The sequence below is a fragment of the Mycetocola tolaasinivorans genome, from assembly GCF_003667565.1.
GTDB lineage: Bacteria > Actinomycetota > Actinomycetes > Actinomycetales > Microbacteriaceae > Mycetocola > Mycetocola tolaasinivorans.
Genome location: NZ_RCUX01000012.1, coordinates 57,672 through 113,977, shown reverse-complemented (window position 1 = coordinate 113,977; position 56,306 = coordinate 57,672). Strand labels below are relative to the sequence as shown.

General features: G+C 65.7%; 47 protein-coding genes, 2 tRNA genes and 1 riboswitch (1 of these 50 only partly in view). Of the genes, 16 read left to right on the top strand and 33 right to left on the bottom strand.

The genetic code is table 11. From position 1 onward, the window contains the following. Window positions 1-182: 182 nt before the first annotated feature. On the bottom strand, window positions 183-743 hold the full coding sequence (locus D9V32_RS14040; RefSeq protein ID WP_121649539.1) for a TetR/AcrR family transcriptional regulator: 561 nt from the start codon (window positions 741-743) through the stop codon (window positions 183-185). Between the two features lie 94 nt (window positions 744-837). On the opposite strand from D9V32_RS14040, the gene D9V32_RS14035 reads away from it, so the two are divergent. Continuing rightward, entirely contained in the window at window positions 838-1,674 is an 837-nt protein-coding gene (locus tag D9V32_RS14035; RefSeq protein ID WP_121649548.1) for an alpha/beta fold hydrolase, read from the top strand. A gap of 50 nt (window positions 1,675-1,724) precedes the next feature. On the opposite strand, the gene D9V32_RS14030 is transcribed toward D9V32_RS14035, so the two are convergent. The 3 genes from D9V32_RS14030 to dacB form a co-directional block, all read right to left on the bottom strand. Then, window positions 1,725-3,920, bottom strand: coding sequence for an MMPL family transporter (locus tag D9V32_RS14030; RefSeq protein WP_245982341.1), 2,196 nt, complete (start codon window positions 3,918-3,920; stop codon window positions 1,725-1,727). 239 nt (window positions 3,921-4,159) lie between these two features. Continuing rightward, the gene (locus tag D9V32_RS14025) at window positions 4,160-4,777 is read right to left on the bottom strand and encodes an isochorismatase family protein (RefSeq protein ID WP_121649538.1); all 618 of its coding nucleotides are present in this window, start codon (window positions 4,775-4,777) and stop codon (window positions 4,160-4,162) included. 106 nt (window positions 4,778-4,883) lie between these two features. Next, the gene (gene dacB, locus D9V32_RS14020) at window positions 4,884-6,332 is read right to left on the bottom strand and encodes a D-alanyl-D-alanine carboxypeptidase/D-alanyl-D-alanine endopeptidase (RefSeq protein ID WP_121649537.1); all 1,449 of its coding nucleotides are present in this window, start codon (window positions 6,330-6,332) and stop codon (window positions 4,884-4,886) included. A 109-nt stretch (window positions 6,333-6,441) separates the two neighbouring features. Between dacB and D9V32_RS14015 the strand changes: the two genes are divergently transcribed. After that, window positions 6,442-6,517 (top strand) — tRNA-Thr (locus D9V32_RS14015). A 114-nt stretch (window positions 6,518-6,631) separates the two neighbouring features. On the opposite strand, the gene D9V32_RS14010 is transcribed toward D9V32_RS14015, so the two are convergent. Continuing rightward, on the bottom strand, window positions 6,632-7,414 hold the full coding sequence (locus tag D9V32_RS14010; protein ID WP_183086332.1) for a restriction endonuclease: 783 nt from the start codon (window positions 7,412-7,414) through the stop codon (window positions 6,632-6,634). 401 nt (window positions 7,415-7,815) lie between these two features. Further along, a complete protein-coding gene (locus D9V32_RS14005; RefSeq protein WP_121649535.1) occupies window positions 7,816-8,433 on the bottom strand; it encodes an NAD(P)H-dependent oxidoreductase in 618 nt (205 codons plus the stop codon). A gap of 66 nt (window positions 8,434-8,499) precedes the next feature. On the opposite strand from D9V32_RS14005, the gene D9V32_RS14000 reads away from it, so the two are divergent. From D9V32_RS14000 to D9V32_RS13990, 3 genes are all read left to right on the top strand, one after another. Then, window positions 8,500-9,078: a TetR/AcrR family transcriptional regulator gene (locus tag D9V32_RS14000; protein ID WP_121649534.1), complete on the top strand. Its 579-nt coding sequence runs from the start codon at window positions 8,500-8,502 to the stop codon at window positions 9,076-9,078. A gap of 24 nt (window positions 9,079-9,102) precedes the next feature. After that, entirely contained in the window at window positions 9,103-10,185 is a 1,083-nt protein-coding gene (locus D9V32_RS13995; RefSeq protein ID WP_121649533.1) for a lipocalin-like domain-containing protein, read from the top strand. Window positions 10,186-10,273: 88 nt separating this feature from the next. Further along, window positions 10,274-11,482 (top strand): hypothetical protein, encoded by a 1,209-nt coding sequence (locus D9V32_RS13990; RefSeq protein WP_121649532.1) that lies wholly within the window; start codon window positions 10,274-10,276, stop codon window positions 11,480-11,482. 13 nt (window positions 11,483-11,495) lie between these two features. Here D9V32_RS13990 and D9V32_RS13985 read toward each other — a convergent pair whose 3' ends face one another. Both D9V32_RS13985 and D9V32_RS13980 read right to left on the bottom strand, forming a co-directional pair. Next, window positions 11,496-12,758, bottom strand: a complete 1,263-nt coding sequence (locus D9V32_RS13985; protein WP_121649531.1) for a low temperature requirement protein A — start codon at window positions 12,756-12,758, stop codon at window positions 11,496-11,498. Between the two features lie 40 nt (window positions 12,759-12,798). Next, window positions 12,799-13,263: a nuclear transport factor 2 family protein gene (locus tag D9V32_RS13980; RefSeq protein WP_121649530.1), complete on the bottom strand. Its 465-nt coding sequence runs from the start codon at window positions 13,261-13,263 to the stop codon at window positions 12,799-12,801. A gap of 122 nt (window positions 13,264-13,385) precedes the next feature. Between D9V32_RS13980 and D9V32_RS13975 the strand changes: the two genes are divergently transcribed. Next, window positions 13,386-13,931 carry a TetR/AcrR family transcriptional regulator gene (locus D9V32_RS13975; protein ID WP_220700716.1) on the top strand — a complete coding sequence of 182 codons (546 nt, stop codon included), beginning with the start codon at window positions 13,386-13,388 and terminating at the stop codon, window positions 13,929-13,931. Between the two features lie 62 nt (window positions 13,932-13,993). Here D9V32_RS13975 and D9V32_RS13970 read toward each other — a convergent pair whose 3' ends face one another. Continuing rightward, the gene (locus tag D9V32_RS13970; protein WP_183086331.1) at window positions 13,994-14,569 is read right to left on the bottom strand and encodes a hypothetical protein; all 576 of its coding nucleotides are present in this window, start codon (window positions 14,567-14,569) and stop codon (window positions 13,994-13,996) included. Window positions 14,570-14,853: 284 nt separating this feature from the next. Here D9V32_RS13970 and D9V32_RS13965 point away from each other — a divergent pair, with 284 nt between their 5' ends. The 4 genes from D9V32_RS13965 to D9V32_RS13950 all read left to right on the top strand — a co-directional run bounded on the left by D9V32_RS13965 (window position 14,854) and on the right by D9V32_RS13950 (window position 22,415). Continuing rightward, window positions 14,854-17,565: an immunoglobulin-like domain-containing protein gene (locus D9V32_RS13965; RefSeq protein WP_121649528.1), complete on the top strand. Its 2,712-nt coding sequence runs from the start codon at window positions 14,854-14,856 to the stop codon at window positions 17,563-17,565. Window positions 17,566-17,659: 94 nt separating this feature from the next. Then, window positions 17,660-18,454 (top strand): type 1 periplasmic-binding domain-containing protein, encoded by a 795-nt coding sequence (locus D9V32_RS13960; protein WP_121649527.1) that lies wholly within the window; start codon window positions 17,660-17,662, stop codon window positions 18,452-18,454. 146 nt (window positions 18,455-18,600) lie between these two features. Continuing rightward, window positions 18,601-21,336 (top strand): discoidin domain-containing protein, encoded by a 2,736-nt coding sequence (locus D9V32_RS13955; protein WP_183086330.1) that lies wholly within the window; start codon window positions 18,601-18,603, stop codon window positions 21,334-21,336. A 155-nt stretch (window positions 21,337-21,491) separates the two neighbouring features. After that, window positions 21,492-22,415, top strand: coding sequence for an ADP-dependent NAD(P)H-hydrate dehydratase (locus D9V32_RS13950; protein WP_121649525.1), 924 nt, complete (start codon window positions 21,492-21,494; stop codon window positions 22,413-22,415). A 12-nt stretch (window positions 22,416-22,427) separates the two neighbouring features. Here D9V32_RS13950 and D9V32_RS13945 read toward each other — a convergent pair whose 3' ends face one another. Then, window positions 22,428-22,919: an FBP domain-containing protein gene (locus D9V32_RS13945; RefSeq protein ID WP_121649524.1), complete on the bottom strand. Its 492-nt coding sequence runs from the start codon at window positions 22,917-22,919 to the stop codon at window positions 22,428-22,430. Between the two features lie 420 nt (window positions 22,920-23,339). Here D9V32_RS13945 and D9V32_RS13940 point away from each other — a divergent pair, with 420 nt between their 5' ends. Then, entirely contained in the window at window positions 23,340-24,407 is a 1,068-nt protein-coding gene (locus D9V32_RS13940) for a baeRF11 domain-containing protein (protein WP_220700715.1), read from the top strand. Between the two features lie 131 nt (window positions 24,408-24,538). On the opposite strand, the gene D9V32_RS13935 is transcribed toward D9V32_RS13940, so the two are convergent. From D9V32_RS13935 to D9V32_RS13895, 9 genes are all read right to left on the bottom strand, one after another. Continuing rightward, window positions 24,539-26,107, bottom strand: coding sequence for an alpha/beta hydrolase (locus D9V32_RS13935; protein ID WP_245982340.1), 1,569 nt, complete (start codon window positions 26,105-26,107; stop codon window positions 24,539-24,541). 47 nt (window positions 26,108-26,154) lie between these two features. Then, a complete protein-coding gene (locus tag D9V32_RS13930) occupies window positions 26,155-27,294 on the bottom strand; it encodes a DNA polymerase III subunit delta' (protein ID WP_121649522.1) in 1,140 nt (379 codons plus the stop codon). A gap of 176 nt (window positions 27,295-27,470) precedes the next feature. Next, entirely contained in the window at window positions 27,471-28,658 is a 1,188-nt protein-coding gene (locus D9V32_RS13925; RefSeq protein ID WP_147440495.1) for an Rv1352/Rv1906c domain-containing protein, read from the bottom strand. 176 nt (window positions 28,659-28,834) lie between these two features. Beyond that, a complete protein-coding gene (tmk, locus tag D9V32_RS13920; RefSeq protein ID WP_121649544.1) occupies window positions 28,835-29,470 on the bottom strand; it encodes a dTMP kinase in 636 nt (211 codons plus the stop codon). A 3-nt stretch (window positions 29,471-29,473) separates the two neighbouring features. Beyond that, on the bottom strand, window positions 29,474-32,362 hold the full coding sequence (gene topA, locus D9V32_RS13915; RefSeq protein WP_121649520.1) for a type I DNA topoisomerase: 2,889 nt from the start codon (window positions 32,360-32,362) through the stop codon (window positions 29,474-29,476). 247 nt (window positions 32,363-32,609) lie between these two features. Next, complete coding sequence (locus D9V32_RS16690) at window positions 32,610-33,197, bottom strand: Rv3654c family TadE-like protein (protein ID WP_121649519.1); 588 nt, start codon at window positions 33,195-33,197, stop codon at window positions 32,610-32,612. After that, window positions 33,194-33,598, bottom strand: a complete 405-nt coding sequence (locus D9V32_RS13905) for a TadE family type IV pilus minor pilin (RefSeq protein WP_147440494.1) — start codon at window positions 33,596-33,598, stop codon at window positions 33,194-33,196. Before D9V32_RS13905 ends, D9V32_RS16690 begins: the two co-directional genes overlap by 4 nt. Window positions 33,599-33,604: 6 nt before the next feature. Next, on the bottom strand, window positions 33,605-33,805 hold the full coding sequence (locus D9V32_RS13900) for a DUF4244 domain-containing protein (RefSeq protein ID WP_121649517.1): 201 nt from the start codon (window positions 33,803-33,805) through the stop codon (window positions 33,605-33,607). A gap of 263 nt (window positions 33,806-34,068) precedes the next feature. Then, the gene (locus D9V32_RS13895; protein ID WP_183086328.1) at window positions 34,069-35,205 is read right to left on the bottom strand and encodes a pectin acetylesterase-family hydrolase; all 1,137 of its coding nucleotides are present in this window, start codon (window positions 35,203-35,205) and stop codon (window positions 34,069-34,071) included. Window positions 35,206-35,525: 320 nt separating this feature from the next. On the opposite strand from D9V32_RS13895, the gene D9V32_RS13890 reads away from it, so the two are divergent. Together D9V32_RS13890 and guaB are read left to right on the top strand one after the other, a co-directional pair. Continuing rightward, the gene (locus D9V32_RS13890) at window positions 35,526-35,948 is read left to right on the top strand and encodes a MarR family winged helix-turn-helix transcriptional regulator (RefSeq protein WP_121649515.1); all 423 of its coding nucleotides are present in this window, start codon (window positions 35,526-35,528) and stop codon (window positions 35,946-35,948) included. A 60-nt stretch (window positions 35,949-36,008) separates the two neighbouring features. Further along, window positions 36,009-37,202: an IMP dehydrogenase gene (guaB, locus tag D9V32_RS13885; RefSeq protein ID WP_121649514.1), complete on the top strand. Its 1,194-nt coding sequence runs from the start codon at window positions 36,009-36,011 to the stop codon at window positions 37,200-37,202. Window positions 37,203-37,226: 24 nt separating this feature from the next. Here guaB and D9V32_RS13880 read toward each other — a convergent pair whose 3' ends face one another. Together D9V32_RS13880 and D9V32_RS13875 are read right to left on the bottom strand one after the other, a co-directional pair. Beyond that, a complete protein-coding gene (locus D9V32_RS13880) occupies window positions 37,227-38,381 on the bottom strand; it encodes a type II secretion system F family protein (RefSeq protein ID WP_121649513.1) in 1,155 nt (384 codons plus the stop codon). Continuing rightward, window positions 38,378-39,586, bottom strand: coding sequence for a TadA family conjugal transfer-associated ATPase (locus tag D9V32_RS13875; protein WP_245982339.1), 1,209 nt, complete (start codon window positions 39,584-39,586; stop codon window positions 38,378-38,380). Before D9V32_RS13875 ends, D9V32_RS13880 begins: the two co-directional genes overlap by 4 nt. Before the next feature lie 448 nt (window positions 39,587-40,034). Between D9V32_RS13875 and acs the strand changes: the two genes are divergently transcribed. Further along, complete coding sequence (gene acs / locus D9V32_RS13870; RefSeq protein ID WP_121649511.1) at window positions 40,035-42,008, top strand: acetate--CoA ligase; 1,974 nt, start codon at window positions 40,035-40,037, stop codon at window positions 42,006-42,008. Window positions 42,009-42,078: 70 nt separating this feature from the next. Here the strand turns inward: acs and D9V32_RS13865 are convergent, their stop codons facing one another. After that, window positions 42,079-42,549 carry a RidA family protein gene (locus tag D9V32_RS13865; protein WP_121649510.1) on the bottom strand — a complete coding sequence of 157 codons (471 nt, stop codon included), beginning with the start codon at window positions 42,547-42,549 and terminating at the stop codon, window positions 42,079-42,081. Then, the gene (sp36, locus tag D9V32_RS13860; RefSeq protein ID WP_121649509.1) at window positions 42,546-42,716 is read right to left on the bottom strand and encodes a Sp36 family protein; all 171 of its coding nucleotides are present in this window, start codon (window positions 42,714-42,716) and stop codon (window positions 42,546-42,548) included. The genes D9V32_RS13865 and sp36 overlap by 4 nt, the downstream gene beginning before the upstream one ends. 74 nt (window positions 42,717-42,790) lie before the next feature. Here sp36 and D9V32_RS13855 point away from each other — a divergent pair, with 74 nt between their 5' ends. Then, window positions 42,791-45,358, top strand: coding sequence for a transglycosylase domain-containing protein (locus D9V32_RS13855; protein ID WP_183086327.1), 2,568 nt, complete (start codon window positions 42,791-42,793; stop codon window positions 45,356-45,358). A 14-nt stretch (window positions 45,359-45,372) separates the two neighbouring features. After that, window positions 45,373-46,329, top strand: coding sequence for a metallophosphoesterase (locus D9V32_RS13850; RefSeq protein WP_121649507.1), 957 nt, complete (start codon window positions 45,373-45,375; stop codon window positions 46,327-46,329). Window positions 46,330-46,547: 218 nt separating this feature from the next. Here the strand turns inward: D9V32_RS13850 and D9V32_RS13845 are convergent. The 10 genes from D9V32_RS13845 to D9V32_RS13800 all read right to left on the bottom strand — a co-directional run. Beyond that, window positions 46,548-46,621, bottom strand: a tRNA-Pro gene (locus tag D9V32_RS13845). Window positions 46,622-46,761: 140 nt separating this feature from the next. Further along, window positions 46,762-48,345, bottom strand: coding sequence for a bifunctional hydroxymethylpyrimidine kinase/phosphomethylpyrimidine kinase (locus tag D9V32_RS13840; protein ID WP_245982338.1), 1,584 nt, complete (start codon window positions 48,343-48,345; stop codon window positions 46,762-46,764). Continuing rightward, window positions 48,342-49,025 carry a thiamine phosphate synthase gene (thiE, locus tag D9V32_RS13835; RefSeq protein WP_121649506.1) on the bottom strand — a complete coding sequence of 228 codons (684 nt, stop codon included), beginning with the start codon at window positions 49,023-49,025 and terminating at the stop codon, window positions 48,342-48,344. The genes D9V32_RS13840 and thiE overlap by 4 nt, the downstream gene beginning before the upstream one ends. After that, the gene (gene thiM, locus D9V32_RS13830) at window positions 49,022-49,831 is read right to left on the bottom strand and encodes a hydroxyethylthiazole kinase (protein ID WP_121649505.1); all 810 of its coding nucleotides are present in this window, start codon (window positions 49,829-49,831) and stop codon (window positions 49,022-49,024) included. Before thiM ends, thiE begins: the two co-directional genes overlap by 4 nt. Continuing rightward, window positions 49,823-49,916: riboswitch (TPP riboswitch) on the bottom strand. (Overlaps the previous gene by 9 nt.) Window positions 49,917-49,950: 34 nt before the next feature. Further along, on the bottom strand, window positions 49,951-50,562 hold the full coding sequence (locus tag D9V32_RS13825) for a thymidine kinase (protein WP_121649504.1): 612 nt from the start codon (window positions 50,560-50,562) through the stop codon (window positions 49,951-49,953). 66 nt (window positions 50,563-50,628) lie between these two features. Continuing rightward, entirely contained in the window at window positions 50,629-52,107 is a 1,479-nt protein-coding gene (locus D9V32_RS13820) for a malate:quinone oxidoreductase (RefSeq protein WP_121649503.1), read from the bottom strand. After that, a complete protein-coding gene (locus D9V32_RS13815) occupies window positions 52,104-53,315 on the bottom strand; it encodes a diguanylate cyclase domain-containing protein (RefSeq protein ID WP_183086326.1) in 1,212 nt (403 codons plus the stop codon). Before D9V32_RS13815 ends, D9V32_RS13820 begins: the two co-directional genes overlap by 4 nt. Next, window positions 53,305-55,068 (bottom strand): sensor histidine kinase, encoded by a 1,764-nt coding sequence (locus tag D9V32_RS13810; RefSeq protein WP_121649501.1) that lies wholly within the window; start codon window positions 55,066-55,068, stop codon window positions 53,305-53,307. The genes D9V32_RS13815 and D9V32_RS13810 overlap by 11 nt, the downstream gene beginning before the upstream one ends. A 61-nt stretch (window positions 55,069-55,129) precedes the next feature. Beyond that, entirely contained in the window at window positions 55,130-56,185 is a 1,056-nt protein-coding gene (locus tag D9V32_RS13805) for an aspartate-semialdehyde dehydrogenase (protein ID WP_121649500.1), read from the bottom strand. A 29-nt stretch (window positions 56,186-56,214) separates the two neighbouring features. Then, window positions 56,215-56,306, bottom strand: partial view of an aspartate kinase gene (locus tag D9V32_RS13800; RefSeq protein ID WP_121649499.1) — the 3' end only. 1,174 nt of this gene lie beyond the right edge of the window; 92 of the gene's 1,266 nt are visible here — the last part of the coding sequence; its start codon lies off the right edge, out of view; it ends in the stop codon at window positions 56,215-56,217.

Genomic DNA, 56,306 nt, shown 5'->3' with positions numbered 1-56,306 from the left:
AGCCAGGAACAAGTCCGGCGTGTTGAAAGTGTGGGGATGATCCCGCTTGAGGCCGGCCGCTCTAGCGAGCCGCACCTTTGGGGTGATGAGTATTACTTTACGCAGGTTCCACAGTTCGGGCAAATCGAGCCCGTTTAATGGCGTGTCGGCCAGCAAAACCCCGAAAACACGTGAACTGAAGCCTAGACACCAAGTGCGTGATCAATCAGCACCTCTGCTGCCGCGCGGGCCTGTCCGGCAGCCTCGGCGGTCTCGGCGATCGCGGCGGTGGTCTGCGCACCCTCCGCCAAGAGCGCGAGCTGCGCAGCGAGAAGCGGTGGCGCACCGAGCGCCGTCGTAATTTCGGCCAGACGTCGCTGGAAGGACTCCTTGTGCTCGCGCACGATCCTCCGCACCTCGGGATCTTCTCCCCCGAGCTCTCCAAACGCATTAATGAATCCGCATCCACGAAAATCGTGGTCGCAGAACCAGTCCGCGAGATAGTCGTAGACCGCGAGCAGGCGATCGCGCGGCGTATCCACTTCGGCCATCCGAGCCTCGACACTCTCGCTCCACTCGCGGTGCCGCTTCTCCAAAACCGCGCGGACGATCGCGTCCTTGGCGGGGAACTCCATATACAGCCGGCGCAACGAGACGCCTGCCGCATCGCGCAGCTCGGCCATGCCCACCGCCGTGAAGCCACGCTCATAGTAGAGGCGGTCGGCGGTGGCGACGATGCGATCGGCAATCTTTTCCGTGGTCATGCCATCAGTCTACTTGCAATGAGAACGATGATTCTCTACACTCGAGACCAGAAGCGAGAATGACCATTCTCACACTGTGGAAAAGGAGCACATCATGGCCCGCATTACCGTCGGCACCGAAAACAACATCGACATCGAGCTGCACTACGAGGATCGCGGCACCGGCACCCCGGTCGTACTGATCCACGGTTACCCGCTTTCCGGCACCTCCTGGGAAAAGCAGTCCGTCGCCCTGCTGAACGCCGGCTACCGCGTCATCACCTATGACCGCCGCGGCTTCGGCCGATCGAGCCAGCCGAGCGGCGGATACGACTACGACACCTTCGCCGCCGACCTCCACACGCTCATGGAATCCCTGGATCTGCACGACGCGGTACTGATCGGGTTTTCGATGGGTAGTGGTGAGGTTGCCCGCTACCTCTCCCGCTACGGCAGTGCCCGCGTCGCCCGGGCAGGGTTCTTCGGCTCGCTCGAACCCTTCCTCACCAAGACCGAGGACAACCCGGGCGGTGCCGTGCCCGCAAGCTTCTTCGATGAGGTGTCTGCGACCGTCCGTGCCGACCGCTTCGCCTACTTCACCGCGTTCTACAACGACTTCTACAACCTTGATGAAAACCTGGGGTCACGAATCAGCGAGGAGGCGGTTCGCGACAGCTGGAATGTCGCAGCCGGTGCCGGTTTCATCGCCGCTGCCGCCGCCCCACTGACCTGGGGAACTGACTTCCGAGCGGATCTGCCCGCAATCACCGTCCCGACCCTGATCCTGCACGGCAGCGCCGATCGTATCCTCCCCGTTGAGGCTACGGGCCGTGCATTTGCCGCGGCACTCCCCGAGGCGCAGTACGTCGAAATCGAGGGCGCTCCTCACGGTCTGCTCTGGACGCACGCCGAGCAGGTCAATGAGGCGATGCTCGGCTGGCTCAGCAACTAACCGCAAACACGATCGCGGCCCGGTTCGTTCGGTGAACCGGGCCGCTTTGTTTAATCCTGGCGGGCGCGCGGGCTGGGCTCACGCGAGAGTTTACTGGGCCACCAGATCGCCGGCCCGATGTCGTAGGCGAGGGCCGGCACCAGCAGCGAGCGGACGATCAGGGTATCCAGCAGCACACCGAACGCCACGATGAAGGCGATCTGAGCGAGGAACAGGATCGGGATCACGCCCAGGGCCGCAAACGTGGCCGCGAGGACGATGCCCGCCGAGGTAATAACCCCACCGGTGATCGAGAGTCCACGCAGAATGCCGGGCCTGGTGCCAAAGCGCTTCGATTCCTCCCGCACCCGCGTCATCAGGAAGATGTTGTAGTCGATTCCGAGCGCCACGAGGAACACAAACCCGTAGAGCGGAACCGCGGGTTCGGCACCGGGGAAGTTGAAGACGCCATCAAACACCCAGGCCGATACCCCGAGGGCCGTACCAAACGACAGCACCACGGTGGCGATCAGGATGATCGGGGCGAGGATCGAGCGCAGCAGGAGCATCAGGATGAGCAGGATCACAACGAGCACGATCGGGATGATCAGGTTGCGGTCGTGAGTGGCCGCATCGTTGGTGTCGATCGCCGTCGCGGTGGTACCGCCCACGCTGACCCGTTCGCTGCCGCCGCCCAGCTCGGTGCGGAGGTCCCGCACGAGTTTTTCGGCGGCATCCGAGTCTGGTTCGGCGTTGAGCGTGGCCTGCAACAGAATGTGTCCGACGGACACCGTGGGGCTCACGGTTTGGGGTGCGGCCGGGTTACCCGGCGCGGTAAAGACGGCCTCACCGTTCACCACGGTGGCCGCGGCCGAACCGCTCGGGGAGTCCTTTGCGAGAGCCTGAACCTGCTCGAGGCCATCGTTCTTGGTGAGCACCTCGATGACCTCGGCGGCACGGGAGGTGGGGGTGAGCACCTGGATCGGGCTGCCGGCACCACCCGGGAAGTGCTCGGCCAGAACCTTCTGGCCATCACGCGCGGGCGACTCATTCAGCACCAGGGCGCTCTGCGGAACACCGGTCGCGTTGAGCTGCGGAATTCCGATCCAGGCAGCGAGGAGCACCACGGTGCAGCCGATCCAGATCAGACGCGGACGCCGCGTGACCGCACGACCCACTCGGGGCCACCAGCCGCGGGCCCCCGGTCCGGCAAGCACGGGGTGCGCGCTTCCAAACCGGGTGTTGCGCGGCCAAAACGCGACGCGTCCGGCGACCAGCAGCAGCGCCGGGAGGAATGTGAGGGCAGAGAGCACGGAGAACAGGATGCCGATCGCGGCCACAGGTCCGAGCGCGCGGTTGCTGTTGAGGTCGCTGAGCAGCAGGCACAGAAGACCCGCAATCACCGTGCCGCCGGAGGCCAGAATCGGCTCAAAGCTTCCGCGTAGCGCGGTCATCGTGGCATCCCACCGCGACTCGTGGTCGCGCAGGGCCTCGCGATAGCGCGAAACGTAGAGCAGCGCGTAGTCGGTCGCGGCACCGATCACCAGGATGAACAGGATGCCCTGTACCTGACCGTTGAGCAGGACGATTCCCGCCTTCGCCAGCCACCACACGGTGAGCAGCGCGGTGCACAGCGCAAACATCGAGGCCGCGAGTACCAGCACCGGCAGCAGCGGCGAGCGGTACACGATCACAAGGATCACAAACACCGCGGCGAGCGCGACGAGCAGCAGCAGCCCGTCGATTCCCGCGAATGCGCCCACGAGATCGGTGGTGAAACCGGCGGGGCCGGTCACATAGGCGGACAATCCGGACGGGAGGTCCGCGGAGAGCGAGGTGCGCAGAGCCGAGACCGTGTCGCTGGCGTCCTCGCTGTCAATCGGCACAAAAACGGTGGCGGCTCGGCCATCCTCGCTGAAAATCGCCGGGGACGGTGCCTCGGAGATTCCCGGGGTCCCGGCGATGGCCGCCGCCCTCTCGGCGATAACCGCGCGGTCCGCCTCGGTGAGGGCGGAGTCCCGAGCAAAAACCAGGACCGCGGGAATGGCATCGGACTCGCTAAAGCCGGGAAGTGCGGCCGCCACCTTTGTGGCGTCGGCGCTGGCCGGGAGATAGCTGATCTGGTTGTTGGTGGAGACCTCTTTGACCTTGCCAAAGTAGGGGCCGCCAATGGCACCGCCCGCCACCCACAGAATGATCAGCACTGCGGGCAGCAGGATCCGCAGCCAGCGGGGAACTCGGGAGCCGAGCGAGGGCCTCGACGGGATCTCGGGCGGGGTCGGCGGAACGCTCGCCCGGGCCCCGGCGGAGGCGGCGCCCGCAGCGGATGCCGCCGCGAGATCGTCCGGAGAGATCACCGGGTGAGAGCCCGTGACCCGGGAGGCGGCCACACGGGTGGCCGCGATGAACTCCGGGGTAATGATTGGAATTGCGTGCGTCGGGGTGCGCTCGAGATCGCGATCGGGGTCGCGGTCGTCGATCGGGCGGTCCGATCCGTGACGGCCGTTCACACCACGTCCTCGGAGCGAGCGAGCTCGGCCCCACCGGCACGCAGCTCCTCGAGCGCGCGGGCACTGGCGTCGGCATCAACGCCGGCCACCAGGTCGGTCAGGACGCGGACATCAAACTCGGCGCTCAGCGCATCGATCGCGCTGGCGCGCACGCAGTGATCGGTGGCGATCCCCACCACGTCGACGGTGGTGATGCCCGCGGCGCGCAGCACCTCGGGGATACCGCGCGGGTCGGCGGGATCGGCGGAGTGGCGCGCACCCGCCGCACCCTCAAAGAGCGAATAGGCGGGGATGCCCCGCCCCTTGTACACGTGCACGGTGCCCGCGGGAAGACGCAGCTCGGGGTGGTAGTCCGCGCCATCGGTATCCGCGACGCAGTGCACCGGCCAGGTGCTCACAAAGTTGGGTTCCTCGGGCGGGGTGGCGAAGTGCCCGCCATTGCTGTTGGTGGCGTCATGCCAGTCTCGCGAGGCCACCACGAGGTCGTAGGCACCGGCGTGCTCATCAATGTGGGTACTGACGTTCCGCGCCAGCGCGGCACCCCCGGACACGGCGAGCGCGCCACCCTCCGTAAAGTCGTTCTGTACGTCGACAATGAGCAGCGCCCGAGACATGTGTTTCCCTTCAGCCAGGTGCCTACCACCCTAGTGTCCCGGGCGCGGGGCATCCAGTATTGCGGGAAAAGCATTTACACCGGCGAAACACTCGGTGTGCGGCGGCCTAGTGGTTGGAGAGCCCATTGCCGCAGCGATAAAACCCGGTGGCCACGGTATCGATACCCTGTCGAGCGGATTCGGAAACCCTGCCGGTGGCATAGATCACAAACGCGAGGGTGCCCCCGTCGGCCGCATCGATGAAGCCTCCGAGGGTGTAGGCGCGGGTGATCGATCCGGTCTTCCCGACGATGTGTCCGCGCGCGACCGCATTGGCACCGGTGAAGCGGTTGCTGTAGCCAAGCGTTCCGGTTTGTCCGGCAACCGCGAGACCGTCGCGGATGTAGCCGAGGTTCGCCTCCCGCGCCTCAACCTTGAGATAGAGGCTCGCGAGATACGCCGGCGGCACCGCGTTGTTGGGGCTCATACCCGAGGTATCGGCGATCGTGAGTGCCGAGGTGTCCAACCCGTAGGTTTTCAGCGCCTCGGGAATGGCCTGCGAGACCGCGGCCATGGTGTTTCCCGTGCCCATCTTGATCGCGACCTGTCGGCCAAGCATTTCCGCGAGCGTGTTATCCGAGGGCACCAGCATCAGCGGAATGAGGGTGGACAGCGGTGCCGACTGCACGCTCGCCAGCTCTGTTGCCCCGGTGGTCGCGGTGCCGACGGCCGCGGTTGCCCCCGGGAAGTAGCCGGCGAAGGCGGCACCGGCACGGCCGATCGGATCTTCCCCGCGGGGAGAAAGGAACGCCTTCGGGTCGGCCCGATCGGCGTCTACCTGCAGCGCGGTGATGTGCGAAAGCCAGCCGGCCTGACGCTCGGTCGCGGGCCAACTCTGATCCCAGGTGGGGCCGCCAAAATATGTGCTGTCGAGCAGAATGCGCCGCACCGGCTCGCTGATCCCCGCCGCCTTGCGCGCCGCGGTGACCTTTTTCGCGAGCTCGTCGAGGTGCGCGGCCCCCGTATACACCGGCTCGGTACCGCTGGGCAGCCGGCTGAGGGTGAGGTCTCCCCCGCCCACCAGCACGATGGTGCTGGCATCCGGTCCGGCGACAACGCGGGTGCTGGCCCGATAGTCGGGCCCCAGAACGTGCAGTGCGGCCGCGGCGGTGAGAATCTTCATGGAGCTCGCGGTTGCACGCGGGGTATCCGGGTCGCGCTCAAACAGGATCTCGCCGGTGGCGACGTTATAAACCTGCGCCTGGAACGTGCCGAGGCGAGGATCATGCGTGAGGGATTCCACCGAGCAGGTACGAGCCGCGGCCGGAATGGCCTGCTGCGGGACCGGCCGCACCGGGATCTCCGCCGAGGGCGACACGCTCGGCTCGGAGGATGCGGGCACCGCAGAGACGGCGGCCGGGGTGCGGGCCGCCGATCCGACCGCAAATCCCGCGGCGATCACCACGAGCGCCAGCGCGCCGCCCAGAATCCCGAGGGAACTCGGACGACGCCACCACGTCGTGCTCGGGGTGGTCGCGGCGGTCTGGTTCACCCGGTCGGGCTGCTGATCGTCCATAGTTGCGATCCTACCCGCGACAAAATAGCGACGCGGGCGGGGTTGCGTTTTTCGAATTACGCCCCGAGACGCTAAGCTCGTTTCCGGTACGGAGCTTTTGCCCCGTCCGGCCGCCTTAGCTCAGTCGGTAGAGCGTTTCACTCGTAATGAAAAGGTCGCGGGTTCGATTCCCGCAGGCGGCTCCACTCGGTGCCTGGTCAGATGCAAATTTGACCAGGCACTTTGCGTTTGGCACGGAATTACGCGCCGAGACTCATACACAGTCAGGGTTATCTGATTGGCCCGCTCAAATGAGGTAGTTATAGTCCAGCCTGGCGAATGGCTTGTCCGGCGACATTCACACCAGAAAGGGTTCCGTCCACAACGTCATAAACCAGCAATGCCAATCGCGCGCGCTCTGCAAATTCCAACGCACCCGCTGTATAAATCCCGGAGGTGAAGAACAGCGGTACACGACCATCCACGCTGGCAACACCCGCGAATTCGCGCACCTCCGCAACACTTACCGATCCGCTGTAGTTCTTGACCTGTGCAATGTACCGTTTCGACTCCACATCGATACCGCCATCTCCAACAAACTTGGTAACGACCGCGTCTGGTTCTCCGAGCCATTGCATCCAGTGTGCTACCCATACTTCCGCTCCGCGGTGCGAGACCCCATAAGGCTGAGCAGCTGGGGTTGGAATCGAAGGGTCAAAGGTTCGGCGCAGCTCAAGCTCAATTGCAAGGAGTTCTGCCTCGAGTGCAGATGCTTCTGCTCTTCGTGCGTCCGCCAGAAGTACTCGCTGATGAGCGGCCCGAGACTCAGCTACTTGCCTTTCAGATTCCTCGTCCATCCTGGCCACCCACGCGTCGCGTGCAGCAGACACTGCGATCTCAGTAAACACGGCAATCTGATTGTCTCTCTGATCTGAACGCGCCCACTTAAGCGCGATGAAATACCCTAACCAGATGAAGAAGACAACAGCATTTAGCAGAATTGACGCGCTGCCTACCCAGGCAAAGGGGCTCGGCGTCCGGTCATACTGAGTCGCCTGGTAAATGTGCATTCCAATTACCCCGGTCACAAACAGAAATCCCATTACGCAAGCAAGCGTCCAGACAATAAATCTCCGCTTCCGGACCTTGGCATTTGCGGTGATAGTTCCCGGGGTCAAGTTAACTGCTAGCTGGCGCGCTGCGCCCCGTTCGAAGCGAGCAAGTTCTAGGCCTCCATTGAACTCACTCAGCGCCATTGTTAGCGCGAAATCGACACCGGCTTGCGCTAGTCTGCGGTGGGCTCTCTCCGTGGCCGCAGCCTCCGGAGCGCGTCGTTTTCGAATGGGTATAGTTGCCGTCAGGCCAGTCATACTAGCGGCCAGCAAATTCTCGCGGTCATTGCGTGAGGCCACTCATCTCCGCATCAGCTGCGCCTCACCAGGCACTTTGCGTTTGGCGCGGGCTGCACGTGTGACGTAGCGGTGACTCGGCGCACCGCAACAACTCACAGCGCCGCAAAACGCTCCTCGATGCCCTGCAGGATCCGCTCGCGCTGCTCAAGGGTTTTTCCCGCGGGGTTTGTGTGATTCAGCCAGCGCAGGTTCTTCACACCGATCTTGCGGAACGTTCCCCGGAAGAGAATCTTCGTGATGGGGTTTCCAAAGAGCCAGCGGTAAATGAAGTCCGGGGTGGTCATCACGGTGATCAGGGTGACGCCCCTGAGATTTTTCAACCCGTTGATAAAGGGTCGCCCGGGCTTCGACTCGGAATACACGATGCCCTTCGTCATGACCCGGTCGAGGAAGCCCTTGGTGCTCGCGGGCATCGACTCCCACCAGATCGGGAAGACGAAGACCGCATGGTCTGCGGCACGAAGCCGTGCCTGGTAGTCCGCGACCCGCTCATCGATCACCGAGGACTGCCGCCAAGCGGCCAGGTCGGATTCGTGCATCACCGGATCGAAACCGTCTGCGTGCAGATCGATGAGATCGACCTCGTGTCCCGCCTTTTCCAGGCCACGGCGTGCCGCGGCGGAGAGGGCTGCGGAAAAGCTGCGCCGATGCGGCGTGTTTTCGGATGCGCCCGCGCCGTACGGGTGGTCAAAAATCATTAAAACCTTCATGTTGGGTCCTTTCGTTTGAACCATTCGAATGTTACAGTACTTTTGTACCGATAGTTAGGATGCAGTGTGAACGAGAAAAAAGATGGCCGCCTGGAACGGGGCAAGGCTCGCCGCGAGCTACTCCTGGACGCCGCGGTTACCGTCATCGCGAACAGCGGCGCTGGCCTCCTCACCCACCGCGCCGTCGCCGCGCAGGCCGAGGTATCCCTCGCATCGGTGACCTATCACTTCCCCGGCATCGCGGAACTGCGCCAAGCGGCCTTCGACCACGCGGGATCTCGCATCGGACTCGCATTCCGCGCCCTGATCGAGGCCAATCTCGAGACCCCCAGCAGCCTCCCCGAGCTAGCCGGTAACTACGCGTTGACTCTCGTAGGGGAATCTCGGCAGGACACCGTCGCCGTCTTTGCGATGATCCTCGCCTCCAGCCACGATGAGTCCCTCCGACCCGTGATCCGCGAACTCGACGGCCACCTCGCAGACCTCCTCCAGACCTACGTCGGCGATCACTCGACCGCGCTCATACTGAGCTCCAGCATCCAGGGGCTCATCCTCACCCATCTCGCGACCGGGACCGGCTCGGACGAACTTCGTGCGGCAGTAACCACGCTCGTCCGACGCTTCGCGTCGCAACCCGAATACTAGGGATTCTCTCGGAAAGGGAACATCATGACCCACCACACACCGCTCGCCATAACAGCCGGAACCCCCGCCGACTACGAACGACTCGGGCTCTCACCGGAACACATCGCCGAGTGGGAGGACGGTGCACGTACCGACAACCGCCGGGGAACCTACGAGTGGTGGTATTTTGACGCGCACCTCGACGACGGGGCAAAACTCGTTGTTGTTTTCATGAATAAGGACCTCAGCTCGCCCCAGCACCCGCTCGACCCGATCATCCGGGTGAACCTTGATCTTGCGGACGGTCGCAGCTTCACAAAGATTGTCCATTTTGCCCCGGAGGAGTGGTCGGCATCCACCGATGGTGCCGACGTGTGCATCGGCAAAAACAGATTCACCGGCGATCTGCACACCTACCGCATTACCGCCGCGGTCGAGGACATCGCGGTGGACATCACGCTTACCGGCACCGTTCCGTCCTGGCGTCCGGAAACCGGATACATGCTTTTTGGTGAGGATCGCGACCGCGAGTTCTCCTGGCTGCCCTCGGTTCCGCAGGGCACGGTTGAGGTGACCTACACGGTCGAGGACGAATCCCACACGACAACGGGCGTGGGCTACCACGACCACAACTGGGGCAATGCCAGCCTGCTCGACATCGTTCACGACTGGTATTGGGCACGCGGCGAAGCGGGGCCGTACACCGTGATCGCTTCGTATATCACCGCACACCGGCGTTACGGATACGAGGCAATCCCCATCTTCATGCTCGCGAAGGATGGAAAGATCATCGCCGATGACTCACATCACGTCACCTTTGAAACCGAGGGCGTGTACACCGATGAACACACGAAGAAGCCCGTCGCGGCTGTCACACGCTACACCTACGTAAACGACGACGACCGCTATGTCGTTACGTTCACCCGAGAGCGAGACCTCACCCGTGACCGCATGATTGAAGGGGTCACCGGGTTCAAACGACTTGCGGCACGAGCCGTTCGCTTCGACGGCGCGTATCTGCGCTTCACCGGCTCCTGCGGCGTGCAGCATTTCCGGGACGGCGTCCTGGTCGAAGAACACACGCGCCCCGCAATCTGGGAGCTGATGTACTTCGGTCACGCGCGCTAACGCTGCACCTATTTTGGGAATCCGTCACTCGGTATCATCGGTCGGAGCTCTCGTCCGACCATGATGGGTGAAAGCGAAAGGATTCTTCATGCCCACGTTTATCGCCCGCCATAAGGTCGCCGCCATCGTTACCGCCTCCGCTATCGTCCTGGCCGGAGTCGGCATCGGGGTGTTCCTCTCCGTCGACAACCACAATCGTGGGCAATACGAAGCGGCGGTGGCGGAGTTTGAATCGGCCAACGCGCTCATCCTGAAAAAGACCTCCGCACTCACCGATTCGGAAAGCCGCGCGCTCGCAGTACGGGGCGGTTCGAGCGCAGCTCGACTCGCATCCCAGCGGGTACTCGAGGCCGGCGACGGCACCTTCTTCGCCGAGGACGCCCGGCAGAAGCTCGTCGAGGCCCAGGAGGCGTTCGACAGCGCGGTCGAGCGGGCCGGCGAACCGAGCGCTGATGTGTCCACCGACGCGATTACGGCACCGACATCGACGACCGAGGAGGCTGGTGCGGCGCTCGTAACGGTGAACGCTCGGATCAAGAAGATCGACAACACGATCGCGGCGAACGAGGCGATCAACGACGCACACGTGGAGGCGAGAAGCGCGCTCACCACGGCGACCAGAGCCGTCGTGATCACCGCTCGGGAGCGTGGCGACGCGATCCTTTCCGACACCACCGCCGCATCGGACACCGCCCGGGCTACGCTCTCCGACGCCATTTCAACGGCAGAGAGCGCCGAGGGTGAGTTCGGAGAGGTGGCCGAACGCTACGTGGCCGCCGCACGCGACGCCATCGCGCAACATGGGGCGGCACTCGGCGTGGCCGGAGGTCAGGCCTCACTCGGCGGCGGCGCGAGCACACCCGCTGCGGGTGGCGGATCTGCACCGGCCGGCGCGGGATCTAAGCCGAGCAGTGTCGACACCAGACCGGCTGCCGGCGGCGGTTCGGGCAGCGGCAGCCCGGGTGGCGGAAGCGCCGGAAAGGGAAACACCGGCGGCACCGGAAACACCGGAGGCAGCGTGGCGCCTCCCGCCACCGACGGAAACACCGGAGGCGGCGCGGCCGTTCCTCCGCCCGCCGCCAAACCGAGCGCCAGCCAGATCGCGTCGAAGCTGGCCGGCGATTTCGGGGCGAGGGTTGGTGCGGGCGGCAGCTGCCTCGCGATCAACTCCGGAACGGTCTCGGAGAACTCCACCTTCGGCCCCAACCGCACACCCACCGCGCCAAACTACCTCGCGGTCACCGTGAGCGGTGGCGGCGGCAGCTACTCCGTTCAGTGGTACATCTGCCAGGGGTAGCCGCCCGCGCCGGTTACCCGATGGCGCGATCCAGGGTGTTGGCCAGGCGCTCACGCCCGCCGATCTCGTAGCCGAGGATCACGACCACGGGGGCCAGCAGCACCAGCATCAGGCTCCAGCCGATCGACACCCCGATCGCCGCCGAGTACACCGCGAGCGCCAGCATCACGCAGGAGCCGAGCAGCAGCCAGACATAGAACGGGTCGAGCTCGCGGATCAGATAGCTGTGCAGCAGGAAGTCGCCCACCAGGAAGATCGCGACCGGAATGGCGGTGGCGAGGAGCGCACCGACCGGGCCGATCGCCGCCTCCCCCTCGACCACGTAGGCGGCGACGTGCAGGCCCGCGCCCACCGCCGCGATCGAGGCAAAGACCGCGATGTGTCCATATCCCCAGAGCAGTCCGCGAGCGCGATGATGGTGCAGCACCTCCCCCGAGGGCGAGACGAAGTACGTCCACCACAGCGCAAACGTGAGCCCGGTACCCGCAACGGCGAGCAGTACGGCCTCAAGACTCCAGCCCTGGGTTTCCAACACCGCCGAGACCGAGGCGATCGTCCCGATCAGCCCCTCCCCCAGCGCGATAATCGTCAGCAGTCCGTACCGCTCGGCAATGTGGTGTGCGTGCCACGGTGTGTTCCAGCCGCGCAGCTGAAGGATGAGCGGGCCACCAAACTCCAGCGCAAACAGCAGGGTCGACACGATCGCGATTGTCAGCACGGTGGGGTCCGCGAAGATCAGGGCAACCCACCCGATCTGCGCCCCGGCGATCAACGCAGCATTCGCCAGGCTTGCCCGGCGATAGCGCGGGTCCTGTGCGGCGGCACGCAGCCACTGCACGACCATCGCGACGCGCATGATGACGTAACCCGCCACCATCACTCCGTTATCCAGGCCGTGCCCCACATCGATCGAGTGGAACATCGCCGGGAGTCCGAGGGCGAGCACGAGAACGCCCACCATCTGCACCATGGTGGTGATTCGGAACACCCAGTCATCGGTGTCAAACGCCGAGGCGAACCAGGTGAAGTTGATCCAGGCGAGAACGATCGCGCAGATCGCATAGGAAAATCCGCCAACGGCGGCCACGGTGTGGCCCTCGGCGAGAAGGTGCGCGAGGAGGTTTCCCGCCTGACCGAATGCCACCACGAAGGTGAGGTCAAACAGGAGCTCAAGCGGGGTGGCGACGCGGCCGCGCTGAGCGGGATCACGCCCGAGCATGCGACGCAGGCCAAAACCCGCACGTCCGTTTTGTTCGCTCGTCACCGCGTCGCTCATGTGCTCCCCCTCGCGCCCTATCCGTTCGAACCGTCGGAGACTAGGCCGCCGACGGACGCGTCTCGGTCCAGTCAACAACGAGATTACGCTCGGCGAAGTACCAGGCGCCATCCTTTTTTGCGAAGGTGTCGAGGTAGCGCAGCGAGGCAACCATGAGGGTACGCACGCCGTCCTCGACATACAGGTGGTGGGCGAGGGTGTAGCTCTCACCGGTCGCGGTGTCGCCGTTCAGGACCACGGTGCTCTGACCGTTGAAGTGGGTGGTGGCGTCGTAGCGGTTGAGGTCGGCGAAGACCGGAGTCAGTGCTTCGCGGCCATCGAGGGCATAGCTTGCCTCGGTGCCCGGGCCACCCATGAAGACGACAAAGCGACTGTCCTCGGTAAAGAGGGCCTTCTGACCCTCGGCGTCGCGACGGTCGGCGGCGGTGGCATAGGCGTCAAACAGCTCGCGGATCGCAAGGCGGTCGGCGGCTTCGGCGGGGCTGATTTCAGTGTGAATCGACACGGTTTTCTCCTGGTGATATTGATGCCCACTTGATAGAGTGGGGAACTGTCCACTTACACTCACAGAATAAGTGGATAGTTCCCCACTTAGCAAGCCTGGAGCACATAATTTCCGAGAAAACCGTGAAACTTCGAGCCGACGCACAGCAAAACCGCGACGCAATCCTCGACGCCGCAACGCTCGCGCTGGCCGAATCCGGGCAGATCTCGATGAACGCGATCGCCCAGCGCGCGGGCGTGGGCAACGCCACCCTGCACCGAAACTTCCCCACCCGCGAGGCACTGATCCTCGCGGTATATCAGCACGAGGTGGACGGCGTCGCCGCGAGCGCGGACGAACTCCTCGCCGCCCGCCCCGCCGACGCCGCACTGCGCGCCTGGATCGACCGCCTCGCGCGCTACGCGATGACCAAGCGCGGGCTCGCCGACGCGCTGCAGGCCGCCGCCTACTCAAACGACGCCCACTTCGCCGAGGTGTACAACCAGATTGCCGGAGCCCTCACCCGCCTCATCGCGGCCGCGGTCGATCAGGGCACCGTGCGCGCGGAAACCGACCCGCACGATGTACTGCTTGCCCTGGCAGGGCTCTGGCAGATGAACCCCGAGGACGACTGGGAAAACCAGGCCCGCCGCCTCGGCGAGATCGTGTTGCGCGGGCTGCGGGGTTAACGCAGAGATCTCCCCCTCCGGGAATCGTCGTAACGATTCACCGAAGGGGGAGACCCGGTCGGTTAGTTGGCGTGATACAGGCAGGTAATCGGCTTGTAGCCGGTGGTGTGCTGGCTGGCCACCACCTCGCCGTTGATGGTGATTTCACACGAGAGCGCGCCTCGAGAGCCATCCACGTTCTTCGCGAAGAGCACGACCTTGTGATAGCCGGCGGCATCCGCCGCACTCAGGCTCGACTCGGCGCTCCAGGGCAGGGCGCGCTTCGTGGTGTTGCCCTCAGATTCTGAGGCGCTTCGCACCACCACGTTCCGAATCAGGGCGGTTCCGGCATCACCGGTCACCCGGAATTGGATCCGTTTTTTCCCGGATTCGGCGGCGGGTGCGGCCGAATCCGCCGCTCGAGCGGCATCGGATTCAGCTTCCGGGTGAACGTCGGCAGCCTCAGACGGGGTCGGCGTGGGGGTGGTCACCTCCGCGGAGGAAGACGCCGAGTGTGTGGGCGGTGCCGATGTTCCCCCGGCGGCGTCCGGCCGCGGTCCGGTCGCGCAACCCGCGAGGAGGAGGACCCCCGATGCGGCGAGCGCGAGGCTCGCTCGAATCGAAGGCCGATGAGCAACGAAAACAGTCCGTGTACGCATACCCCCATCCTCGCCCGGCCCGCAATGAAATGCCTCGAGATGTCTGCAAATGCCCGTTCTTACGGCGGATCGAGCCGATCGCCCTCCGCCAGGGTGAACTTCGAGCAAACTCCAGGCATCCCCATGGTTCCGGTGTTTACGTACCCTAATTGGGGGCAAACTCACAGTTTTTTGCCAGCCAGGTCACCCTCCGTTCATTCCCATTCAACTCCCGATAGTTAGCCTCCACGAGGTGCCGGGGACCCCACCCCGCGCGTACATCCCCCACCTCTGGAGACACACGAATGGACACCCCCACACACGCGAACCCAACCGGTTCACGTGGACGCGGACGACGAGGCCTCGCCGCCCTCGGCGCATTCTCGCTGCTGGCCGGACTCGTCACCGTCGGAGCCAGCGCGGCATCCGCGGCCGCCGATGCCCCACTGATGACCAGCGCCACGACCTGGCGCTACTCTGACAACAACACCGACCCGGCCGAGGGAAGCGCTGATCGCCTGCTCTGGACCCGCGCCGACTTCAACGACACCGCCTGGAAGTCCGCCGCCGGCAGCTTCGGAGCGAAGAACGGCAAGGCCACCGGCATCGGGCCGTACACCGCAAACACCCTGCTGAACCAGTACATCGACGGTGTTGCGGCACCGGATGTGAAGACCTACCACTTCCGCTCAAGCTTCGAGCTGAGCACGGCGCAGATCGCCGAGACCGCGCAGCTCACCGGAAACGTCATCTTCGACGACGCCGTGCAGATCTTTGTCAACGGCACCAAGGTGGCCGGCCTCGCCGAGCTCTCGGATGAAAAGATCGAGGACACACCCGTCACCGAGCGCAACCTGATGTACGCGGGTACCAACGCCAACGACCCGATCACACGCGGATTCACCGTGCCCTCCACCGCACTTCGTGCCGGCGAGAACACCATCGCGGTCGCACTGTATCAGGATCGCGCATCGAGCTCGGACATCTACTTCGACCTCACCTCGCTGACCACCGCCGGGCCCGACGCCTCCCCGTCGCCCAGCACCTCGCCGACCAGCACCGCGGCACCGACCAGCACCGCCGCCCCGACCGAGACCCCCGCGCCGGCAAAGCTCAGCGACATCGTCCTGACCGTCGGATCCGACGAGTCCGGCCGAAACCTGGCCTGGTACTCGGATGTGGACACCACCCAGATCGCCCAGGTCGCCACCCGTGCCGCCCAGACCGGCGATGCGTTCCCCGTCGCGGCGGCCACCACCGTGAGTGCCTCCGGAGCCAAGACCACGAGCGGTGAATTCAACCGCTTCGCGAACATCACCGGCCTGACCGAGAACACCGACTACGTCTACCGTGTGGGCAGCGATGCGAGCGGATGGTCCAAGACCTACACGTTCCGCACCCAGTCGTTCTCCGGAGACTACAACTTCCTCTTCTTCGGCGACCCGCAGATCGGTGCCTCCGGCAACACCAAGCGTGACGAGGCCGGCTGGGTAGACACCATCAACGTCGCCCAGGCCGCACACCCCAACGCCGAACTGCTGTTCTCCGCCGGAGACCAGGTCGAAGCCGCCGCCAACGAGGCGCAGTACGAGTCCTTCCTCGCCCCCGAGCAGCTGCGCTCGATCCCGCTGGTTCCGGTCAACGGAAACCACGACGTGGGCTCCAAGGCCTATGAGCAGCACTACAACGTGCCGAATCTCGACCCGAATGCGGGCCGCGCCACCTCCGCCACCTCCTCCGGCGGCGACTACTGGTTCATGCACAAGGGCGTTCTGTTCATGGTGCTGAATTCCAACAGCTCCGACTACGCCGCTCACGAGGCATTCCTTCGCAAGACCGTGGCCGAGCAGGGAGACAAGGCCAGCTGGAAGGTCGTTGCGTTCCACCACTCGATCTACTCGGTTGCCTCGCACTGGAGCAGCTCGCAGATCGTCAACCTGCGTGCGGCACTGCCCACCGTCATCTCCGACCTCGGCGTCGACCTGGTCCTGCAGGGCCACGACCACTCGTACACCCGCACCTACCTGATCAAGGATGGGAAGGTCGCGAACCCCGATGAGGCCGTCGCCGCACCGCAGGTCACCGCGGCACCGGGCGAGGTTCTCTACGTCACCGCAAACTCCGCGAGCGGATCGAAGTACTACAACGTCACCAACCCCAACGCCTGGTGGGCCTCGGTCATCAACCAGGAGAAGGTGCGTAACTACTCCTCGATCGACGTGACCCGCAACTCAATCACCGTCAAGACCATGCGGAGCGAGGCACAGAGCGACGCCAACCCCGTAAACAGCGTCGTCGACTCCGTCACGCTGAAGCGCGTCGACACCGCGGCTCCCGTCTTCACTGCCCCCGCCGAAAGCCAGATCACCGCAGGGGCCGCCTTTGACCCGATGGCCGGAATCACCGCCTTCGACGTGGAGGACGGCGATGTGAGCCGGTCCATCACCGTTGCCGGTTCGGTCAACACCGCCGTCCCCGGCGTCTACACCCTCACCTACACCGTGACCGACGCAGCCGGAAACGCTGCGACCTTCGTGCGCACAGTGACCGTCGTCGCGGCGGAGGTTGAACCGACCGATCCGACCACCCCGGGCACGGAGCCCACCACCCCGGGAACCGACCCCACCACGCCCGGAACTGATCCCACCACCCCCGGGACCGACCCGACCCAGCCGGGCACCGATCCGACCGAACCGGGGACCGACCCCACGCTCCCCGGCACCGACCCCACCACGCCCGGAACTGATCCCACCACCCCTGGAACTGGTCCCACCGCCCCCGGGACCGACCCGACCCAGCCGGGCACTGACCCGACTGAACCGGGCAATTCAGCCGAGCCGACGGCGACCGCGGTGCCCTCGACCACCGCACAGCCGACGGCATCGGCCACACCCGCCGCGGGAGAGCACCTCGCCCACACCGGTGCCGGCCTGACTCTGCCGCTCGCCGGTGGTGCCGTGCTCCTGCTGGCACTCGGCGCGATGATTCGCTTCATGCGTCGCGGCGCCAGCGCCTAACCTCGCGGCACCGCAGGCGGGGTGGCCACGGAAACTGTTCTTCCGCGGCCACCCCGCCCCACTCATCCCGTTCTTCTCCCCGTCAGGAACTCCCATGTCAGCGCTGCGCTCCCTCACCCCGGTCTCCGTCCAATCGCGGCCGGGTGCGAGTAAACGATTCCGCCGGACTACCTCGCGATCCGCGGTTCTCCTCCTCGCGACCGGGCTCGCGCTGGGCGTGGGCGGCGGACTCACCGGCTGCGCGGTGCCGGCACCGGCGACGCCCACCATCGCGCAGCAGGAGGGCGCATCCGGTCACCCGGGATCCGCAACCGCCATGCCCCAGCGGGGAGCGGCAACGGGCGAGAACGAGCGCCTACCCACCCCCGGGTCAACCGTCGAGCCCCTGGCCGATGCCATCGCAGATCTCCCCGCCTCCCCGCGCGTCCTGCTGGTCGGAACGGGGCGGGATCAACCCGCCCTGCGCGCTGCGCTCGACGGGGTTATCGCGCGTACCGGCGGAGACCTCACCGTGCTGGACCTCGCCGCGGTGGCCGCCGACGCCCACGAGGCCGAACTCGCGCTCTCCGCCGCGCTGAACAACCACCCCGATCTCGTGATTACGCTGGGCGAGGCCGAGATCGACCCCATCGATCGCGTCTCATCCACCCACCTCGACCAGCGATTTGTCCTGATCGGGGCTCAGCTCCCCGAGCCCACGGACAACGTCACGGCGATCATCTGGCCCGGGGCGAGCGCGCGCGGGTTATCGCCGGAAACGATTCCGCTTCCAGACCCGAATGAACGCCCCGAGACCGCGGCCGCACGCTTCGCGGAGCGCGCATTGGTTGAGGGATTCGCGGTTGCGGGCACCGGACACACGGGCTTTGTGACCGCCCTACGCAACTAGTGCATCACAAACCCCCCAGTCGGGGGCCATTTTCATAATTCCGCTTGTGTAACTACTTACTGTTCTGTTAGTAAGTTAACCGCTCGTTCATCTCCGACAGACGGAGCCCCCTACGGCGAGCGACCAACACACGAAGGAGTATGTTGATGCGTTTCAGTTCCCCACCGGGCCGAATCCGGGCGATCATCGCCGGCACCGTCGGTCTCACCATGGTGGGGGCCGGCACCCTCACCCTGGCCCTACCCGCCGCCGCCGAATCCTCACGACTGGTCACCGCAGGCAAAACAGCCGAAGCTACGACCGTCCAGGATCAGTTCTTTGCGTCCTACGTGACCGATGGAGATCCCGCCACCCGCTGGTCCAGCCTCGGCCAAGACAACCAGTCCGTCACCGTAGACCTCGCGGAAACCTGCATCATCGACCGCGTTGATCTGAACTGGGAGGGTGCGTTTGCGAGCAAGTACACCATCTCTGGCTCGACCAACAACACGGACTGGGAGACGCTCGCGACCGGAACCGCCACCGGAGCCGGCAAGATCTCACACATCACCGCGGATGCCACCCCGGACGCTCCCAGTGACGACGTACGCGTCGACCCCAACCTCGAGGAAAAGGACGCGATCCGCTTCCTGCGGGTGACCGGAGACGAGCGCGGGTTCATGCCCTACGGCATCTCGCTGTACAGCGTTGATGGCTACGGCCACGGCTGCACTCCGCTGCCCGCGCAGCCCACTCCCACCCCGACTCCGACCGCGACCACCCCGGGGAGCACCCCCACCGCAGGGCCGATCGAAACCGATCTCGGAACCCTCGTGTCCCGCGGGGCAAAGGCCAGCGCCTCCTCCGTGCAGAACCCCGACTTCCCCGCGAAGAACGTCACCGACGGTATCGGTGCCGGCCCGAACGGCACCCGCTGGTCGAGTAACAACGCCGACAACGAGTGGATCTCCATCGACCTCGGCGCCACCTACATCATCGATGCCCTGGGCATCGACTGGGAGGGTGCCTACGCCACGAAGTACACCATCGATACCTCGGTAAACGGCTGGACCTGGACCCCTTACGCGAGCGGTTCCAAGCAAAACGCCAACCGCGACGAAATCAAGGGTGACACCAGCCCGCGCGCCCGCTTCGTACGCCTCACCGCGCAGGAGCGTCTGCAGCCGACCTACGGTGTGTCCATCTGGGAGTTCGAGGTCTACGGCCACGATCGCGAAGAGATCGCCGAGCAGCACGCCGAGGGCAAGGGCCCGGGCGGACTGCTGAGCTACCAGAAGCCGGGTAAGGCCTCCTCGAGCCAGGATGACCCGCAGTGCCCGGGTTGCACCGTGGACAAGATGTTCGACATGGACCTCTCCTCACGCTGGTCGGTCGCCGAAAAGGACTGGTCGGATAACGCCTGGGTTCAGGTAGACCTCGGCAAGACCGCCGAGATCAACCAGATCGCGCTGCGCTGGGAAAACGCCTACGCCAAGGGCTACGACATCGAGATCGCAGACTCCGAGAACGGTCCGTGGAACCTCGTCTACCGCACCATCGGCGGCCAGGGCGGCAAGGAGGTCATCAACATTGACCCCACCGAGGGCCGCTTTGTTCGCGTCACCATGAACGATCGCCCGATCGTCTGGGCCGGCCAGAAGTTCGGCTACTCGATCTACGAGTTCCGCGTGTATGGCACCGGCGGCGACCCCATCGCACCGCCGGAGCTGCCGAAGGACCCCGATTTCGACAACCTCAAGCTCGTCTGGAGCGATGAGTTTGACGGCACCGCCGGTAGCGGCGCGGACCCCCACAACTGGACCCTCGACCACACGGCCAAGGCCGGCGACAACAACAACGCCGAGCTCCAGCTCTACACCGCCGACACCAACAACGTGCGCCACGACGGCAAGGGAAACCTCATCGTCGAAGCCAAGGTCGAGGACTTCCACGGAGCCAAGTTCTACTCCTCCGGACGTCTGAACACCTCGCACAAGGTACACGCCCAGTACGGCCGCTTCGAGGCCCGCGTCAAGGTTCCCGAGGGCAAGGGTCTCTGGCCCGCGTTCTGGATGATGGGTTCCTCCTTCCTGGACGGCCGCCCCTGGCCGAACAACGGTGAGATCGACATCATGGAGGTGCTCGGCCACGCGCCCGAGGAAACCCACGGAACCGTACACGGTCCCGGCTACTCGGGAATGGGCGGACAGGGTGGCGCCTACACCCTGCCCGACAAGACAAACCTGAGCAAGGACTTCCACGTCTGGGCGGCCGAGTGGAACAGCGAGAAGATCACCTTCCTGCTGGACGGCAACGAGGTCTACACCGTCACCCGTGACCACGTCGAAAACACCCTCGACAAGGCCTGGGTCTTCGACCAGGAGTTCTACATCATCCTGAACCTCGCCGTGGGTGGCGACTGGCCGGGTAGCCCGAACGCGGACACCCAGTTCCCGGCACAGATGCTCGTGGACTACGTGCGCGTCTACCAGTCGGAGGGATCGGGCAAGCTGACCATCGCGGACCCCATCACCACCCCGACCACCCCGACCGTCACCCCGAGCGAACCCACCGTGAAGCCGACCGTGCCCCCGGTCAAGCCGACCACCAAGCCGGGCGAGCCCACCACCAAGCCGACGGTTACCCCGGGCGAGCCGACGGCCACCCCGAGCGAGCCCACCGCCACCCCGGGTCAGCCGACGGATAACCCCGGTGAGCCCACCACCACCCCCGTGACCGCGACGCCCTCCCCGTCGGCCACGGGCGGAGGCACCGCACTGAGCGAAACCGGTGCGGGCAATGCCGGACCGCAGGGACTCATCGCCCTGCTCCTCGTGCTGGGTGGTGTGGGAGTCGTGTTCGCCGCACGCCGCACCTACCTCAGCCGTGCGGAACGCCCCTAGGGTTTCGCACTCCTGAACGGGGCTCGGAGGATCTTCCTCCGGGCCCCGTTTGCCGGTTCGCGTCCACGCCCGCGCGACCAGCGACTTTGTGCGCTAGCGTGGGTGCACCACAAGGGCCGCTCGGCCCGTGGGCCGAGTCACGCGGAAGGAACGGCATGAGCACTCCCCCTCCCCTCCCCGATTGGACGATCGCGGACACCCGACGGGCGATCCGCGTACCCACCGCGCGAGACGATAAGTACCGGCGCGGGGTGCTCGGCATACGAACCGGCTCGGCGCTCTATCCGGGCGCGGCCGTGCTCTCGGTAGAGGCTGCGCTACACACCGGCGTCGGGATGGTGCGCTACCTCGGCTCCTCCGAAGCCGCGGGTTACGTGCTCGCGCGCCGCCCGGAGGCGGTCACGGCACCCGGAAGAATCCAGGCCCTGCTGCTGGGCTCGGGCATGGCATCGGTCGACCCCGACGGGGAGGATGCCCGAGCCTTCGCATCCGCTCTCGCCGCGGGCATACCCGGTGTTCTTGATGCCGGGGCCCTTCACCTGGTGACAACACTTCCCACGGCGAATGTTCCCTCCGCCGGGCCCGTCCTGATTACCCCGCATGCGGGTGAACTAGCCCGGTTACTGACCGAGGCCCACGAGCCGTTTCCCGCGATCCCGGAATCTCCCGACGCTGCCCGCGCGTGGATCGAGGATCACCCGGCGCAGGCCGGCACACTCGCCGCCGAGCGCTGGGGAGCCACCGTGCTCGTTAAGGGCGCTCACACGGTCATCGTTACCCCGCACGGGGCCGTCACCCGGCTGCCGCCGGCCACCGCCTGGCTCGCTACCGCGGGCACCGGAGACGTACTGGCCGGAGTGATCGCGGCGCTGGTCGCCGGTGCGGAGGCCACCCGGTCCGAGGATTCTGGCCGGGGAACACCCCTCACCCACGATGCGCTTGCCCACGCCGCCGCAGCCGGGGCGCACCTGCACGCCCTGGCGGCAGAGCGAGCCTCGGCCGGAGGCCCGCTCCTCGCACTCGACCTCGCCCGGGCGCTGGCACCCACCGTCGCCCGGGTGCTTGAGCCCGGCGCGTAGCGGCTCTCCGCGTTACTCCGAGTCTCGGATCCCGCGTGCGAAGGCGCTCACGCGCTTCTGCAGGGAGGCGATTCGACGCTCGCGTTCGGCCTCGCGATCGAACCCCACGTACGCGAGTGCGGGGAGCGCCCGTACGTTGCGATTGCAGTTGAATTCTTCGCAGGCCAGGGTGCCCACGGTGTTACCGGCGCGCCCGGCACGACCGGCACGGCGGGCGGAGAAGAAAACGACGTCGTTGGGGAGATGAACGTCCTCGCACCAGGAGCACTGCGCGCGCGAACGCGGACGGGTTTCGGTCTGGCGCAGCATGATGCCCACGGGTTCACCATCCACCTCGGCGACGATGAAGCCGAGCAGCGGGTTCTTGGGATCACGCCACCCGAGATAGGTGAGGGTTTCCCAGTTGATCTCGCCGAGATGCGCTGGCATGACGATGTTCTTTCGCTCGCCCTGCGTGGTGTTTACAAATGCGGCGCGGATTTCTTTTTCCTGTAGTTCCTTCATGAACTGAGTCTCTTTCGTTTTCGATACTGAACGGGATTTGTGGCGCGCTACCGCCCGGGACAGGCCCTCGGTCCAGCGCGATGGGCGCCGGACACTCCTCGCTCCGCGCCGGCCAGGCGCGGGATCCGTATCGTAAACATGAGATCAGTCTACACCCTGTAGACCGCCTCGTGGGGAACCGTTCTACCCCGTTCGCAGCTTTTCCACAGGTCGCCAATTCACCGAATCCTATACATAACCCGTCTCGACCCTTGTGCCGCGCGGTGGCGCAACATAGAGTGCCAGGACACGGGCAGTGCGGCTCCGGATCGGGGCCGATTGCCCTCGGCTCGAAAGAAGTGGAGTACCCAGTTGATACACACCGACATTCCGACCCAATCTGAGATCGTCACCCTGGCAACGGCCCGTGCGCCGGGAAGCGTGTCCCTCTTCCTACGCACCAGCCCGGTGCCCGCCCAAAACGAATCCGCTCCCGTCGAGTTCGAAAACCTCGCCAAGGCCGCACTCGAGCGCTTTCGCGCCGCCCATCCCGATGGCGAGGGCCGCGAACTCATTGCGGGCCTCACCGAGCAGATCAACGACATCCTTCAGGACACCCCGTTCTGGCGTCACCTCTCGCACAGCATCGCGGCCTACATCACGCCCACCTCGCTGCGCACGTTCCGGTTGCCCAACCGCCTCTCAAACTCGGTAGAGGTGTCCGATCGCTTCCACCTCAAGCCGCTCCTGCGCGCGGTTACGTTCCCGCACACCGCATTCGTGCTGGCACTCTCGCAGAACGCGGCCCGCCTGATCGAGGTCACCGCCGATGCCCCGGCCCACGAGGTCACGGTGCCCAACCTGCCCACGGACGCCATCGATGCACTCGCGGTGCCCTCGATTTCGGGGCGCGCGCCGAACGGAAAGATCGAGGGTTCCGAGGGCAAGAAGGTGCGGCTGCGCCAGTACGCCCGCGCGGTAGACAAGGCACTTCGTCCGTTCCTGTCCGGGCGCAGTACCCCGCTGATCCTCGCAACCACCGAGCCCCTGCTCGGCATCTACCCCTCGGTCAACAGCTACCCGAACCTCCTCGCCGAGGTCATCGAGGGCAACCCCGACCCCCTCACCCCCGGCGAGCTCGATACCCGGGCCCGCCCAATCCTGGATCGCCGCTACGCCGAACGCGTCGCCGCCGAGCGCGACCGCTTCAACGGTCTGGTCTCCGCAGGCCGCACCACCACCGAGATCGATGCCATTGCCCGGGCCGCCACGTTTGGTGCCGTCGAGACCCTGGTTGTTGATTTCGACTATGTGCTCCCCGGCACCGTGGATGAAAACTCCGGTGCCGTAACCCTTGATCGAGGCGATACCCCGGACGCCTACGGCGTGATCGACGAGGTCGTGCGCCGCTCGCTGCTCAGCGGTGCGAAGGTCTGGGCCGTCCGCGCCGCAGACCTCCCCGACGAGACCGGGGCCGCCGCGATCCTGCGGTTCAGCGCGACCGTATAGAGCCGGCACTTCCACCGGCCGCAACTGTTCTCGCCGGCCGCAACCAAACGAGGGAGCGGGCAGACCCACCGCTGTGGATCCGCCCGCTCCCCTCGCGTGTGAGACGTGCCGCGCGGCGGAGAGTGCCGTGCTTATCGGCAGTCGGGATCCTTCGCCGGCACCGTTCCGTTCAGCAGGAAGTCGTCTACCGTCTTATTGATGCAGGCACTGCCCTTGTTATAGGCGGTGTGGCCCTCGCCGTGATAGGTGACGAGGTGGCCCTTCTCTAGCTGCTTCGCCAGCGAAACGGACCAGGCATACGGCGTCGCCGGGTCGTTGGTGGTGCCGATGACCAGGATGTCCGGCGACCCGGGTGCGTGAATCTCCGTGCGCTCCGCGCCGTCCGGGAACGGCCAGTTTGCGCAGAGCACGTCGCCGTAGCTCATGTACTTTCCAAACAGCGGGGCGCGCTTTTGAATCTCCTGCGCCGCCCGTTCCATGACCGCGGGGTCATCATTTGAGGGGTAGTCGCGGCAGTTATAGGCGTTGAACGCGTTGTTCGAGTTGCTGGAGTAGGTGCCGTCCTTCTTGCGGTCAAAGTACATGTCCGCGAAAGACAGCGCGACATCCGCGTTGCCGTCCATCACCGAGCTCAGCATGTCGCCGAGTGCTCCCCAGTTGTTGGGCGAGTAGAGCGGGAAAATAATGGCGGTCAGCAGCGTGGAGGACCCCACCTTGCGTCCGTCGGAGCCGACCAGCGGGGTACGATCCACCGCCTCGAGCAGGTTGGAGATCCGGGTCATTGCGGAATCGACGCTGTCGCCGCGGAACGGGCAGCCCGATCCGGTGAGGCAGTCGGTCAGGTAGGCGCGCAGCGCGCTCTCAAACCCGGCGGCCTGGGTGGCCGAAACCTCATCACTGCTGACCGACGGATCGATCGCACCGTCAAGGACAAGGCGGCCAGCGTTGGCGGGGTAGAGATCTGCGTAGGTGGCACCGAGGAATGTGCCGTAGGAGTAACCCAGATAGTTGAGCTTGGGGTCGCCGACCAGCGAACGAATCAGGTCCATATCGCGGGCGGCGCTCACGGTGTTGATGAACTCGAGGCTGGGGCCGGTGTTCTTCAGGCAGGCCTCGCCATAGTTCTTCGCCTGGGCGCGGGCGGCTTCGAGCCAACCGGCCTGCCCGGGGCGTGGCTGGCTGGTGTCGAACAGGAACGTATCGGTATCGCGGTCACTCAGGCACTCCACCGGCGAAGACTCCCCCACGCCGCGCGGATCGAATCCGATGATGTCGTAGCGGGAGCGCAGCGAGGAGTCGACGGCGAAGTCGAGGGAGTCCTTCACGAGTTCCATGCCGGAGGCACCGGGCCCGCCGGGGTTGACGAGGAGGGAGCCGATGCGGTTCGATCCGGTGGCCGCGGAGCGGACGAGCTTGAGGGTGAGGGTGCCGGCGGCGGGCTCTTCCCAGTTCATCGGGGTGGTGATTTCGGCGCAGGTGAGCCGCGTTCCGCAGTTCTTCCAGTCCACCGTCTGGCCGTAGTACGGGCGCAGGTTTTCGGCGACGTCGGTGTCGGGAAGCGGGCTCGGAAGGGATGCGTTGCCGCCGCCGAGGGAGTCGGGGAAGAACGCGGTTACGCAGCCGCTGAGGGTCAGGGTGGCCGCCACCATCACGGCGAGGGCGGCGGTGATGCGCCGACGGGAACGGTTGGGCTGATTCACGAGACTCCTCGGGGTGGCCGGGCGGGGTTGTCGGATGTTGATGCTGGCTAGCGAATCGCGGTGACGAGCATGGCCTCGAGGGCGAGGGTGGGCGTAATGTTTGCGCCGATTCGCTCGCGCGCCTCCTGGATGGCATCCATCGTCTGCATCGTGGTTTCGGGGGCGGCGGTGCTCGCCGCGGAACGAATCTCGGCGAGCAGTTCTCGGTTGATCAACCCCTCGGTGCGGCCCATCTGATACATCAGGAGATCGCGGTAGAGGGACAGAAGGTCGGTGAGGATGCGGTCGACGCCGTCAACCAGCCCGCGCTTCGCGCGCCGCTTCTGGTCGTTTTCGAGATCGCGCAGCGGGGCTCGCAGCGCCGGCGGAATGGTGCCGCCGGGTTCGACACCGAGCGAGCGGAGCACGCGTTCGCGCTCCTGTTCGTCTCGTTCCCCGGTATATGCCTTGGCGTCCTCGCCCGCGATCTCGACGAGTTTTGCGGCCATCACGATGGCATCGGAGACGTCGCGAATATCGAGGACCGAGCGCAGTGTTTCCTCGCGCCGGGTGCGCGCATCGGCATCGGTTGCGAGGCGGCGTGCCATGCCGATGTGACTCTGGGCCTGTCTGGCGCTCTGTTCGGCCAGGTCACGGTCGATGCCGTCTCGGCGATGCAGAAGGTCGGCAATGTCGTCAACCGAGGGGGTGCGCAGACGCACCGAGCGCACGCGCGAGCGGATGGTGGGCAGGAGATCGGCCTCGCTCGGTGCGCAGAGAATCCAGACGGTCTCGGCGGGCGGCTCCTCGAGTGCCTTGAGCAGGGTGTTTGAGGTGCGTTCGATCATGCGGTCGGCGTCCTCGACGATCACGACCCGGTACCGAGATACCGAGGGAGCGTAGTAGGAGCGGCGGACGGTCTCGCGGACGTCCTCGATCTTGATCGTCATCGCGGAGGTGGACAGCGCGGTGAGATCGGGATGGCTTCGGGCGGTGACCTGTGCGGTGGTGTCGGGGTCGCCGTCTACCGAGGAGCTGAGCAGCGCGGTGGCGAACGCATAGGCCAGGTTGGATCGGCCGGACCCGGGAGGCCCGGTGATCAGCCAGGCGTGCGTCATGGTGTCCGTCCCGGAGGCGGTTCCGCTCGCGGCGGCGCGCAGGGTGGCGACCGCTTCGGGTTGCCCCACAATTTCATCCCAGACCGACATGCCTCCAGCCTACCGGGCACCGCCGAGGTGCGCGCCGTCTGGGCGGCGGTGCGGTGGCCCGGCGGCGCGTTCACGGCGATTCGGGTGGGCGCTGTTTCCTATTCAGGGGTTCGGGAAACAAGAAATCGGGCGATCCCGCTCGAAGGAGGGACCGCCCGATTCCAGGGTTTCGAAGGTTAGTTACCGACGCGCTTCCAGGAGCCGCAGCCGGACGTCACAAATCCCTTATCCCCTGCTTCGACACGGACGAAAGCACGGTTTGTGTAGGAGAAGTCATTGTCGATGATTTCATAAATGGAACCTCCAAAACCGCTGAGACGCGCCCAGTAGCACCCCTTAGAAGGATCACTGCTCGACTGGTAAAGCCCGGGCTTCACCTGCGTTCCCACCACGTAGGTCCCATTCTTTTGGATGGTGCTCAGGGTGGTCAGCTTGCTGTCGGAGATTCGAATCCAGGATCCACAGGACTGCGATTTGAAGGCGGTGTCGGTGGCAGAAATCGTCACGATGGACTGCCCTGTGGAAATGTGGTTAGCGATGATGTCGCTGACCTTGCCAGAGTATCCGCTCAGTCGTGCCCAGTAACAGAATTCTGGATTGCCGGTGGTGATGTAGGTGCCGGCCTTGATGTCCGCGCCCACGCGGTAGGTTGCGTCAGCGCCGATTCCGGTCTGTGCGCTCGGCACCTTCGCGGTGGCCGAGGAGGTGCGGCTCACGGAGGTGTAGCCAGCGCGAGATCCGGTCACGGTGACGGTGAGGGTCTTTCCGCCGTCTGCGGAGGTCACCCGATAGGTCTTTCCGGTGGCTCCGGAGATCGCGGTGCCGCCACGCTTCCACTGGTACTTGAGGCTCACGCCGCTGGGTGCCCAGGTTCCAGGGTTGGCGGTGAGGGTCTGTCCGATCTTCGCGCTGCCGGAGATGGTCGGGTTGGGTGTCTTCGTGAGTACGTTGTTCACGGTGCGGGCCGCACTCGTGCGCACCGCCTTCGTGTAGCCGGGCTTTGAGGCGGTGACGGTGACGGTGAGCGCCTTGCCGCGATCGGCGGTGGTGCTGACGTAGGTCCTCTTGGTGGCACCGGCGATGTTCTTGCCGGCACGCTTCCACTGATAGGTGAAGGTGGGCTTCGCCGCCCAAGTGCCGGTATTAGCGGTGAGGGTCGAGCCCGAGGCGAGGGATCCCGAGATGGTCGGGTTTGAACCGCTCAGTGTTGCGAGTTTCTTGGCGCTGGATACCGAAACCGCACCGGCGGGGGCAGCGTAGGCCGCTCCGGGGGTGCTGACAAACAGTGATCCGAGCAGGGTCGCGGTCACGCCGAGAGCGAGAATGCTCCCACGTGAGAGACGGGGGCGCTGCAATTCGCGCACGTTTACTCCTTGAAACAGTGGAGCTACGCGAGGCGTGTCACCACAATGATATCGGTGACGATTGTCAGCCGTTTCTCAGAATAGCGACGAGTGCTGCCCCTCAAGCACCACTTTTACCCCCGAGTTCGGGGGTATTTCGGGAGTCTTTCTGCGAGGTCAGACGACCGGGGGCGCGGTTATTCGTGCTTTCCGACCAGGGCTTCGGTGACCCGTGCCTGGATCTGCGCCGCGAGCTCGTCGATGCTCAGTGTGGCGTCGAGGACGAGGAAACGCGCCGGTTCGGCCTCGGCAAGTTCGAGAAAGACCGTGCGGACGCGGGCGTGGAATGCGTTCTTTTCGGCTTCGAGGCGATCGAAACGCGTGCGTGCCTGGTCGAGGCGTTCACGAGCCCGATCGGGGTCGAGGTCGAGGAGGATCGTGAGGTCGGGCCAGAGCCCCGAGCTTGCCCAGACGGAGAGTGAGCGCACCTCGTCGATGCCGAGGGCCCGGCCGGCACCCTGGTAGGCGAGGGAGGAATCGATGTAGCGATCCTGCAGCACGATTTCGCCGCGCTCGAGCGCGGGGCGAATCCTGGTGTCAATGTGCTGCGCGCGGTCGGCCGCATACAGCAGCGCTTCGGCGCGCGGGGAAATCTCTCCGCGGTGGTGCAGCACGATCTCGCGCAGCTGTTCCCCCACCTCGGTGCCGCCGGGCTCGCGTGAGCGCAGGGTGGTTTCCCCGCGCTCACGCAGCCAGGTGTCGAGAATCTCGGCCTGGGTGGTTTTACCGCTGCCGTCACCGCCCTCGAAGGTGATGAACAGGCCCCTGTTCACCACCTACGCCTCCGTGTCCGCAGCCTTGGCTGCGGCGGTCTTGGCCGCTGCAGACTTAGCTGCCGTGGTTTTTGCGGCGGTGGTTTTCGCCGGAGCCTTCTTGGCAGCGGTCGTTTTGGCCGCGGTTGTCTTGGCGGACGTGGTCTTCTTCGCTGCGGCGGTCTTGGCGGCGGTGGTTTTCGCCGGGGCCTTTTTCGCCGGGGCCTTCTTGGCGGGTGCCTTTTTAGCCGGGGTTTTCTTGGTCGCGGGGCCCTTGGCGCGCTTGATTTCCAGGAGTTCTACCGCGCGTTCGAAGGTGATCTCCTCCACCGATTCGGCCTTTGGAATGGTCGCGTTAGTGGTGCCGTCGGTGACGTAGGGGCCGAATCGGCCGTCCTTCACCTTGATGGGCTTTCCGCTCGTGGGGTCTTCCGCAAACTCCTTGAGTGCGCTGGAGGCTCGGCGAGCACCGTACTTCGGCTGGGCGTAAATCTCGAGTGCACCGGCGAGGTCGATGTCGAAGATCTGGTCTTCGGAGGTGAGCGAGCGGGTTTCGGCACCCTTTTTCATGTACGGACCGAAGCGACCGTTCTGCGCAAGGATTTCCTCGCCAGATTCGGGATCGGTGCCCACGATGCGGGGCAGGTCGAGCAGCTGCAGGGCGGTTGCGAGATCGATCGTGTCGAGAGACATGCTCTTGAACAGCGATGCGGTGCGCGGCTTCGGTGCGGCCGCCGCCTTTTTCGTGGTCTTCTTGGGCGGTTCGATCACCTCGCCGGTGGCGGGGTTCACCTCGGCCTCGGGTTCGGGGTCTACCTCGCTCACGTACGGCCCGAATCGGCCGTCCTTTGCGACGATTTCCTTGCCGTTTTCCGGGTTGATTCCCACGATTCGGTCGGTGAGTACCGGGGCCTCGATGAGCTCGTGAGCCTTTTCGAGGGTGAGCTCGTCGGGGGCGAGGTCTTCGGGGATGTTGACCCGGCGCGGGGTCGCATCGGGGGCGGCCTCGGGGTCAACGATTTCGAGGTAGGGGCCGTAGCGGCCGATACGCAGGGTGGTGGTGTCGTCGAGGTGAATCGAGTTGATTTCTCGCGCGTCGATTTCACCGAGGTTGTCGATGACCTGACGCAGCCCCTCGGTGTCGCCGCCGCCGAAGTAGAACGACTTGAGCCAGTCGGTGCGGTCCTGTTCGCCGGCCGCGATGCGGTCGAGGTCGCTCTCCATGGACGCGGTGAAGTCGTACTCGACGAGGCTGCCGAAGTGTTCTTCGAGCAGACGGATCACCGAGAACGCGATCCAGGTGGGGATCAGGGCCTGGCCACGCTGGCTGACGTATCCGCGATCCATGATCGTGGCGATGGTCTGTGCGTAGGTGGACGGACGCCCGATACCCAGCTCTTCGAGGGTCTTGACCAGGCTGGCCTCGGTGAAGCGCGGGGGCGGCGTGGTTTCGTGGCCCTTGGCTTCAACGTCTTCCAGGTTGACGCGCTGGCCCTCGGCGAGCTGCGGGAGTTTTGCTTCCTTTGCGGCGGCGTCGCCTCCGCGCTGTTCGTCCTGGCCCTCCTCGTAGGCCTGGAGGAATCCGCGGAAGGTGATGACGGTTCCGCTGGCGGTGAATTCGGCTTCCTGACCGGCCGCGAGGGCGGACAGCGTGACCGTCGCGGTCTGGCCCTTGGCATCGGCCATCTGCGAGGCGACGGTGCGCTTCCAGATCAGCTCGTACAGGCGGAAGTCGTTACCGCTGAGTGAGCTCTTGAGCGATGCGGGCGTGCGGAAGTGGTCTCCGGAGGGGCGGATTGCCTCGTGGGCTTCCTGAGCGTTCTTCGACTTTCCGCTGTAGAGGCGGGGCTTGTCCGGAATGCTGTCGGCACCGTAGAGGGTGGTGGCCTGGTCTCGGGCCGCGTTGATCGCCTGCGAGCTGAGCGAGGGCGAGTCGGTACGCATATAGGTGATGTACCCGTTTTCGTACAGCGACTGCGCGACGCTCATGGTCTGGCGGGCAGAGAAACGCAGCTTGCGCGCGGCCTCCTGCTGCAGCGTCGACGTGGTGAACGGTGCGGCCGGGCGGCGCGAATACGGCTTGGTTTCAAGCTTTGAGACCGTGGTGCGGGTGTCGGGCTCGGAGAGTGCCTCGGCGAGCTTTGCGGCGCTGGCGGCGTCGAGCTGGCGCGCGCTGCTGGTCAGAACTCCGCGGTCGGAGAAGTCGCGACCGCTGGCGATGCGTTCGCCGTCAAGTCGTACGAGACGTGCCTCGAACCGAGTGGGGTCTTCCTCGGCGGCCACCTGCACCGCGATGTCCCAGTATTCGGCGGAGATGAACGCGCGGCGTTCCTTTTCGCGCTCGACGATCAGGCGGGTGGCGGCGGACTGCACGCGGCCTGCCGAGAGGCTGGGGCCAACCTTGCGCCACAGCACGGGGGAAACCTCGTAGCCGTAGATGCGGTCGAGGATGCGGCGGGTTTCCTGCGCGTCGACGAGTGCAACGTCGAGTTCGCGGGTGTTGTCTTTCGCGGCGAGGATGGCGTCCTTGGTGATTTCATGGAACACCATGCGGCGCACCGGCACCTTGGGCTTCAGCACCTGCAGCAGGTGCCATGCGATGGCCTCGCCCTCGCGATCCTCATCAGTGGCGAGCAGGAGCTCGTCGGCATCCTTGAGGGCGCGCTTGAGGTCGGCGACGGTCTTTTTCTTGGAGTCGGACACGACGTAGTAGGGCTCGAAGCCATTGTCTACGTCGACCGCGAACTTCCCCATGCCGCCCTTTTTGAGCTCGGCGGGAAGGTTTTTGGGTTCGGCAAGGTCTCGAATGTGGCCGACCGAGCTGAGCACCTCATAGCCGTCGCCGAGATACCCGGCAATCGACTTCATCTTGGTTGGCGACTCTACGATGACCAGCTTTTTTGTGTTGGACACCCGGCTCCTTTCGTCAGGCACACCATACACACCCTGTTCGTGTGTGGGCCGTATTGGCACTTAGTGGAACACCCCTATGATCCTCCTATTTATACAGGAGTGTTATTCAGGAGCGAATTTCGGTGGTTCTTTCGACGGGTAACGTTGCCGGGCGATCCGGCATTCCTCGGGCTCTCAGGATGTGATCATGGCACCCGTCTACCCGCTCCCCGCCGATGAAACGCGGCCATGGCGGACTCCTCGGAGCTTAGGCCCGTGCGGCCCGCTCCCCACCCCTCTCCTCGTCTAAACCCGGGTTGATCGTGTGCGACCGCTTGGGCGAGGCGGATCCTGCGTGGGTTTCGGGTTTGGCACGGGCTTCGAAACCAGCACGAGCGTCAAAACCCGCGCGGGCGTCAAAACCAGCACGGGCACGGGCAGTGATGCGAACCCCCAGGATTTCCCGAGATACGTCGACGGAAATCTCGCTTCCGATTTGCTGGCATCGGATGAGGCTTACACTGTTGGCCCCGGCAACCCTGTTGGCGGCGCGGCAGGGCTCTCCCCCGACCATTCCGGAGAGCACCCGAACGGCGGATAGCGCGCTTGAGTCTGCGGCGGCCCGCACCTCTGCACGCGTGGTGAGCGCGAGGCTCAGGGGGAGCAGGGCACCGATCACCGTGATAATGGCGATCAGAACCGCAACGCTCAGCACGCTGCCGGCCCCCTGATCGTTCCGCTCACGAGCCTCTCGCCCACCGGCATCTCGCGCTCGGGCATCTCGCACTCGGGCATGTCGCACTCGGGCATCTCGCACTCGGGTATCTCGCACGCGGGCATGCGTGGCCGGATTCATGCGGGGGCCGTGCGGGTCGTTACGGACTCACTGAGGGTGCAGGACCGGACGTTGAGGGGTTCGGATAGGAACCGGCTCAGCACGGAAGAGAGAGCTAGCCGCACCCTCGCGCACACGAGATCCGGCCCGACAACCTCTCGGGTCACTGTCGAGCCCGGAACGAGCTGATTCGCCCGCTGGGCAACCTGTGAGGCGGAGTCGCCCCGGGCAAAGGCCCGGGCCGACTGCCCGGCAACATCCCACAGCTGCCCCTGGGCGGACCCGATGGAGAGCGTCGCAACGCACAGGGCAAGGACGATCAGTACGACGGGCAGGGCAAGCGCGAGCTCGGCGGTAACACTGCCGGAGTCTGAGCGAGCGTGCCCCGCGAGCACGGGGGTGTTTACGCCGGAGACGCGCATGTGCGATCAGCCGGGGATCTGGAGGGCGGTGCGCACGAGGCCGGTCAGTATGCCGCGCACCTCCTCGCTACGCATGATGAGGACGAGGAGCCCGGCAAACGCCACCGCCGCCATGGTGGTGATGGCGTACTCGGCGGTAACGGCACCCGATTCGTCTGCGAGCAAGCCCGGGCGAAGTATCGAGCGAGCGTTGATTGTGGTGGTCATCTGAGTGGTTCCTTTCGCTGATGGTGTGAGCTAAGTCTTCGCGGTGTGGGGCGTCAGGTACAGGGAGAAACTGGAGTGGTGCGCTCCGTGATAGTTTCCGCGGGTTGTGGATAGGGCCGACGCCTGATCGGCTCGACACTGACCAGCGCGTAGGCCTACCGCCTCTGAACCCGTGGCAAGACGATCTCCCTCTGCGGTGAGTAAGCACCGGGGCTCTGCCATCCCTGCTACCACGACACCACGGTGCCGCGCCTCGAAAGCTCCTAGCCGTTGGCGGTGAGTAGGTGCGCGCCAATCGAGCTTGGCCGGTCACGGATCACCGCGTCAGCCAGCCAGGTGAGAAACTCGACCCCGTCCTGCTTGGTGGTGTAGGCGACTGGCAGCGACGATAGCGTGTGCGCGGTGAACCCCTTGGAGTCGGGGTCGGCGTCGGTGAGGAAGAAGTAGTAGTTCGGCACGTTCTGCTGCATCCGGACCATCGAAGCACGCATCGCTTCCGACCACGCTTCGGGGTTCGGAGTTTCGTCGTTCACCCGTGCGGTGAAGGCAATGAGTGTTCCGTCGCGCGTGGTGTTCGAGTCGAGAAACACCACGTCGTCCCCGAGAGCTTCGCGATTGGCGACGACGGCTCGCTCGTAAAGGTTCTCTCCCGGCTCGTAGCCAAAATTATCGCGCCAGTGCGCGTCCCAAAGCTCATCGGCGACGGCTGGCCACTTCTTTGAAGGGAGTTGGTCACCCTCAGAGAATTGGAAAATTCGACTTTCTGGGTAGCGATCCACAATCTGCGGGGTGTGGATCGCAGCTCCGAACGATCCGGCACTGGCACCCGCGATGAGCAGTCGTTCCGGGTTCGGAATGTTGGCTTGGATCCAGTCCAGCGCCAGGCGCACGTTGGTCTGGCCGTTGAAGTGCATGTCGGTGGCCGTCCCATCTGCAGCGGTCAGTGAGACATTGGCGTCGCCGACATGGAAGTCACCGGTCGCATATGGGATCATGACGGCGTTCCAATCCGAGAACGGGTTGTCTTCGTTGTTTACATCAAGAATCCCGCCGAGTGTGGTCGGGAAGAACGAGGGGATCGAGCGGAAGTATGCGCCCGGAAAACCGGAAAGGAGGTACCCGCCCACGGTGATCGGATCCGCCGCGGCCTCTGCATCCCACACGACCCCACCGCCACCAAAAAAGATGATGAGGTTGTCGCTCGTGCCCGTCTTCGCGTAGATACGGTAGTCGCCTCCAGCGGCATCAACGGCCTCGCTGCCAAGACTCGTTTGATACCAGCGGTTGTGGTCTGGGGTCCCCGTGGCCGGCCAGGTGGGAGCTGGCCGCGTCACGATGAAGGTGAAGACTCCGACCGTCGCGGCAACGAGCCCGAAGATCACGCCGATCGTGATCCACACCCTGGCCCCTATCGACCGCCGTGACCGTGTCTTCATTGCCTGCCAATCATCGCTCATCACTGCGCCAGGACTCCTGCTTTGGTGACCTGGTGTCATCCCTAGGTCTATTCAACATCACGGCTCGCACTTGAGCACGATGGCCACGGGTCCGGTTCAGCACGGCCGTCGCGGATGACAAGCCCCACGGCCACGAGAGCGTTCCGCCTAAAGCGCGTTGGGGAGCGTGAGACCGAGGATCACTCTTTGGCGCAGTGGCCCGAATTCCCATCAATAAATTAAATGCTTTGTGAATCACAAATGATCTACGGTATGCTAACTAAATGGAATTGATGAGTAACGGTCGCACACTCCCCCTCGTCAGCTATTTGGCGCGATCAGGCTGGCGAGCCTTGGACACGTCGGCGCAACCCGGCGACATCACGCACAGACAGCTTCTCGCGCTGACGCTCCTGAAGGAGCGCGGAGACCTGGCGCAGCAGGACATCACACGCGTGTTCGGCTTGGACGCCAGCAACGTCGTGGGGCTTCTCAACGAACTAGAAGAACGTGGCCTCGTGCTCCGACGCCGCGACGAGGCGGACCGTCGTCGCCACATCGTTGCGCTCACAGGTGAGGGTGCGCTCATGCTCGAGCGAACCTTCACGCGGTTGGCCAGCATCGAGGACGAGCTGTTGCACGCGCTTACTTCCCAGGAACGGGAGACCCTTCATCACCTCCTGCTCCGGGTCGCAACCTCGGACTAGCTCACGCTGTCTCCCGCCCGCACGTTCAATCAACCCGACCCCGTGAAAGTAGAGCGCATCATGACCCAAGGGCCCGCAACGTCAGCCGGTTACGATCCATTCGGCCCGCTCGGCCTCACCTATGACGACGTGATGCTCCTGCCCGGACATACGGATGTACTTCCCAGCGAGGTCGATACTCGATCCCGCCTAACCAAACGGGTGTGGCTCAGCATCCCCCTGCTTTCGGCCGCGATGGATACGGTGACGGAGGCCACGATGGCCGTCGAGATGGCGAAGCTCGGCGGGCTCGGAATCCTGCATCGAAACCTGTCGATCGCAGACCAGGCGGCGATGGTTGACCAGGTGAAGCGGGCAGAAGCCACCCATGCAGAGCCCAGCGAGAGCGTCCGAGCTACCCGGGACGATACCGGACGCCTGCGCGTCGGGGCCGCAATCGGGTTTTTCGGTGATGGTTGGGCGCGGGCCGGTGAGCTGCTCGAGGCGGGCGTGGATGTCATCGTCGTCGATACTGCCAACGGACAGAGCCAGGGCGTTCTCGACATGATCAGGAGAATCAAGCGGGATTCAGCCTTTGAGGGTGTCGACGTGATTGGCGGGCAGGCCGCGACTCGCGACGGGGCCAGAGCGCTGGTCGAGGCCGGGGTTGATGCCATCAAGGTCGGGGTTGGCCCCGGGTCCATCTGCACGACGCGGGTCGTCGCCGGTGTCGGCGCACCGCAAATCACCGCGGTGTACGAGGCCGCGATGGCCGCGCGGCAGGCCGGTGTGCCCGTCATCGCAGATGGGGGTTTGCAGTACTCGGGTGATATCGCGAAGGCGCTCGCTGCGGGTGCCAGCACCGTGATGCTCGGTTCGCTTCTGGCGGGAACAGACGAGAGCCCGGGCGAGTATCTGTTGGCGGATGGCAGGGTGTACAAGAGCTATCGCGGCATGGGTTCGCTCGGGGCGCTTCAGACCCGAGGTGCACGCACCTCGTATTCAAAAGACCGCTACTTCCAGGCCGATGTTGGAGCGGACGACAAGCTCATCCCCGAGGGCATCGAGGGCCGGATCCCGCATAGTGGAGCACTTCGTGACGTCTTGCACCAGCTCGTCGGCGGGCTTCGACAGTCGATGTTCTACGTTGGCGCACGGGACGTCAGCGACTTCCAATCTCGTGCCAGATTCATACGGATCACCCCGGCGGGGCTCAGGGAGTCGCATCCCCATCATCTTGAAGCCGCTACGGCGGCTCCCAACTATCGCGCATAGCGCGTATACGGCGGTGAGCCCCGATCAGGTCGGGGAGCTGAGCATCTGGCCGAGGAGCGAAAGGATCAGTGGGCCCACGCCGAGGCAGACGAAGGCGGGCAGTGCGCCCACCCCGAGGGGAATGAGGAGCTTGGTCTCGAGTGCGGTGGCCGCGCGCTGGAGGGCGCGGGCACGGCGCTCACGGAGATCCTGCGCCTCGGCATGCAACAGCTCCTGAGCGGGTACCCCGACGTCGTGTGCGAGGCCCAGGGTTTCTCGGAGTCGTTCATCGGCGGACTCACTCGCATCCAGACGACAGCGGGCCAGGATCTGGTGTGCCTGCCACCGTGCGGAGGCCGGCGCGATTCCGGCACCCAGCATCATTGCGGTGAGGTCGAGAAGTACGTCGTCTTCCGGAATCGCCAGGAATGCGCGACGAACGAGCAGCCGAATCCAGAGGGCCGTCAGAAGCAAGAGCAAGAGCCCCACGGCGAGGAGCACCCGCCCGGGAGGCGTACCCACGAGTGTGTACACGATGGGAAACCCCAGGGCCTCACCGAAGAAAAGTGACAGGAGCGGGATCACGCCGACGAGCCGTGCGCTTGCCCGCGGGCCCGCGGCCGAGGCTGCAACATCTCGAGCCACCCGGGCGCGGGCACGCAGCGTTTTGGCGAGCACCCGAATACCCTCGGCGAGCGCGGCACCGGTGAGCGCCGAGGCCGACCACACCGCCGCAAGCCGGTGCCAGGGAAGCTCGGCATCGGACAGCGGGGCGTGGCCAGTGGTAGATGGGGAGCGTGCGGGACCCATCAGCGCGGTAGCCGGGTCCTCCCCCGCGTGCAGCGCGGCCTCCACCGCGGTGATTCGGGCCGGCGAGGCCACCGCGATGCCTCGCTCGGGACGCACTGAAGGACGCATCCCGCGGGCCCACCGGGGGCGAGGGCGGGCGGTCTCCGGAGAGAAGGTCTTACGGGTGGTGGCGGGTGCCGGGCGGGCACGGTTCACGATGTGACCCCAGGCGACGGCGGGGCTGAGCCCGGCCCCGAGAAGTGATGCCAGGCGATCAAGATCAACCGCGAAATCCGTGTGCCACTCCGGTATCGCGTCCGCCCCGCGGTGAGACGGACCGGCCGTCACTCGCGGCACAGCGGAGCGAGCGGGCCGGTGCCCGGCCACGACGTTCTTCGGCGCGGGAATCATGCTGCCTGCCAGACGGGCGTGATGGTGAGTAGACCGGCGCGGTTGCGTTCCAGCCGGCCCATCGCGGCGAGACCGCGGGAGTGCCCCGGCCCCAGGTGCAGCACGATGTCAAGCGCGCTCATCGCCTGGGTTGCAAGGGATTCAGGGCTGAGACCGGCCAGCGCCCCGAGCGCTTCCAGGCGTGCGGGCACGTCGTCGAGTGAGTTGGCGTGGATGGTGCCGGCTCCCCCATGATGGCCGGTATTCAGCGCGGAGAAGAGGTCCACTATCTCCGCACCGCGGCACTCCCCCAGCACCAGACGATCGGGCCGCATGCGCAGGGCCTCGCTCACCAGTCGACGCAATCCGATATGGCCCGCGCCCTCGATATTGGCCTGTCTCGACTGCAGGGAGATAAAGTGCCGGCGGTGCATCTCAAGTTCGGCCACGTCCTCCACCGCGATCACCCGCTCCCGGGGTGGCGCAGCGTCGATCATTGCAGCCAGAAGCGTGGTTTTGCCCGAGCCCGTTGGGCCGCTGATCAGCATGTTTTGGCGGTCGGCGATCATTGCACGAATCTGCGCACCAGCACCAGCACCAGCACCAGCACCAGCAGGAGGTACCTGCCCGGCCGAGACCGGCCCGAAAAAACCTCCCCGCTCGAGCGCCTCAAGGGTCAGGTATTCAAGCGCCGGCACCCGAATGCTGATCTGCGTCCCCTGCTGGGCGACGGGTGGAAGGACCGCGTGCACCCGAATGCCCCCGGGCAGCCGTACATCGGTGCAGGGCGTGGCCTCGTCGATATGCCGGCCACCGAGCGCAATCAGTCGGCTGGCCAGTGCACGTACCTCCGGCTCGGTGTGGACGGCACCATCGACTCGTTCGAGGCCTCCCCCGCGGTCGTACCAGGCACCGGTGTGTGCGGACAGGAAGATGTCACTGACGCCGGCGCGCAGCACCGCGGTGGACAGCACACCGAACCTCCGGGCAATGAGCACTCGCTCGCTCGTACGCCGCATCTCTGCCGACGCGGGGATCGATACGGGTAAGGACCCGGGTTCCAACACCGCGGCGTCGATCCCAGCGGCAACCGGAGCGGTTTCGGGCGGCACCGGACCCCGCGGGGCGATGGGGTGTAGGGCACGGGCGTCTAGGGCACGGGCGTCTAGAGCAGCGACGTGTCCGGCACCGGCGTGTGAGCGTGATGGTCGGGTGATCTGGGTCATGCCCCGAGCGTAGATTTCTGTCCGAACCGGCGACATTGCCGCTCCTACGGCAGTGGAGAGAAGCTCTCTGAGGGAGAGCTGTGCAAACCGTGCCGGGAAAATAAAAGGGCGGCATTCATTGGGGGGAATGAATGCCGCCGCAAGCGACACTGGATTGGGGGGAATCCGTTGTGCGCTGCACGCTCGAAATAAAATTTCGGCCTTGAATGAGTGTACGCCCTCACACGATTTTTCACGACCCCTGTCCACCTTCTGGATGACACCAGTTCGGGGGACAAAACCTGTGTCCCGCACAAATGCAGGCAACACGCCGAGAACGCCCTCGAAAAAACTTTTGGCCACGCGTCCGGCGAGGGTCTGGACCGCCGATCAAATGGGAGTACGCTGTCAGTGCATGGCCCACATCGATGTGGGAACACGACCGTCGCAAAGGAGCGATTTACTCGTCATGAATGTCCAGATCGACAATCTGCTCACCGAAACCCGCCGCTTCGAGCCATCCGCCGAGTTTGCCGCACAGGCAAACGCTCGGCCCGAGCTTGCCGAGCGCGCACGCGCCGATCGCCTCGGCTTTTGGGGGGACCAGGCCCGCGAGCTTCTCAGCTGGGAGCGCCCCTTCACCTCAATCCTGAACTGGGAGAATCCCCCGTTTGCAAAATGGTTTGAGGATGGCACGCTCAACGTCGCCTACAACTGCCTAGACCGCCACGTCGAAGCCGGCAATGGCGACCGAATCGCCCTGCACTGGGAGGGCGAACCCGGCGACAGCCGCGCCATCACCTATGCGGAGCTCACCGAGGAGGTAAAGCGCGCGGCCAACGTCCTCACCGATCTCGGCGTACGCGCCGGTGATCGCGTCGCGATCTACCTGCCCATGATTCCCGAGGCCATCGTGTCGATGCTCGCCGTCGCCCGCCTGGGCGCGGTGCACTCGGTCATCTTCGGCGGATTCAGCGCGGACAGCATCCGCGCCCGCGTGGATGATGCCGCCGCGACCCTCATCATCACCGCCGATGGCGGATACCGCAAGGGCAAGGTGAGTGCGCTGAAGCCCGCGGTAGATGCCGCACTCGGCGCCCGCGGAGACCTCCCGGCCCAGGGCACCGTCCGCAATGTCCTGGTTGTTCGCCGCGGGGAAAACGAGGTCGACTGGACAGAGGGCCGCGATCACTGGTGGCACGAGCGCGTGGCCGCGGCCTCGCCCGAGCACACCCCCGAGGCCTTCCCGGCCGAGAACCCGCTGTTCATCCTCTACACCTCGGGCACCACGGGGGCACCGAAGGGAATCCTGCACACCTCGGGTGGGTACCTCACCCAGGCCGCCTACACGCACCGCAACGTCTTCGACATCAAGCCCGAGACCGACGTCTACTGGTGCACCGCGGACGTCGGCTGGATCACCGGTCACACCTACGTCACCTACGGTCCGCTCGCAAACGGCGCGACCCAGGTGCTGTATGAGGGAACACCCGATGCCCCGAACCCGGGCCGCTGGTGGGAAATCATCGAGAAGTACCGGGTGAGCATTTTCTACACGGCCCCCACCGCGATCCGCGCGGCGATGAAGCTAGGCCGAAAGATTCCGAAGCGCTCCGACCTCTCGAGCATTCGTCTCCTCGGTTCGGTGGGTGAACCCATCAACCCCGAGGCGTGGATGTGGTACCGCAAGGTCATCGGCGGCAAGACCGCCCCGATCGTCGATACCTGGTGGCAGACCGAGACGGGCGCGATCATGATCTCGGCCCTGCCGGGCATCACCGTGACCAAGCCCGGCAGCGCGCAGGTTCCGCTCCCCGGCATCGAGGTGTCAATCCTGGAGGAGGGCGGCGATCGCGTTCCCCACGGCTCCGGCGGGCTGCTTGCCATCACCGAACCCTGGCCGAGCATGCTGCGCGGCATCTGGGGCGACCCGGATCGCTTCCGCGAGACCTACTGGAGCACATTCCCGAACGCCTACTTCGCCGGAGACGGTGCACGCCTCGACGAGGATGGCGACGTCTGGCTCCTCGGCCGCGTGGACGACGTCATGAACGTCTCGGGCCACCGCCTCTCGACGGCCGAAATCGAATCGGCCCTGGTCTCGCACCCGTTCGTCGCGGAGTCGGCCGTGGTGGGGGCCAGCGATGAGACCACGGGCCAGGCGGTCGTGGCCTTCGTGATCCTCAAGGAGAGCCAGGCCGAGGAGACCGAAAACACCGACGAGGTGGTCGCGAGTCTGAAGGCTCACGTGTCGAACCTCATCGGCCCAATTGCCCGCCCGCGCGACGTCTTTGTTGTGCACGAGCTGCCCAAGACCCGTTCGGGAAAGATCATGCGTCGACTCCTGCGCGATCTGGCCGAGGGCCGCGAGGTGGGCGACACCACCACCCTCGCGGACACCACGGTCATGCGCGTCATCTCCGAGGACGTCGCCGCCCGCTAAATCCACACCACCCCAAAACGAGTGGCATCGAACCAACCGGTCCGATGCCACTCGTTGTTCGTTCAGGGAACTACTCGAACGCGACTACGATTTCTACCTCGACGGGAGCGTTCAGCGGCAAGACCGCGACGCCCACGGCGGCACGGGCATGCTGTCCACGCTCTCCGAAGATCTCACCGATCAGGGTCGAGGCGCCGTTGATCACGGCGGGCTGACCGTAGAAGGAGGGATCCGAAGCCACAAATCCGTTGAGCTTCACGATGCGGGTGACGCGGTCGAGCGAGCCGATCTGTGCCTCGACGGCGGCCAGCGCATTGAGCACCGCAATGCCGGCGTACCGAGCCGCGTCTTCGGGGGTGACGAGGCCATCACCCTCGCCTACCTTGCCTGTCTCAGGAAGTGCACCGGAAACAAACGGCAACTGCCCAGAGGTGTACACGAGGTTGCCCTCGGTGACGGCGGTCACGTAGGCGGCCACGGGCGCGGCAACCTCGGGAAGGGTGAGTCCGAGCTCGCTTAGACGGTCGGCAATGGTGCTCACGCGTTCTCTCCCTCGGCCTCAAGCGGGCGCTTCATGTAGGCAACCAGGCCCCCTTCAGGGCCGGTAACCACCTGAACCAGTTCCCACCCCTGCTTTCCCCAGTTGTTGAGAATCGCGGCGGTGTTGTGGATCATGAGCGGTGTTGTGAGGTACTCCCAACGGGTCATGTTTCTCCTTAAATAGTATGAAGTTCGGGGGCTGGATAGGGATTCTTTCAGCAATGTCGCTTAAGCTGAATCCTATGCCTCAAGAAAAACGTACCGGTAGCGGTGTCATGGGAAGCCTCATGGGCTTCATCGGCCTCAGTGTCGCCGCGGGGATTCTCGTGACCGCAGCGGTCACTCCCGCACTCGCCGTGACCGGCATGTCCGCCAAGGGCGCGATCAACGCGTTCGATGGGCTCCCGGCCTTCCTGGATATCGATCCGCCGATGGAGCGCACCAACATCTACGCCACCGCGTCGGACGGCAGCCACCAGCTGCTCGCCACCTTCTTCGACCAGAACCGCCAGCAGGTGGCCTGGGACGACGTCTCGCAGTACTTCAAGGACGCCGCCGTTTCGACCGAGGACCCCCGTTTCTACGACCACGGCGGTGTTGACCTCATCGGTACCACCCGCGCCGTGCTCAGTAACTTCGTGAAGGGTGGCGAGGACACCCAGGGTGGCTCCTCCATCACCCAGCAGTACGTCAAGAACGTGCTGGTGCAGAAGGCCGAGCAGATCACCAACGAGGACGAGCGCAAGGCCGCCTATCTGGACGCCACCCGCACGACTCCCGAGCGCAAGCTGCGCGAGATGCGCTATTCGATCGGCGTGGAGCAGAAGTACACGAAGGACCAGGTCCTGCTCGGGTACCTCAACATCGCCAACTTTGGTGGTGTCTCGTACGGTGTCGAATCCGCATCGCAGTACTACTTCGGTAAGTCGGCAAAGGACGTCACGATCGAGGAGGCCGCGACCCTGATCGCGATCCTCAACGACCCCAACGGCCTGCGCATCGACCGCCCGGAGAGTACGAACAACGGTGAGGCAAACGGCTACAAGCTCACCAAGATTCGCCGCGACTACGTTATCGACAAGATGTACAAGGAGGGGAAGATCACCAAGGAGCAGTTCGAAACCGCAACCGCGACCCCGGTGACCCCGAACCTGCATCCGCCGAGCACCGGCTGCCAGGCCGCCGGAAACGCCGCATACTTCTGTAACTACGTGCAGAACATCATTCTGAACAGCCCCGAGTTTGGTGAGACCGTTGACGACCGCCGCGCGACCCTGCGTCGCGGAGGCATGGACGTCTACACCTCGATCGACCTCGACGTTCAGAACGCCGCCCAGGCCGCGATGGACCGCTGGGTTCCGCAGGAGCGCCCCGGCGTAAACCTCGGTGCCGCCGCCTCGACCGTCGAGCCGGGTACCGGCCGCGTGCTCGCCATGGTTCAGAACAAGACCTTCTCCGAGGACGCCCAGGTGGGTCTCGCGAGCCGGTCGCACACCAGCATCAACTACAACACCGACTACAACTACGGTGGCTCCAGCGGATTCCAGGTGGGTTCGCAGTACAAGGTGTTCGCGCTGCTCGAGTGGCTGAAGGATGGCCGTTCGGTCAACGACAGCGTGCTCGCAACGCGACAGACCTACACGAAGTGGATCGACACCTGCTCCCCCGGTGGAGTAGCGACGACCAAGCCCTGGAACCCGCAGAACTACGACGGTAACGCCTCCGGCCGGATCACCCCCTACGAGGCGACCAAGCGCTCGGTGAACACCGCCTTCGTACAGATGGCCAGCAAGCTGGACCTCTGCGAAATCCGCAACACCGCCCAGTCGCTCGGCGTGCACCGCGCCGACGGTAAGGAACTCGAGCGCAACCCCGCCTCGGTTCTGGGTTCTAACGAGATCGCCCCGCTGACCATGGCCGCCGCCATTGCCGGCATCGCCGCACAGGGCAAGTTCTGCACCCCGGTCGCGATCGACAAGATCACCGGCCCCGGCGGCAAGGACATGGCCGTGCCGCAGAGCACCTGCACCCAGGCGCTGACCCCCGAGGTTGCTAACACCGCGGCCTACGCAATGCAGGCGGTCTTCAGCCCCGGCGGAACCGCGGCTAACGCCGTGGTGCCGGGCGCACCGCAGTTCGGTAAGACCGGTACCGCCGATGACGCGACCGACACCTGGGTAACCGGTGGAACGACCAAGGCCGTGACCTCGTTCTGGATCGGTAACGTGCAGGCCGGCGACAACGGCAAGCGTTACTCGATGTACAACGTTCAGGCCAACGGAACCAGCGCCTTCCAGTCGAAGTTCCGCGTGTTCGCCGGTATCACCTCGGCCACCATCGCGAAGCTCGGCGGAGACTCCTTCCCGAAGCCGTCCGACGCACTGACCAAGACCAAGCAGGTTGCGGTCCCGGACGTGAGCGGCCAGAGCGTCGCGGATGCCACCAACGCCCTCGCCGGTGCCGGCTTCAACGTCGTCGTGGGTGACCCGATCCTCTCGGGCGTCAGCGCCGGCATGGTCGCAAACACCGAGCCGGGTGCCGGCGCCTCCGTGACGGTGGGTAACACCATCACGATCCGTCCGAGCGATGGCAAGGGCAAGCAGGTACCCGATGTCTCCGGCATGAACCCCGATCAGGCGAAGTCCGCCCTGCAGGGCGTCGGATTCAATAAGGTGGATCAGAAGTGCGTGGCCGATCCCAACGCCCCCGGTGGGGACGGCAAGGTCACCGCGCAGTCGCCCGACGCGAACTCGATGGTCAACCCCGGGTCCGCCTCGGCATCGATCACGATCACCAAGCAGAGCTGTTAGCAAGGAGCACCCCGATGGCCCGACGGACCGGTTCACTGAAGCCCATTTTGGGAGGACTGGCCGTCGTGGCCGCGGGGTGTTTTGCGTGGGCAAGCCTCGTCGAACGCAGGATGTTCACCCTGCGTCGGGTCGAGATTCCGGTGCTCCCCGCGGGCACCGATCCGATCCGCATCCTGCACCTCTCCGACCTGCACATGGCTCCCTGGCAGCGCGATAAGCAGGCCTGGGTGCGCAGCCTCGCGGGCGAAAAGCCCGACATCGTGGTGGACACCGGCGACAACCTCGGCCACGCGGATGGCATCCGCGGCATCGAACTGGCCTTTGCCGAGTTCGGCGGGGTTTCCGGCGTGTACGTGAACGGGTCGAACGACTACTTCGGCCCGGTCTCAAAGAACTGGCTGCGCTACTTCTCCGGGCCCTCCTCACAGCGCCCCCATGGAAATCGCGCGAAGAAACTCGATACCCCGCGCCTCGAACGCTTCTTCACCGATGCGCTCGGCTGGCACTCACTCAACAACCGGGTCGATGATGTAACCGTGCGCGGCACCCGCATCCAGTTCTTCGGGGTGGATGATCCACACATCGAGCGCGATCGGCTCGATCTCCTGACCGGGCTCCTGGACGGCGTCGAAGACGAGGAGTCCTTCGAGCAGGGCCGCCCCGAACCGGCACTGCGCATCGGTGTGGCACACGCCCCGTATCAGCGCGTTCTGAACTCCTTCGTGACCCACGGGGCCGACGTTATTCTGGCCGGGCATACCCACGGCGGCCAGGTGTGCGTTCCCGGCGTGGGCGCACTCGTCACCAACTGCGATATCCCGCGGAGGCAGGTCAAGGGGCTGAGCCTCTGGCGTCACGCCTTCCGCAGCGCCTATCTGAACGTCTCGGCCGGGCTCGGCACCTCGATCTACGCACCGGTACGCTTCGCCTGCCGCCCGGAGGCTACCCTCGTCACGCTGGTTGCCCGCTAGAGCTCGCAATACCGGCCGCATGCCCACCCGGAGCAACTAGTACCGCAAATGCCCGCACACGCCCGTGTGCGGGCATTTGCGCACGTATCGCCTGTGTTGTTCCCCGGGCCCGGGCGCACAAAACCGCCCACCACACAAAACCGCCCACCACACAAAAACCGCCGGGCACACAAAAAACCGCCCAGATTACTCTGAGCGGTTTTTGCTGTTTCCATCTGTCGGGGTGGCGGGAATTGAACCCACGACCTCTTCGTCCCGAACGAAGCGCGCTACCAAGCTGCGCCACACCCCGATGGTGATCTTGCGACCTCTATTAGATTACCCGATATTTGTCCCGGCGGTGACCACTCGACACCCGGGGCACCCAAAACCCGCGAAATACCGGGGGTTTCCGGCGCGCACACCGAGCGTACGGTATGCGCGCCGGGTGTGTCACTCGGCGTGTCCGGGGCTCGTTTCCGTGCCCGCCAACGGCTCGGCCAGCGGTACGGCCTGCGGCTCAACCCGGGAGGAACCCGGCCCGGCAGCAAGCGGTGCCGCAAAGAACGCCACCTCGTGCGCGGCCGCACGCTCGAAGGCGTCGAACATGCGTGCCCGCGTCTGCGGGGTCGCCCGGCGCACGGCCTCCCCCACGTACTCGATCGCCCGCTCGGTGGAGCGAGCGAACGTCTCATCTGCATAGGTGTCGAGCCAGCCCGCATACGGGTGATCCGGATGCGAGTGCGCGTGCAGGCGGGTGCCGATGTCCTGGTATAGCCAGTAGCAGGGCAGCACCGCGGCGATGATGATCTCGTACTCCCCGCGGGCCGCGGCGGCAAGCAGGTGATCGACATACGCGGTGGTGGCCGGGGCGGGTGCCGTCTGAAAGACCTCGTCCTCGGGCAGCCAGCCCTGGTGCAGCTGCAGTTCGGCCGCGATCGACCCGTAGGCACCCTGGGCCCAGAATGCCTGTTCCTCGGGGGTCGGCGCGAGCTGGGCGGCGGCTGCGAGCACGCGCGCGTAGTCACGCAGGTAGAGCGCGTCCTGTGCGAGGTACCAGCTGAAGGCATCACGATCGAGGCTGCCGTCGCCGAGCTGACGCACAAACGCGAGATCGTCCGCCGCGTGACGGATCGGCGCGATCCGCCGCCACCAGTCGTCGAGGTGTTCGGCCGCGGTGCGATCGGTATCGATACCGCCGCGCTGCCAGAGGCCCGCAAAGTGCGAGATCGGGCCGTGCCCCTCCCCCACCGCGAGGGTGTCGGCGTGGCGGATCGACTCGGTCAGCCAGCGCTTCACCTCGGTGACCGCGGCGATCCAGTCGCCATCGGCGGCGATACGGGTGGCCAGCGCCGCCGAGAGCGAGCAGCCGGTGCCGTGGGTGTGCGGGGTGTTGATCCGCTCGCCCGGGAACTCCACCCAGCTGCGCCCGCCGGGCAGGGTGGCCGCCGCATCGACCAGGGCATCGGGAGCGGCCGACCCGACGAGGTGCCCGCCCTTGGCCAACACGCGGACGCCATAGCGTCCCGAGACCCGTCGGGCCTGCTCCAGCACGGTGTCCCAGGAGCGAGCCTCGGGTTCCTCGGCGAGAATCGCGAGCTCGGGAATGTTCGGGGTGATCAGGTCGGCGCGGGCGAGAAGCCCGCGCAGTGCGGCCTCCGCCTCGGGGGCTAGCAGGCGGTCGCCGCTGGTGGCGATCATCACCGGGTCGAGTACGACCAGTGGCGGGGCCACCCGTTCGAGCCAGGCGGTGACGGTCTCGATGACCGCCGCGTCGCCCAGCATGCCGATCTTGACGGCGTCGATCGCGACGTCATCGGATACCGCGTCCAGCTGTGCCGCCAGGAAGGCCACCGGTGGCACGTGAACCTCGCGCACGCCGCGGGTGTTCTGCGCGACCAGGGCGGTCACGACGGCCATGCCGTAGCCCCCCTGCGCGGCGATTGATTTGAGGTCGGCCTGGATGCCCGCTCCCCCGGTGGGATCGGTGCCGGCGATGGAGAGCACACGAACTGGTCGCAGCGCATCGCGGCTCATGCGGACACCCCCTGGCCCCAGGCAGCGCGCAACTCGCGGGCCGCCCCCTCGGGATCCGGCACGGCACAGATCGCGGATACCGCGGCGGCACCCACAAGGCCCGCCGCGCGAAGTCCGGGCAGATCGGCGGCGGTGATCCCGCCGATTGCGACCGCGGGCAGCGCGGTGCCCGCAACCAGCCGGGCGGTTTCGGCCAGGCCGATGCCGGCCGGAGCGTCGGTCTTGGTGGTGGTTGAGTGCAGCGGGCCGATCCCGACGTGGTCAACGACCCCGGTGGCCTCGGCGGCCGCGAGCTCTTCGGGGGTACTCGCCGAAAGGCCCAGGATCGCCTCGGTGCCGATGAGGGCACGAATCGCGGTCACGGGCAGATCGCTCTGCCCCACGTGCACGCCGCTGACGCGGGCCGCGCGCACCCGGGCGGCCAAGAAGACGTCCACCCGGTCGTTGACGATGAGCGGAATGTGCGCGGGCAGACGCTCGGCCAAGGCCTCGACATAGGCGAGGAAGTCACGGGTTGCGGCATCCTTCTCGCGCACCTGGACGGCGCTCACACCGCCCGCGACGGCGGCGAGGACGGCCCCCACCGGATCGTGTCCGGCACCGCGCAGCTGGCCGGTATCGGTCACGAGGTAGACCGAGAGATCTGGGGCCGCGAGGAGCCCCGATGCGGGGGCGCTCATGCGAACACCGCCCGCGCGAGGATGTGCTCCGGGGTGATTTCATCGAGGGCATCGAGGAACGCGACCTGGAAGCTTCCCGGGCGAGAGGCCCGCTCGGCGGCGAGCTCGGCCGCGATCGTGTAGGTCGACACCGCGGCAACGGTGCTCACCAGGTAGTCCTCGGCGCCCGCGGCAAACGCCGCCATGACGGCACCGAGGGCGCAGCCGCCACCGGTGATGCGGGTGAGCAGGGCGTCGCCGTTGCTCAGCAGCACGGTGCGCTCCCCATCGGTGATGAGGTCGGTCGGCCCGGACACCGCGATCACGGCACCGGTGCGGCGTGCCAGCGCGATCGCGGCCTCCCGTGCGCTCTCCACGCCGTCGGTCGCATCGACCCCGCGGCCACCGGCCCCGGCCTCGGCGAGGGCCAGGATCTCGGAGGCATTGCCCCGCACGATGGTCGGGCGAAGCTCCCGCAGCCGCAGCGCGAGGGCCGTGCGTACCGGCAGGGCACCAATCGCGACCGGATCGAGGACCCACGGGGTCCCAGCCTCGTTCGCGGCCGTCACGGCCTCCAGGGCCGCCGCACGCTGCTCGGGCACCGGGGTGCCGAGGTTGATCAGCAGGCCCTGCGCGATGCGCGCAAACGGGCCGGCCTCGCCCACGATGTCACACATCGCGGGGGCCGCCCCGAGGGCGAGCAGCGCGTTGGCGGTGAAGTTTGTCACCACCGCGTTGGTGATGCTCTGAACGAGCGGTGCGCCCGCGCGCACCCGCTCCAGCGCGGTCTGGGTTTCGGAAATAAGGTTTTCTGGCGTGCGCGACATGCGCGACATCCCTTCGCTAGTACGAGCTAGATCAGGTTCGACGGGTGTACTCTCAGCCCAAAATCGGGCACCCCGTGTCACGTGGTTTTCGGGTGTGAGACTATCACACCCCGCGCGGGCTATTCGGCCGCGGACAGTACCGGACGCGGCATGGATCCGCCCGATTCGGTGAGGTAGCAGTTGCCGCAGAGCGACTCGTATCCGGCCTCGGTGCCGTCGATCACGACCTGCTCACCCGAGAACACAAACCGGCCGTTTTCGATGCGCGCGTTGAAGAGCGCCTTGCGTCCACACCGGCAGATGGTCTTGAGCTCCTCGATGCTGTGGGAGATCTCCAGCAGGCGACGCGAACCGGGGAACGCGACCGTGCGGAAGTCGGTGCGAATACCGTAGGCGAGCACCGGAACGTCCTCGAGCAGGGCGATCTCCAGGAGGGCATCAACCTGGGCGGAATCGAGGAACTGCGCCTCATCCACGAGCAGGGCGTGCACGGGGGCGGTGCCACGGCAGGCGGCAAACAGCTCGCGCACGCTCGTGCCGGCACCGATCAGGAAGTCGGCCTCGCGGCTCACACCCAGCCGGCTACTGATGGCCCCATCGGCCTTGGTATCGATGCCGGGCTTAGCCAGCAGCACACGATGCCCGCGCTCCTCGTAGTTGAACGCGGCCTGCAACAGCGCGGTGCTCTTACCCGAGTTCATCGCGCCGTAGCGGAAATACAGTTTCGCCATTGCGCCAGTCTAGCGAGCCCCTCCCGCGGTGCACATTTCGCGCGCCGCGGGAGGGAACTCCTCGCGTTAGAGCTGGATCTGGAGGACCTCGGCGGTCTCGGCCAGCACCGCGCGGGCACGATCGGGATCGTCGTTGAGGTTCGTGCCGAGCGTCGGAATCATCCGGGTGAGCTCGCGCTCCCAGCCCGAATACTCGTTCGGGAAGCAGCGCTTGAGCAGATCCACCATGATCGGTACCGCGGTGGAGGCACCCGGGGAGGCACCCAGCAGGCCCGCGATCGATCCGTCGCCCGCGGCGATCAGCTCGGTTCCGAACTGCAGCACGCCGCCCTTCTTGGGGTCTTTCTTGATGACCTGGGCGCGCTGACCGGCGACGATGAGACGCCAGTCCTCGGCCTTCGCGGTGGGCATAAACTCGCGCAGGGCGGCGAGCTTCTTAGCCCGTGAGGCGGTCAGTTCCTTGAGCAGATACGAGATCAGCGACGGGTTATCCTTCGCCACCGCGAGCATCGGGATGATGTTGCCCGGACGCAGCTGGGTGACCAGGTCAAGCAGGTTTCCGTTTTTCAGGAACTTCGGGCTGAAACCCGCATACGGGCCAAACAGCAGGCTCGACTGGCCGTCAACCACGCGAGCATCCAGGTGCGGAACCGACATCGGCGGGGCACCGACCGCGGCCTGGCTGTATACCTTGGCGGAGTGCTGGGCGACGATCTCGGGGTTGTCCGTGCGCAGGAAGGCACCGGAAATGGGGAAGACGCCGTAGCCCTTGATCTCGGGGATCCGGGACTTCTGCAGGAGCTTGAGCGCCCAGCCTCCGGCACCCACAAAGACAAACTTTGCGTTGATCTCGCGCGGGGTGCGCCCCACCAGATCACGCGAACGGATGCGCCAGGTGCCATCGGCGAGCTTCTTCAGCCCGCGCACCTCGTGGTTCAGACGCAGCTTCGCACCCGAGGCCACGGCCGCGTCCATCAGCTCGTGGGTCAGGGCACCGAAGTCGACGTCGGTGCCGGCGCTCATCCGGGTGGCCGCGTAGCTGTCTCCCGCCACACGCTTGGTCATCAGCAGCGGCGCCCACTGGTTGATCACGCGGGTGTCGGTGGAGTACTCCATGGTGTCGAACAGCGGTTCGTTCCGCAGCGCCTCAAAGCGCTTACGCAGGTACTCAACGTTCTTGTCACCGTTTACAAACGTCATGTGCGGTGCGGAGTTGATGAACGTGTTGGGGTCGTGCAGCACGCCCTCGCGCACGAGGTGCGCCCAGAACTGCCGCGAAACCTGGAACTGCTCGTTGATCTGCAGCGCCTTGGCCGGGTTGACGGTACCATCGGGCGCCTCGGGCATGTAGTTCAGCTCACACATTGCCGCGTGACCCGTACCCGCGTTGTTCCAGGGGTTGGAACTCTCCTGGGCAACATCGCCCAAACGCTCGTAAATTTCGATTGACCAATCCGGCTGTAACCGGGAGATGAGGGTGGCCAACGTTGCGCTCATGATACCGCCGCCGATAAGGGCTACGTCGACCGGCTGTGAAGTCGTCATGAGGCTAGCTTATGCCCCAATGCATCGACCCGCGAACCGTCCCGAGACACCCGCACCTCGGCGATCACGTTTCCCGCGTCCGCGCGTGCGGCAGCGAGCCGCTCGCTCGCCGCGGCCCACAGGGTGTCCCAGTCCACGTCGATGTCGGCCTGTTCCGCCACACCCACACTCGCGCTCATCCGCAGCCCGCGCTCGGGCGCCAGTGGGGTTTCGGCAAGGGTGGTGAGGATTCCGCGGGCGACATCGCGTCCCGAGGTCACCTCGTCCATCATGGCGAGCACCGCGAAGTGGCCATCGCCCAGGTGACCGATGATCGCGGTGGGCGGCACACTCGCGCGCAGAACCGTCACAAACCTCACGATCGCCGACTGCCCGGCACTCGAGCCATAGGCCACCTTGAAGTCCGAGAGGCCATCGATGCGCGGCTGCAGCAGGGCGATCCGGACCCCGTGCTGCTGGGCGCGCGCCAGGCGATCCTTCGCCCCGACGATAAACGCGGCCTTCGAGAGCACATCGAGCGAGAAGTTGACCGCGCCGCCACCCGGGGTGGGGGCGAGCTGGTGCCGGGTATCGCGTTCGGCCCGGACGGCGGTCAGGCAGATCGAGCTGACCACGAGCAGCACCATCACCACTGTGGTGGCGCTCGCGCTGCCCCACACCGGGTGCTGGGCGATCCCCTCGGCACCGAGCGTCACCAGGGCCACCGTGCGCAGCACGTGGTAGGCGGCACCGAGGATCATGGCCGCACCGAACACCCGGCCATAGATGTTCTGCCGCATCGGCATCCGAAGCGCCTCCCACCCGATCAGCGAGGCAAACAGAGCCACCGCGAGCAGGTAGGCCGCGGCCCCGGCCCAGGTGTGGTCTACGCTCCAGCGCAGCGGCACGATGGCCGCGCAGATGAGCGCGACCGCGAGGGGCACCTGGATCAGCGATTTACGGCCATTGAACAGGCGCGTGCCGCTCCACACCGCCCCGATCGTGAACGCGTAGGCACCGTTTGCGGCGGACAGGATCACCCAGCCGTCATTCAGCATCGCCGAGAGCGCGTAGCAGCCGGCGCTGACGAGGCCCGCCATGAATCCCAGGGACCAGTAGAGGCCCGCACGGTCGTGCCCGCGGAACACGGTGTGCAGCACGAAGGGCACCGCACACACGATGGAAACCAGCCCGTTCACGAGTTGCAGGGTGTTCGGGTCAAAGGTCATTCGAAATCCGTTCATCGGAGTGGGGAAGGGTGACGGTGACGATGGTGCCGACGCCGAGCTCGCTCGCGACCTCGATCGAGCCGCCGTGCTGATCGATGATGTCGCGGCAGATCGGGAGGCCGAGTCCCGTGCCGTGAATCGTCGAGCGGCGCATGTCATCGGAGCGATAGAAGCGCTGGAACGCGCGGGCCCGATCCTGATCGGACATTCCGAGGCCGGTGTCGGCAATGCTCAGCCGTACCCCCGCCTCATCGCTGTCGATGCGGGCGGTCAGGGTGCCACCATCGCGGTTGTACTTGACCGCGTTACTCACGAGGTTGTCCACCACCTGGCGCAGTCGGAAGCCATCGGCCACGAGCGGCACGGTATCGGGGGCGCTGATGCTCAGGCTCACGTGGCGGTCGGCCGCGGCCGGCTCCGCGGCGGCCAGGGCATCGGCCACGATCTGGCGCAGATCGCAGTCGTTGCGGGTCAGCACAAACGCCTGATCCGAGTCACGAGCCGCCTGCAGCAGGTCGGAAACGATCGCGAGCATGCGCTCGGAGTTCCCCAGCACGATCTCAATCTGGCGGCGCACGGCCGGCTCAAGCTCGGGGCCATCCAGCACCAGATCGAGGTAGCCGATCACCGAGGTGAGCGGGGTGCGCAGCTCATGGGAAACCGAGGCGATCAGGTCGTCGCGGGAGCGCAAGGCCTGCATCTCGGAGGTAATGTCGCGCTGCACGAGTACTGATCCGCCGCCCGGCAGCTGTCGGCCGGTCACCGCGAGCCCGATGCTCGGGGCGAGCGGCGAGGTCAGCCAGAACACCTCGTTTTCAAACTCCTCGCCACGCGTGAGCCGGTGGAGGGGCAGCTGATCCGCACGCAGCTCGGTCCGCCGATCGGCCCCGAAGAGCCGGCCCTCGGCATGGGCGGTGATGTACGATCCATACCGGAGTTTGAGCACCCGGAAGGCCTCGTTGCGGTGCGTACGAGCACCCGTGGCGTCATAGGCCACCACCGCGAAGGGCACCGCGTTCAGCACGGTATCCAGCACGCCCTCCTGCTCGCGCGACTCGTCATAGGAGCGGGTCATCAGTGCCGACTGCCGGGTCAGCAGCGCGCGCTGAGCGGCACCGCGCCGGGCGGTCTGATAGGTCGCGGTCGAGATGAAGACCAGGGTGATCGGCAGCAGCAGGAGCCGCGGCAGATCGTGCAGCCCGATGGGGCCGCTGTCCCCCGGGGAAAAAATCCAGAGCAGCGCCGAGGCAAAAGCCGGGCCAATAATCGCGCCGGTGCGACCGAAGAACCCCGCGAGCCAGGTGACCGGGAAAACCAGGAGCAGCCCCGCACCCAGCGCCGCATCCCCGTTGCGAATCATCACGATGGCCGCGATATCCACGATGGGAAGCACCATGATCACCCAGCGCGGCCAGTTTGACCAGCGGCCGATCGCGGCGACCATGGTCGCGAGGAAGACCAGGCCAACCCCGGCGAGAATCAGGGGCGAGCGCAGCACGGCCGGGTCGAGCAGCAGCGTGCTGGTCACGATGATCAGCACCACCGCCGCCAGCAGGAGCTGACTGAGGAACACCTCGCGTTCGCGGCTACTGGCCGTCAGCGGGCCCGTACGTTCGGGCTCCCCGAACGAGGCAACACCGGCCGTCGGCAGCGTGATCGCCTCGGTCGGGGTGGTGCGCGGTATGCGTCGACCGGGGTGCGCGTCCGCGGTTGAGGCGCGGTCCGCAGGGTCGGGGGAAGTCGCTGAGGGCATCCTCCGAGAATACAACGGCCGGCGGCGGGATTCACCCGCCGCCGGCCGCAAAAACTCAGGGCTAGGCCGAGAGCAGCTTCTCCGCCAGGATCTCGGCGATCTGAACGGTGTTCAGTGCCGCGCCCTTGCGCAGGTTGTCGTTCGAGATGAACAGGATCAGGCCGTGGCCGGCGGGTGCCGACTGGTCGGCACGGATACGGCCCACGTACGAGGGATCCTGACCGGCCGCCTGCAGCGGGGTCGGGATGTCGCTGAGCTCAACACCGGGTGCGGCGGCGAGGATCTCGGTGGCGCGCTCCGGGGTGATCTCGCCCGAGAACTCGGCGTGTACCGACAGCGAGTGACCGCTGAACACGGGCACGCGCACGCAGGTACCGGCCACCAGCAGCTCCGGCAGCTCGAGGATCTTTCGGCTCTCGTTGCGCAGCTTCTTCTCTTCGTCGGTCTCGCCCTCGCCGTCTTCGACGATGGCGCCGGCCAGCGGCACCACGTTGAAGGCGATCGGACGCTTGTAGACGGCCGGCTCGGGCAGGGTCACGGCGGAACCGTCGTGCACCAGACGCTCGAAGTTCTCATCGGCCACGGCCGCGCGGGCCTGGCCGGCGAGCTCGGCCACACCGGCAAGCCCGGAACCGGATACCGCCTGGAAGGTGGTGATCGCGAGGCGGGTCAGGCCGGCCTCGGCGTCCAGCGCCTTCAGCACCGGCATTGCGGCCATGGTGGTGCAGTTCGGGTTCGCGATGATGCCCTTGGGCAGGTTCTCCAGCGCGTGCGGGTTGACCTCACTGACCACCAGCGGGATCTCCGGGTCGCCGCGGAACGCGGAGGAGTTGTCGATCACGGTCACGCCGGCCTCGGCGAAGCGCGGGGCGTGGGCGCGCGAACCGGTGGCACCGGCCGAGAACAGGGCGATCTGCAGGCCGGTGGGGTCTGCGGTCGCGATGTCTTCGATCACGATGTCGGTATCGCCGAAGCGTACGGTGTTACCGGCGGAACGCGCGGTGGCAAACAGGCGCAGTTCGGCGATGGGGAAGTTGCGGTCCTGCAGCAGCTGGCGCATTACGGTGCCAACCTGGCCGGTGGCGCCCACGATTCCGAGGCGTACTCCAGTGGTCATTGCGGTGTCTCCTTTGGCTTTCGGTCAGTCTAGCGGCCGGTACCGGCGTACACGGTGGCCTCAATGTCGTTGTCCAGGCCAAAGACCGAGTGGACAACGCGGGCGGCCTCATTGACCGAGT

Coding starts and splice junctions, on each gene's coding strand:
- D9V32_RS13850 (WP_121649507.1), top strand. CDS start 45,373: ATGGCCCGACGGACCGGTTCACTGAAGCCCATTTTGGGAGGACTGGCC.
- D9V32_RS13840 (WP_245982338.1), bottom strand. CDS start 48,345: ATGAGCCGCGATGCGCTGCGACCAGTTCGTGTGCTCTCCATCGCCGGC.
- D9V32_RS14035 (WP_121649548.1), top strand. CDS start 838: ATGGCCCGCATTACCGTCGGCACCGAAAACAACATCGACATCGAGCTG.
- acs (WP_121649511.1), top strand. CDS start 40,035: ATGAATGTCCAGATCGACAATCTGCTCACCGAAACCCGCCGCTTCGAG.
- guaB (WP_121649514.1), top strand. CDS start 36,009: ATGACCCAAGGGCCCGCAACGTCAGCCGGTTACGATCCATTCGGCCCG.
- D9V32_RS16690 (WP_121649519.1), bottom strand. CDS start 33,197: ATGAATCCGGCCACGCATGCCCGCGTGCGAGATACCCGAGTGCGAGAT.
- D9V32_RS13900 (WP_121649517.1), bottom strand. CDS start 33,805: ATGACCACCACAATCAACGCTCGCTCGATACTTCGCCCGGGCTTGCTC.
- D9V32_RS13965 (WP_121649528.1), top strand. CDS start 14,854: ATGGACACCCCCACACACGCGAACCCAACCGGTTCACGTGGACGCGGA.
- D9V32_RS14040 (WP_121649539.1), bottom strand. CDS start 743: ATGACCACGGAAAAGATTGCCGATCGCATCGTCGCCACCGCCGACCGC.
- D9V32_RS13810 (WP_121649501.1), bottom strand. CDS start 55,068: ATGCCCTCAGCGACTTCCCCCGACCCTGCGGACCGCGCCTCAACCGCG.
- D9V32_RS13855 (WP_183086327.1), top strand. CDS start 42,791: ATGCCTCAAGAAAAACGTACCGGTAGCGGTGTCATGGGAAGCCTCATG.
- D9V32_RS14010 (WP_183086332.1), bottom strand. CDS start 7,414: ATGGGATTTCTGTTTGTGACCGGGGTAATTGGAATGCACATTTACCAG.
- D9V32_RS13890 (WP_121649515.1), top strand. CDS start 35,526: ATGGAATTGATGAGTAACGGTCGCACACTCCCCCTCGTCAGCTATTTG.
- D9V32_RS13995 (WP_121649533.1), top strand. CDS start 9,103: ATGACCCACCACACACCGCTCGCCATAACAGCCGGAACCCCCGCCGAC.
- D9V32_RS13805 (WP_121649500.1), bottom strand. CDS start 56,185: ATGACCACTGGAGTACGCCTCGGAATCGTGGGCGCCACCGGCCAGGTT.
- dacB (WP_121649537.1), bottom strand. CDS start 6,332: ATGGACGATCAGCAGCCCGACCGGGTGAACCAGACCGCCGCGACCACC.
- D9V32_RS13880 (WP_121649513.1), bottom strand. CDS start 38,381: ATGATTCCCGCGCCGAAGAACGTCGTGGCCGGGCACCGGCCCGCTCGC.
- sp36 (WP_121649509.1), bottom strand. CDS start 42,716: ATGACCCGTTGGGAGTACCTCACAACACCGCTCATGATCCACAACACC.
- D9V32_RS13905 (WP_147440494.1), bottom strand. CDS start 33,598: ATGCGCGTCTCCGGCGTAAACACCCCCGTGCTCGCGGGGCACGCTCGC.
- D9V32_RS13985 (WP_121649531.1), bottom strand. CDS start 12,758: ATGAGCGACGCGGTGACGAGCGAACAAAACGGACGTGCGGGTTTTGGC.
- D9V32_RS13960 (WP_121649527.1), top strand. CDS start 17,660: ATGTCAGCGCTGCGCTCCCTCACCCCGGTCTCCGTCCAATCGCGGCCG.
- D9V32_RS13950 (WP_121649525.1), top strand. CDS start 21,492: ATGAGCACTCCCCCTCCCCTCCCCGATTGGACGATCGCGGACACCCGA.
- D9V32_RS13875 (WP_245982339.1), bottom strand. CDS start 39,586: ATGACCCAGATCACCCGACCATCACGCTCACACGCCGGTGCCGGACAC.
- thiE (WP_121649506.1), bottom strand. CDS start 49,025: ATGAGCGCCCCCGCATCGGGGCTCCTCGCGGCCCCAGATCTCTCGGTC.
- D9V32_RS13825 (WP_121649504.1), bottom strand. CDS start 50,562: ATGGCGAAACTGTATTTCCGCTACGGCGCGATGAACTCGGGTAAGAGC.
- D9V32_RS13930 (WP_121649522.1), bottom strand. CDS start 27,294: ATGTCGGTCTGGGATGAAATTGTGGGGCAACCCGAAGCGGTCGCCACC.
- D9V32_RS14025 (WP_121649538.1), bottom strand. CDS start 4,777: ATGTCTCGGGCGCTGCTCATTGTCGACGTACAGAACGACTTTACGGAG.
- thiM (WP_121649505.1), bottom strand. CDS start 49,831: ATGTCGCGCACGCCAGAAAACCTTATTTCCGAAACCCAGACCGCGCTG.
- D9V32_RS13815 (WP_183086326.1), bottom strand. CDS start 53,315: ATGACCTTTGACCCGAACACCCTGCAACTCGTGAACGGGCTGGTTTCC.
- D9V32_RS13990 (WP_121649532.1), top strand. CDS start 10,274: ATGCCCACGTTTATCGCCCGCCATAAGGTCGCCGCCATCGTTACCGCC.
- D9V32_RS13970 (WP_183086331.1), bottom strand. CDS start 14,569: ATGCGTACACGGACTGTTTTCGTTGCTCATCGGCCTTCGATTCGAGCG.
- D9V32_RS13955 (WP_183086330.1), top strand. CDS start 18,601: ATGCGTTTCAGTTCCCCACCGGGCCGAATCCGGGCGATCATCGCCGGC.
- D9V32_RS13945 (WP_121649524.1), bottom strand. CDS start 22,919: ATGAAGGAACTACAGGAAAAAGAAATCCGCGCCGCATTTGTAAACACC.
- D9V32_RS14005 (WP_121649535.1), bottom strand. CDS start 8,433: ATGAAGGTTTTAATGATTTTTGACCACCCGTACGGCGCGGGCGCATCC.
- D9V32_RS13820 (WP_121649503.1), bottom strand. CDS start 52,107: ATGACGACTTCACAGCCGGTCGACGTAGCCCTTATCGGCGGCGGTATC.